At 60.1% G+C, this 55,407-nt stretch carries 52 protein-coding genes, 3 pseudogenes and 1 riboswitch (1 of these 56 only partly in view); of the genes and pseudogenes, 28 read left to right on the plus strand and 27 right to left on the minus strand.

Annotated features, from left to right (window positions below):
* Positions 1-267: 267 nt before the first annotated feature.
* Both YA0848_RS27505 and YA0848_RS27510 read left to right on the plus strand, forming a co-directional pair.
* Positions 268-666: pseudogene (locus YA0848_RS27505) on the plus strand (carbamoyltransferase C-terminal domain-containing protein); the annotation flags it as partial.
* Positions 650-1,867 (plus strand): MFS transporter, encoded by a 1,218-nt coding sequence (locus tag YA0848_RS27510; protein WP_232925196.1) that lies wholly within the window; start codon positions 650-652, stop codon positions 1,865-1,867. The pseudogene YA0848_RS27505 and the gene YA0848_RS27510, both read left to right, overlap by 17 nt.
* A gap of 112 nt (positions 1,868-1,979) precedes the next feature.
* On the opposite strand, the gene fba is transcribed toward YA0848_RS27510, so the two are convergent.
* The 6 genes from fba to tkt form a co-directional block, all read right to left on the minus strand.
* A complete protein-coding gene (gene fba, locus YA0848_RS27515; protein ID WP_003177554.1) occupies positions 1,980-3,044 on the minus strand; it encodes a class II fructose-bisphosphate aldolase in 1,065 nt (354 codons plus the stop codon).
* A gap of 234 nt (positions 3,045-3,278) precedes the next feature.
* Positions 3,279-3,611, minus strand: coding sequence for an MliC family protein (locus tag YA0848_RS27520; protein WP_034101217.1), 333 nt, complete (start codon positions 3,609-3,611; stop codon positions 3,279-3,281).
* Between the two features lie 61 nt (positions 3,612-3,672).
* The gene (locus tag YA0848_RS27525) at positions 3,673-3,900 is read right to left on the minus strand and encodes a lipoprotein (protein WP_034101218.1); all 228 of its coding nucleotides are present in this window, start codon (positions 3,898-3,900) and stop codon (positions 3,673-3,675) included.
* A gap of 29 nt (positions 3,901-3,929) precedes the next feature.
* Positions 3,930-5,093 carry a phosphoglycerate kinase gene (locus tag YA0848_RS27530; protein ID WP_169903019.1) on the minus strand — a complete coding sequence of 388 codons (1,164 nt, stop codon included), beginning with the start codon at positions 5,091-5,093 and terminating at the stop codon, positions 3,930-3,932.
* A 17-nt stretch (positions 5,094-5,110) separates the two neighbouring features.
* The gene (gene epd / locus YA0848_RS27535) at positions 5,111-6,166 is read right to left on the minus strand and encodes an erythrose-4-phosphate dehydrogenase (protein WP_169903017.1); all 1,056 of its coding nucleotides are present in this window, start codon (positions 6,164-6,166) and stop codon (positions 5,111-5,113) included.
* Between the two features lie 139 nt (positions 6,167-6,305).
* Positions 6,306-8,303, minus strand: coding sequence for a transketolase (gene tkt, locus YA0848_RS27540; protein WP_034115336.1), 1,998 nt, complete (start codon positions 8,301-8,303; stop codon positions 6,306-6,308).
* A gap of 257 nt (positions 8,304-8,560) precedes the next feature.
* On the opposite strand from tkt, the gene YA0848_RS27545 reads away from it, so the two are divergent.
* The 5 genes from YA0848_RS27545 to YA0848_RS27565 all read left to right on the plus strand — a co-directional run bounded on the left by YA0848_RS27545 (position 8,561) and on the right by YA0848_RS27565 (position 13,555).
* Positions 8,561-9,556, plus strand: coding sequence for an ArsR/SmtB family transcription factor (locus YA0848_RS27545; RefSeq protein ID WP_034139640.1), 996 nt, complete (start codon positions 8,561-8,563; stop codon positions 9,554-9,556).
* A 19-nt stretch (positions 9,557-9,575) separates the two neighbouring features.
* Entirely contained in the window at positions 9,576-10,766 is a 1,191-nt protein-coding gene (metK, locus tag YA0848_RS27550; RefSeq protein ID WP_034115338.1) for a methionine adenosyltransferase, read from the plus strand.
* Between the two features lie 216 nt (positions 10,767-10,982).
* The gene (locus tag YA0848_RS27555; protein WP_034101224.1) at positions 10,983-11,333 is read left to right on the plus strand and encodes a DUF1090 family protein; all 351 of its coding nucleotides are present in this window, start codon (positions 10,983-10,985) and stop codon (positions 11,331-11,333) included.
* 98 nt (positions 11,334-11,431) lie between these two features.
* On the plus strand, positions 11,432-13,093 hold the full coding sequence (gene ligB / locus YA0848_RS27560) for an NAD-dependent DNA ligase LigB (RefSeq protein ID WP_169903013.1): 1,662 nt from the start codon (positions 11,432-11,434) through the stop codon (positions 13,091-13,093).
* Positions 13,094-13,159: 66 nt separating this feature from the next.
* Entirely contained in the window at positions 13,160-13,555 is a 396-nt protein-coding gene (locus YA0848_RS27565; RefSeq protein ID WP_034101226.1) for a DUF1090 domain-containing protein, read from the plus strand.
* Positions 13,556-13,561: 6 nt separating this feature from the next.
* On the opposite strand, the gene YA0848_RS27570 is transcribed toward YA0848_RS27565, so the two are convergent.
* Positions 13,562-14,011, minus strand: coding sequence for a c-type cytochrome (locus YA0848_RS27570; RefSeq protein ID WP_034101227.1), 450 nt, complete (start codon positions 14,009-14,011; stop codon positions 13,562-13,564).
* Between the two features lie 129 nt (positions 14,012-14,140).
* Here YA0848_RS27570 and mltA point away from each other — a divergent pair, with 129 nt between their 5' ends.
* A complete protein-coding gene (mltA, locus tag YA0848_RS27575; protein ID WP_034115341.1) occupies positions 14,141-15,337 on the plus strand; it encodes a murein transglycosylase A in 1,197 nt (398 codons plus the stop codon).
* A gap of 65 nt (positions 15,338-15,402) precedes the next feature.
* On the opposite strand, the gene YA0848_RS27580 is transcribed toward mltA, so the two are convergent.
* Positions 15,403-15,789: an MAPEG family protein gene (locus tag YA0848_RS27580; protein WP_034101230.1), complete on the minus strand. Its 387-nt coding sequence runs from the start codon at positions 15,787-15,789 to the stop codon at positions 15,403-15,405.
* 183 nt (positions 15,790-15,972) lie between these two features.
* Between YA0848_RS27580 and YA0848_RS36190 the strand changes: the two are divergent.
* A pseudogene (locus YA0848_RS36190) lies at positions 15,973-16,068 on the plus strand (hypothetical protein); the annotation flags it as partial.
* A 34-nt stretch (positions 16,069-16,102) separates the two neighbouring features.
* On the opposite strand, the gene YA0848_RS27585 reads toward YA0848_RS36190, so the two are convergent.
* Positions 16,103-16,990: a LysR family transcriptional regulator gene (locus YA0848_RS27585; RefSeq protein ID WP_169903011.1), complete on the minus strand. Its 888-nt coding sequence runs from the start codon at positions 16,988-16,990 to the stop codon at positions 16,103-16,105.
* Positions 16,991-17,082: 92 nt separating this feature from the next.
* Between YA0848_RS27585 and YA0848_RS27590 the strand changes: the two genes are divergently transcribed.
* Both YA0848_RS27590 and YA0848_RS27595 read left to right on the plus strand, forming a co-directional pair.
* Positions 17,083-17,496 carry a VOC family protein gene (locus YA0848_RS27590; RefSeq protein WP_047881705.1) on the plus strand — a complete coding sequence of 138 codons (414 nt, stop codon included), beginning with the start codon at positions 17,083-17,085 and terminating at the stop codon, positions 17,494-17,496.
* Positions 17,497-17,569: 73 nt separating this feature from the next.
* Complete coding sequence (locus YA0848_RS27595; RefSeq protein WP_047881788.1) at positions 17,570-18,820, plus strand: cation:dicarboxylate symporter family transporter; 1,251 nt, start codon at positions 17,570-17,572, stop codon at positions 18,818-18,820.
* Between the two features lie 55 nt (positions 18,821-18,875).
* On the opposite strand, the gene YA0848_RS27600 is transcribed toward YA0848_RS27595, so the two are convergent.
* From YA0848_RS27600 to YA0848_RS27610, 3 genes are all read right to left on the minus strand, one after another.
* Positions 18,876-19,754: a formate/nitrite transporter family protein gene (locus YA0848_RS27600; protein ID WP_169903009.1), complete on the minus strand. Its 879-nt coding sequence runs from the start codon at positions 19,752-19,754 to the stop codon at positions 18,876-18,878.
* A 71-nt stretch (positions 19,755-19,825) separates the two neighbouring features.
* A complete protein-coding gene (locus YA0848_RS27605) occupies positions 19,826-21,742 on the minus strand; it encodes a patatin-like phospholipase family protein (protein WP_169903007.1) in 1,917 nt (638 codons plus the stop codon).
* A 97-nt stretch (positions 21,743-21,839) separates the two neighbouring features.
* On the minus strand, positions 21,840-22,244 hold the full coding sequence (locus YA0848_RS27610; RefSeq protein WP_034101233.1) for an acyl-CoA thioesterase: 405 nt from the start codon (positions 22,242-22,244) through the stop codon (positions 21,840-21,842).
* 198 nt (positions 22,245-22,442) lie between these two features.
* A riboswitch (S-adenosyl-L-homocysteine riboswitch) is annotated at positions 22,443-22,549 on the plus strand.
* A gap of 21 nt (positions 22,550-22,570) precedes the next feature.
* On the opposite strand from YA0848_RS27610, the gene ahcY reads away from it, so the two are divergent.
* The 5 genes from ahcY (at position 22,571) to YA0848_RS27635 (ending at position 29,061) form a co-directional block, all read left to right on the plus strand.
* Positions 22,571-23,980, plus strand: a complete 1,410-nt coding sequence (gene ahcY, locus YA0848_RS27615; RefSeq protein ID WP_034139646.1) for an adenosylhomocysteinase — start codon at positions 22,571-22,573, stop codon at positions 23,978-23,980.
* Between the two features lie 121 nt (positions 23,981-24,101).
* Entirely contained in the window at positions 24,102-24,947 is an 846-nt protein-coding gene (gene metF / locus YA0848_RS27620) for a methylenetetrahydrofolate reductase [NAD(P)H] (RefSeq protein ID WP_034101762.1), read from the plus strand.
* A 78-nt stretch (positions 24,948-25,025) separates the two neighbouring features.
* Positions 25,026-26,105 carry a hypothetical protein gene (locus YA0848_RS27625; RefSeq protein WP_169867576.1) on the plus strand — a complete coding sequence of 360 codons (1,080 nt, stop codon included), beginning with the start codon at positions 25,026-25,028 and terminating at the stop codon, positions 26,103-26,105.
* A 64-nt stretch (positions 26,106-26,169) separates the two neighbouring features.
* Entirely contained in the window at positions 26,170-26,961 is a 792-nt protein-coding gene (locus tag YA0848_RS27630; RefSeq protein ID WP_047881708.1) for a substrate-binding periplasmic protein, read from the plus strand.
* Between the two features lie 222 nt (positions 26,962-27,183).
* Positions 27,184-29,061: a DEAD/DEAH box helicase gene (locus tag YA0848_RS27635; RefSeq protein WP_034101237.1), complete on the plus strand. Its 1,878-nt coding sequence runs from the start codon at positions 27,184-27,186 to the stop codon at positions 29,059-29,061.
* A gap of 216 nt (positions 29,062-29,277) precedes the next feature.
* Here the strand turns inward: YA0848_RS27635 and YA0848_RS27640 are convergent, their stop codons facing one another.
* Entirely contained in the window at positions 29,278-29,856 is a 579-nt protein-coding gene (locus YA0848_RS27640; protein WP_034139649.1) for a YceI family protein, read from the minus strand.
* 32 nt (positions 29,857-29,888) lie between these two features.
* Positions 29,889-30,440 carry a cytochrome b gene (locus tag YA0848_RS27645; protein WP_034101239.1) on the minus strand — a complete coding sequence of 184 codons (552 nt, stop codon included), beginning with the start codon at positions 30,438-30,440 and terminating at the stop codon, positions 29,889-29,891.
* 273 nt (positions 30,441-30,713) lie between these two features.
* Here YA0848_RS27645 and YA0848_RS27650 point away from each other — a divergent pair, with 273 nt between their 5' ends.
* Positions 30,714-32,120 carry an adenosylmethionine--8-amino-7-oxononanoate transaminase gene (locus YA0848_RS27650; protein WP_034101240.1) on the plus strand — a complete coding sequence of 469 codons (1,407 nt, stop codon included), beginning with the start codon at positions 30,714-30,716 and terminating at the stop codon, positions 32,118-32,120.
* A gap of 69 nt (positions 32,121-32,189) precedes the next feature.
* Positions 32,190-32,909, plus strand: coding sequence for a 16S rRNA (uracil(1498)-N(3))-methyltransferase (locus YA0848_RS27655; protein WP_034101241.1), 720 nt, complete (start codon positions 32,190-32,192; stop codon positions 32,907-32,909).
* 160 nt (positions 32,910-33,069) lie between these two features.
* On the opposite strand, the gene YA0848_RS27660 is transcribed toward YA0848_RS27655, so the two are convergent.
* The 3 genes from YA0848_RS27660 to YA0848_RS27670 are packed head-to-tail and all read right to left on the minus strand — an operon-like array spanning position 33,070 to position 35,599.
* Complete coding sequence (locus tag YA0848_RS27660; protein WP_047881709.1) at positions 33,070-33,972, minus strand: transporter substrate-binding domain-containing protein; 903 nt, start codon at positions 33,970-33,972, stop codon at positions 33,070-33,072.
* A 24-nt stretch (positions 33,973-33,996) separates the two neighbouring features.
* Entirely contained in the window at positions 33,997-34,347 is a 351-nt protein-coding gene (locus tag YA0848_RS27665; protein ID WP_047881710.1) for a RidA family protein, read from the minus strand.
* Positions 34,348-34,357: 10 nt separating this feature from the next.
* Positions 34,358-35,599: a D-amino acid dehydrogenase gene (locus YA0848_RS27670; RefSeq protein WP_169903006.1), complete on the minus strand. Its 1,242-nt coding sequence runs from the start codon at positions 35,597-35,599 to the stop codon at positions 34,358-34,360.
* Positions 35,600-35,705: 106 nt separating this feature from the next.
* Between YA0848_RS27670 and YA0848_RS27675 the strand changes: the two genes are divergently transcribed.
* Positions 35,706-36,608: a LysR family transcriptional regulator gene (locus YA0848_RS27675; protein ID WP_034115346.1), complete on the plus strand. Its 903-nt coding sequence runs from the start codon at positions 35,706-35,708 to the stop codon at positions 36,606-36,608.
* Here the strand turns inward: YA0848_RS27675 and trhA are convergent.
* The 3 genes from trhA to YA0848_RS27690 form a co-directional block, all read right to left on the minus strand.
* Positions 36,603-37,220, minus strand: coding sequence for a PAQR family membrane homeostasis protein TrhA (gene trhA / locus YA0848_RS27680; protein ID WP_034101246.1), 618 nt, complete (start codon positions 37,218-37,220; stop codon positions 36,603-36,605). The two genes, YA0848_RS27675 and trhA, sit on opposite strands and share 6 nt — an antisense overlap.
* A gap of 479 nt (positions 37,221-37,699) precedes the next feature.
* A complete protein-coding gene (locus tag YA0848_RS27685) occupies positions 37,700-38,119 on the minus strand; it encodes a hypothetical protein (protein WP_047881712.1) in 420 nt (139 codons plus the stop codon).
* A complete protein-coding gene (locus YA0848_RS27690) occupies positions 38,097-38,480 on the minus strand; it encodes a polymorphic toxin type 44 domain-containing protein (RefSeq protein WP_047881713.1) in 384 nt (127 codons plus the stop codon). The genes YA0848_RS27685 and YA0848_RS27690 overlap by 23 nt, the downstream gene beginning before the upstream one ends.
* A 145-nt stretch (positions 38,481-38,625) precedes the next feature.
* On the opposite strand from YA0848_RS27690, the pseudogene YA0848_RS36195 reads away from it, so the two are divergent.
* Positions 38,626-38,736 (plus strand): annotated as a pseudogene (locus YA0848_RS36195) (HigA family addiction module antitoxin); the annotation flags it as partial.
* Between the two features lie 20 nt (positions 38,737-38,756).
* On the opposite strand, the gene YA0848_RS27695 reads toward YA0848_RS36195, so the two are convergent.
* Complete coding sequence (locus YA0848_RS27695) at positions 38,757-39,392, minus strand: NBR1-Ig-like domain-containing protein (protein ID WP_232925197.1); 636 nt, start codon at positions 39,390-39,392, stop codon at positions 38,757-38,759.
* Between the two features lie 294 nt (positions 39,393-39,686).
* Here YA0848_RS27695 and YA0848_RS27700 point away from each other — a divergent pair, with 294 nt between their 5' ends.
* Positions 39,687-40,493: a 2OG-Fe(II) oxygenase family protein gene (locus YA0848_RS27700; RefSeq protein ID WP_047881714.1), complete on the plus strand. Its 807-nt coding sequence runs from the start codon at positions 39,687-39,689 to the stop codon at positions 40,491-40,493.
* 22 nt (positions 40,494-40,515) lie between these two features.
* On the plus strand, positions 40,516-41,151 hold the full coding sequence (locus YA0848_RS27705; protein WP_034101252.1) for a LysE/ArgO family amino acid transporter: 636 nt from the start codon (positions 40,516-40,518) through the stop codon (positions 41,149-41,151).
* A gap of 54 nt (positions 41,152-41,205) precedes the next feature.
* Here YA0848_RS27705 and YA0848_RS27710 read toward each other — a convergent pair whose 3' ends face one another.
* Genes YA0848_RS27710 through pilG form a run of 6 tightly spaced genes read right to left on the minus strand, consistent with a single transcriptional unit; the run spans position 41,206 to position 50,932 of the window.
* Positions 41,206-41,661 carry a chemotaxis protein CheW gene (locus YA0848_RS27710; RefSeq protein ID WP_034101253.1) on the minus strand — a complete coding sequence of 152 codons (456 nt, stop codon included), beginning with the start codon at positions 41,659-41,661 and terminating at the stop codon, positions 41,206-41,208.
* Positions 41,654-47,473, minus strand: a complete 5,820-nt coding sequence (locus YA0848_RS27715) for an Hpt domain-containing protein (protein WP_034101254.1) — start codon at positions 47,471-47,473, stop codon at positions 41,654-41,656. The genes YA0848_RS27710 and YA0848_RS27715 overlap by 8 nt, the downstream gene beginning before the upstream one ends.
* Before the next feature lie 53 nt (positions 47,474-47,526).
* Positions 47,527-49,578, minus strand: a complete 2,052-nt coding sequence (locus YA0848_RS27720) for a methyl-accepting chemotaxis protein (protein ID WP_034101256.1) — start codon at positions 49,576-49,578, stop codon at positions 47,527-47,529.
* Positions 49,575-50,099: a chemotaxis protein CheW gene (locus YA0848_RS27725; RefSeq protein WP_169903002.1), complete on the minus strand. Its 525-nt coding sequence runs from the start codon at positions 50,097-50,099 to the stop codon at positions 49,575-49,577. The genes YA0848_RS27720 and YA0848_RS27725 overlap by 4 nt, the downstream gene beginning before the upstream one ends.
* Before the next feature lie 12 nt (positions 50,100-50,111).
* The gene (gene pilH, locus YA0848_RS27730; protein WP_034101258.1) at positions 50,112-50,477 is read right to left on the minus strand and encodes a twitching motility response regulator PilH; all 366 of its coding nucleotides are present in this window, start codon (positions 50,475-50,477) and stop codon (positions 50,112-50,114) included.
* Positions 50,478-50,524: 47 nt separating this feature from the next.
* On the minus strand, positions 50,525-50,932 hold the full coding sequence (pilG, locus tag YA0848_RS27735) for a twitching motility response regulator PilG (protein ID WP_169903001.1): 408 nt from the start codon (positions 50,930-50,932) through the stop codon (positions 50,525-50,527).
* A 238-nt stretch (positions 50,933-51,170) separates the two neighbouring features.
* Here pilG and gshB point away from each other — a divergent pair, with 238 nt between their 5' ends.
* The 6 genes from gshB to YA0848_RS27765 all read left to right on the plus strand — a co-directional run.
* The gene (gene gshB, locus YA0848_RS27740) at positions 51,171-52,124 is read left to right on the plus strand and encodes a glutathione synthase (protein ID WP_040267003.1); all 954 of its coding nucleotides are present in this window, start codon (positions 51,171-51,173) and stop codon (positions 52,122-52,124) included.
* A 77-nt stretch (positions 52,125-52,201) separates the two neighbouring features.
* A complete protein-coding gene (locus tag YA0848_RS27745) occupies positions 52,202-53,107 on the plus strand; it encodes an energy transducer TonB (protein ID WP_169902999.1) in 906 nt (301 codons plus the stop codon).
* Positions 53,108-53,160: 53 nt separating this feature from the next.
* A complete protein-coding gene (locus YA0848_RS27750) occupies positions 53,161-53,730 on the plus strand; it encodes a YqgE/AlgH family protein (protein WP_034115354.1) in 570 nt (189 codons plus the stop codon).
* Positions 53,730-54,167, plus strand: coding sequence for a Holliday junction resolvase RuvX (gene ruvX, locus YA0848_RS27755; RefSeq protein ID WP_003176676.1), 438 nt, complete (start codon positions 53,730-53,732; stop codon positions 54,165-54,167). The genes YA0848_RS27750 and ruvX overlap by 1 nt, the downstream gene beginning before the upstream one ends.
* Before the next feature lie 82 nt (positions 54,168-54,249).
* Positions 54,250-54,756: a bifunctional pyr operon transcriptional regulator/uracil phosphoribosyltransferase PyrR gene (gene pyrR, locus YA0848_RS27760; RefSeq protein WP_034139672.1), complete on the plus strand. Its 507-nt coding sequence runs from the start codon at positions 54,250-54,252 to the stop codon at positions 54,754-54,756.
* Positions 54,757-54,780: 24 nt separating this feature from the next.
* A protein-coding gene (locus YA0848_RS27765; RefSeq protein WP_034101265.1) for an aspartate carbamoyltransferase catalytic subunit crosses the window boundary here: on the plus strand, positions 54,781-55,407 show its 5' portion. Its footprint extends 378 nt past the window's final position; the window shows 627 of its 1,005 coding nt (coding positions 1-627); it begins with the start codon at positions 54,781-54,783; its stop codon lies off the right edge, out of view.

The following is a 55,407-nucleotide window of genomic DNA, read 5'->3' on the forward strand; positions in this document are numbered from 1 at the left end:
GGAAATATCTATCAGAATAACCCGACAAGCTCATACAAAAAATAAACAAGGGCTTAGCTAAAAATAAGACAGCAGAAAAAATACACATTGACAATCAAAATAAACCTTCATACGGTTTGAGTGCATCGCCAATCTGCGAATGCAATAACACTGAGGAACTATATATGAATCGTGTAATTATAGAACCTACGCTCATCAATCAGTCAAACGATGCATACCAGACCCTCACTTCTCAATTAAGACAGAGAAAATCTCGTTAGATTAAACAAAATCAAGAAACGCGAAGGGTTTCGCCCTATAGCACCGATATGTTTAGAAGAATGTATGGCTGAATACTTCTATCCCCCTGACCCCTCACCCTTCATGCTGGAATTTCGCAAAGTTATCTCAGCTAGCATACCGGCGGTGACACACGTCGATAACTCAGCGCGTCCGCAATCAGTCAATAAATTACAGAATATTCGTATGCACCAATTACTCAGCACCTATCATGCCGTATCAGGAGTCGGCGTACTTTGCAACACCTCTTTAAATTTCAACGGATGCGGCTTTATAAATAGACTAAGCGACTTGTATCGATTCGCCAGTGAAAATGAACTGGATGGCTTCGTATTTGAAGATAAGCTTTTTCTGCATCCAGACCGTCATAATGAAAACGTCAAGTAAACTTATTTGCGTGCAAGCGCTATCCAGTTTCTCACTGTGGCTCGATATTTTTTTAATCTTCACGGTTCCCGTTTATCTATGGCATGCCTCTCCTTCTTCGATAGCGTTCCTGGCTTTTTGCCTGGGTGCGCCTATGTTGTTTCTAGGTCCGATTATAGGATCGCTGATAGATCGATATGATGTAAGGAAAACACTAGTATCCGGCGCTTCACTCCGCATACTGTCTACTTTAGGGCTGGCAGTGTCTCCAGACCTTAAAAGCTTTTTGCTTTTCGTCATATTCAAAGGCATGTCAACCTTATTTTACCTTCCGTCAATAACCATTCTTGTTCGGCAATTGATACATGCTGATGAGCACAAATCTTTTTTCAGTCACGTAAGTTTATTTGATCAATCGTCAAAAATTCTTGCACCGTTACTTGCAGGCGTGTTAACGGCAGTATTGTCGCCTAAAGATTTATTCTTTTTCTCAGCTACCGCAGTTTTATTAACCTTTCCACTCCTGAGGTCTATTTGCCTATCACTCCGAACGCAAATTAAGGCAAGCTCCATCAAAGCCTTACCACTTTATCTCGATATAATAAGAGGACTATCTATATTCAACGCCTTACCTTTTCAACTACGCATAGGCTTTTTGTACTCCCTGCTTACATCGCTGGCTTTAGGTATTTATGACCCACATTTGGCGTCTTTTCTGGCCTATGAAGGTTTACATCCAGTCAATTTTTCAATAATCGTATCAGCGACGGCCGGAGGTGCAATAAGTGCCGCATTGATGATGAAATTTAAATTGAGAAACTTCGATGAAATTCTTCTTCGGTCAGGCGCATTACTTATTTTCTCTACAGCATTAACCCTGACCGCAATTTTAGTATTTTTCCAAACACCGGGGAGAGCCTACTTCTATCCAATGGTTTGGTTTTTGAATGGCTTCGGCCATGAGACACTCATAATATCTTCAAATATAATTCTTCAGCAATTATGTCCTACAGAAAATATTGGAAGAATATCCCTATCATTTAGAAGCATTCAAATACTTTGCGTGATAACGGGCCCCTCTTTAGGAACAATGCTAATAATCGCGGGTGGTCGCCCAGCACCTTTTATTGTGGCAGCAGGCATGGCATTTCTAACTGCGTCGGCGTCCGTTATGGTCTATTTATACTTGCAAAAAAAACAAGCGCACACACCTGTCAGCTAGTGCAGAATCAAAAAGTTCATTCCGTGAATCTCCTGTCTTGCGAACCCACCTAGCCAAATCTCAACAAGAAAAAGCCCGCATCGCTGCGGGCTTCTTTTTAAACGCCTGAGGCTTAGTTCACCTTAGCGTTCAACTCACCTTTCAAGTAACGCTGGTACATGGCTTCCAACGAGATCGGCTTGATCTTCGACGCATTGCCCGCAGTACCAAATGCTTCGTAACGAGCGATACACACATCACGCATCGCGGTGACGGTGGCGCCGAAGAATTTGCGCGGGTCGAATTCGCTCGGGTTGGTGGCCATCAGGCGACGCATTGCGCCGGTGGAGGCCAGGCGCAGGTCGGTGTCGATGTTGACTTTGCGCACGCCGTACTTGATGCCTTCGACGATTTCTTCAACCGGTACGCCGTAGGTTTCTTTGATGTCGCCGCCGTACTGGTTGATGATCGCCAGCCACTCCTGCGGTACCGAGGAAGAACCGTGCATCACCAGATGGGTGTTAGGGATGCGCTTGTGGATTTCCTTGATACGGTCGATGGCCAGTACGTCGCCGGTCGGCGGCTTGGTGAACTTGTAGGCGCCGTGGCTGGTGCCGATGGCGATGGCCAGAGCGTCGACCTGAGTCTTTTTCACGAAGTCAGCGGCTTCTTCCGGGTCGGTCAGCATTTGGCTGTGATCCAGCACGCCTTCGGCGCCGATGCCGTCTTCTTCACCAGCCATGCCGGTTTCCAGGGAACCCAGGCAGCCCAGCTCGCCTTCCACCGAAACACCGCAAGCGTGGGCCATGGCCACGGTTTGCTGGGTAACGCGGACGTTGTATTCGTAGTCGGTTGGGGTCTTGCCGTCTTCGCCGAGGGAGCCGTCCATCATGACCGAGCTGAAGCCCAGTTGGATGGAGCGCTGGCACACGTCAGGGCTGGTGCCGTGGTCCTGGTGCATGCACACCGGGATGTGCGGGAATTCTTCGATCGCGGCCAGGATCAGGTGACGCAGGAACGGCGCGCCGGCGTATTTGCGGGCACCGGCCGAAGCCTGGACGATCACTGGGGAGTCGGTCTTGTCAGCGGCTTCCATGATGGCGCGCATCTGCTCAAGGTTGTTGACGTTAAAGGCTGGGACGCCGTAGCCGAACTCGGCTGCGTGGTCCAGCATTTGACGCATGCTGATAAGTGCCATTGTGTTGTCTCTCCCGGTCGAGGGTCGTTAATCGTGCAAGCCTGCCGTAGCGGCGGCTGCTATTCAAGTTATTGCAGGCCAGGCGTTATGGGCCTGGCCTGCTGAATCGTTATTGCAAGTGTGGGAGGGGGCTTGCCCCCGATGACAGTGGATCAGCCAGCACATGGGTGTGCTGAAAAACCGCTATCGGGGGCAAGCCCCCTCCCACATTTTGATCTCATCAAATTTGAAATCTTATTGGGCCTTGCAGCCACGCCCGATCAAATCGTCGGTGGCGACCCAGTAAACCAGGCCTTCCTCACCTTTGGTGTGAAACGCCAGTTGGTCGTTGCTGTACAGCACGCCCGAGGCGGCAACCTCCTGTTTAAGGCGGTAGACCTGGTCGGAACCGCCGAGGCGCACATCCACCTCGCTGCGGGCCGCATTGGCAAAGCGCCAGTTGACCTCGGCCTTGCTGTCGCAGGTCCAGGTGGTCCACTTATCGGCAGGGTCTGCCTTATTGAACATGTTGATGCTGCTGCAACCGGCCAACAGAGCCAGTGCCGCCAGGGCGAAAACGCCTTTCATTGCCAATCCTCGAACGGCGACCCAAAGGCCGCCACTGCTGTCGGTTAGTTGATCAGACCCGTCAAGGGCAACCCTGTTCCTGACCGTTGGGCGCGGAGTCGTATTTCTCCAGCCGTTCATTGCCGATGCGCTTGTTGATCACCGGCATGGTTTCGGCCTGCCAGTCAGCCTGGTAGCAGCTCTGTTTCTGCTGCGCCGCAGGCTGTTCGGGCGTCGACGCCGCAGTGGGCGCGCTGCCGCAGCCGGCCAGCAGGCCCGCCGCGAACACCAGTGCCAATGACTTGATCATAGGAATGCTCCTTTTCCGGATCACGAGCCTTAGCCCTTGGCTCGGGTTTCCAGCACTTCAACGGCAGGCAGCACTTTGCCTTCGACGAATTCGAGGAATGCGCCACCACCGGTAGAAATGTAGGAGATTTGGTCAGCCACGCCATATCTATCGATGGCCGCCAGGGTGTCGCCGCCACCGGCAATAGAGAATGCCGAGCTGTCGGCGATGGCCTTGGCCAGCACCTTGGTGCCGTTGCCGAACTGGTCGAACTCGAACACGCCGACCGGACCGTTCCACAGAATGGTCTTGGAGGCCTTCAACAACTCAGCGAAGTTAGCCGCGGTTTGCGGGCCGATATCCAGAATCATGTCATCGGCGGCTACGTCAGCGATCAGCTTGACGGTAGCTTCGGCGCTTTCGGCGAATTCCTTGGCCACGACCACATCCACCGGCAACGGCACGCTGACTTTGGCGGCGATGGCGCGGGCGGTGTCGAGCAGATCCGGCTCGTACAGGGACTTGCCCACCGGGTGGCCAGCTGCGGCCAGGAAAGTGTTGGCAATGCCGCCGCCGACGATCAACTGATTGCAGATCTGGCTGAGGCTGTTAAGTACGTCCAACTTGGTGGACACCTTGGAGCCCGCCACGATGGCGGCCATCGGCTGTGCCGGCGCTCCCAGGGCCTTGCCCAGGGCTTCCAGCTCAGCGGCCAACAGAGGGCCGGCAGCCGCAACCTTGGCGAACTTGGCCACGCCGTGGGTCGAACCTTCGGCACGGTGAGCGGTGCCGAAGGCGTCCATGACGAACACATCGCACAGCGCAGCATATTGCTGGGCCAGTTCGTCGCTGTTCTTTTTCTCGCCTTTGTTGAAGCGCACGTTTTCGAACAGCACGATATCGCCGGCCTTCACGTCAACGCCGCCCAGGTAGTCAGCCACCAGCGGCACTTCACGGCCCAGGGCCTTGCTCAGGTAATCGGCTACCGGCTTGAGGCTGTTTTCGGCGGAGAACTCACCTTCGGTCGGACGACCCAGGTGGGAGCAGACCATCACGGCCGCACCTTTTTCCAGGGCCAGCTTGATGGTCGGCAGCGAGGCCAGGATTCGCGCATCGCTGGTGACAACACCGTCCTTGACTGGGACGTTGAGGTCTTCGCGAATCAGTACGCGCTTACCTTGCAGATCGAGGTCGGTCATCTTCAACACGGTCATGGGTCGCAGTTCCTGAATTACTGTTGAGGTTGTTTAGAGGCGATGTGCAGATAATGTTCCGCAACATCCAGCATTCGGTTGGCAAAACCCCATTCGTTATCGAACCAGGCCAGGATGTTCACCAGCCTGGGGCCGGAAACGCGGGTCTGGCTGGCATCGACAATCGCCGAATGCGGGTCATGGTTGAAATCGCAACTGGCGTGGGGCAACTCGGTGTAGGCCAGTAAACCTTTGAGCGGACCGCCGGTGGCGGCGTCGCGCAGGATCCGGTTGACCTCCACGGCATCGGTGTCGCTGACGGTTTGCATGGTGATATCCAGGCAGGACACGTTCACCGTCGGCACACGTACGGCTTTGGCCTGGATTCGCCCGGCAAGTTCCGGCAGCAAGCGTTCGATGCCGCGCGCCAGGCCGGTAGACACCGGAATCACTGACTGAAACGCCGACCGCGTGCGGCGCAGGTCTTCGTGGTGGTAAGCGTCGATCACCGGCTGGTCGTTCATGGCCGAGTGGATCGTGGTGATCGACACATAATCCAGGCCGATCGCCTGATCCAGCAGGCGCAACAACGGCACGCTGCAGTTGGTGGTACAGGACGCATTGGACACCAACCGCTCATCGCCAGTCAGGCAATCCTGGTTGATGCCATAGACGATGGTGGCGTCGACATCCGCCTCGCTGGCCATCGGCTGGGAAAACAGCACACGCGGCGCGCCGGCGTCGAGAAACCGCTGGCCATCGGCGCGGGTGTTGTAGGCACCGGAGCATTCCAACACCAGGTCGACGTCCAGCGCCGCCCAGTCGATGCCCTCGGGGGTGGCACTGCGCAGGACTTTCACGCAGTTGCCATTGATATGCAGACAATCGCCGTCGACCCGCACTTCGCCGGGGAATCGGCCATGGGTGGAGTCAAAGCGTGTCAGGTATTCGATGCTGGCCATGTCGGCCAAATCGTTGATGGCAACAATCTCGAACCCGGCTGCCGCCCCTCGCTCGAACAGAGCACGCAAGACGCAACGACCAATGCGGCCGTAGCCGTTGAGTGCAACTTTGTAGGGACGCGTTTGGGGCATGGGGCTCTCGATCAATAGTTCGCTCAGTGTTGAATGTTCCGACGCCATCGCGGGCAAGCCCGCTCCCACCTTCAGATCGCGATCCAATGTAGGAGCGGGCTTGCCCGCGATAGCGCCAGTACAGACAACGCAGACTGACTTAGTCTTCCAGCAGCTCTTCAGCCTGACCCAGGATGTTTTCCAGGGTGAAGCCAAACTCTTCGAACAAGGCTGGCGCCGGCGCCGACTCACCGTAGGTGGTCATGCCGATCACGCGGCCTTCCAGGCCCACGTACTTGTACCAGTAGTCGGCGTGTGCCGCCTCGATGGCGATACGCGCACTGACCTGCAACGGCAGCACCGATTGCTTGTAGCCGGCGTCCTGTGCTTCGAACACGCTGGTGCACGGCATGGATACAACGCGCACGTTACGGCCCTGCTCAGTCAGCTTGTCGTACGCCTGAACGGTCAAGCCCACTTCGGAACCGGTGGAGATCAGGATCAGCTCCGGCTCGCCCACGCAGTCCTTGAGCACGTAACCGCCGCGGCTGATGTCGGCGATCTGCGCGTCGGTGCGCGCCTGATGCTGCAGGTTCTGACGGGAGAAGATCAGCGCCGTAGGGCCGTCCTTACGCTCGATGGCGTGCTTCCAGGCCACGGCGGATTCCACCGCGTCGGCTGGGCGCCAGCAATCCAGGTTCGGCGTTGTACGCAGGCTGGTCAATTGTTCGACCGGCTGGTGCGTCGGGCCGTCTTCGCCCAGACCGATGGAGTCGTGGGTGTACACATGGATCACGCGCTTCTTCATCAGCGCGGCCATGCGCACGGCGTTGCGGGCGTATTCCATGAACATCAGGAAGGTTGCGCCGTAAGGCACCAGACCACCGTGCAAGGACACGCCGTTCATGATGGCGCTCATGCCGAACTCGCGCACGCCGTAGTACATGTAGTTGCCGCTGGCATCTTCGGCCGTGACACCTTTGCAGCCTTTCCACAGGGTCAGGTTGGAGCCGGCCAGGTCGGCCGAGCCGCCGAGGAACTCAGGCAGCAACGGGCCAAAGGCGTTCAGGGTGTTCTGGCTGGCTTTACGGCTGGCGATGGTCTCGCCCTTGGCAGCGACTTCGGCGATGTAGGCAGATGCCTTTTCCGAGAAGTCAGCAGGCAGATCACCGGCCAGGCGGCGGACCAGCTCGTTGGCCAGCTCCGGGAATTCGGCGGAGTAGGCAGCGAAGCGCTGGTCCCACTCGGCTTCGGTGGCCAGGCCTTTTTCCTTGGCATCCCATTCGGCGTAGATGTCAGCCGGGATTTCGAACGGGCCGTGGTTCCACTTCAGCGCTTCGCGGGTCAGGGCGATTTCCGCGTCACCCAGTGGAGCGCCGTGGCAGTCTTCCTTGCCTTGCTTGTTCGGCGAGCCGAAACCGATGGTGGTCTTGCAGCAGATCAGGGTCGGCTGCGCGCTCTTGCGGGCGGTGTCGATCGCGGTTTTGATCTCTTCCGGATCGTGACCGTCGACGTTGCGGATCACCTGCCAGTTGTAGGCTTCGAAACGCTTCGGGGTGTCATCGGTGAACCAGCCTTCGACTTCGCCGTCGATGGAGATGCCGTTGTCATCGTAGAAGGCGATCAGCTTGCCCAGGCCCAGGGTGCCGGCCAGGGATGCGACTTCGTGGGAAATGCCTTCCATCATGCAGCCATCACCCAGGAACACATAGGTGTGGTGATCGACGATGTCGTGTCCAGGGCGGTTGAACTGCGCGCCCAGCACTTTTTCAGCCAGGGCGAAACCCACGGCGTTGGCCAGGCCTTGGCCCAGCGGCCCGGTGGTGGTCTCGACGCCTGGGGTGTAGCCGAATTCCGGGTGGCCCGGCGTGCGGCTGTGCAGCTGGCGGAAGCTCTTGAGGTCGTCGATGGTGACGTCGTAGCCGGTCAGGTGCAGCAGCGAATAGATCAGCATCGAGCCATGGCCGTTGGACAGCACGAAGCGGTCACGGTCGGCGAACGATGGGTTACTCGGGTTGTGTTTCAGGTAGTCACGCCAAAGCACTTCGGCGATATCCGCCATGCCCATCGGGGCACCGGGATGGCCGCTGTTGGCTTTTTGCACGGCATCCATGCTGAGGGCACGAATGGCGTTGGCACGCTCACGACGGCTGGGCATCGCTGTTCTCCTGCGGATATAGAAAGAAACGGAAAAAAGGACCGGCATTTTCCCTCAGCCACCGCCTGCGGGCAATGACAGATAATCACTTGAGGCGGTTTTTCCTGTGGTTTGCGCGGCAATCGTCTGCGGAAACCTTTCACGTGTTCGTCTAAAGGTTATAGCGACTGCTTATAACCGCCACTTATCGATCAATATCAAAACTTTTTGATATTGACCTTGCGAGCGCCCTGCCCCACCACTAGACTGCTGGCCTTATGAACCTATCTGTGCCCTCCCTGCGTCCCGACGATGGTGAAGAGCTGGCCGCTTTGTGCAAAGCCGCCGGCGACCCCTTGCGCCTGAATGTTTTACGGGCCCTGACCAACGATTCTTTCGGGGTGCTGGAGCTGGCGCAGATTTTCGCCATCGGCCAATCGGGCATGAGCCATCACTTAAAGGTGCTGTCCCAAGCCGAATTGGTCGCCACCCGCCGCGAAGGCAATGCGATTTTTTACCGCCGCGCCCTGCCCCACACCGACCTGCTCGGCGGCAAGCTGCACGCCGCCCTGCTGGAGGAAGTGGACAACCTGAGCCTGCCGAACGATGTCCAGGCACGTATCGGCCAGGTCCACGGGCAACGTGCCGCGGCCAGTCAGGACTTTTTCGCACGGGTCGCCGAGAAGTTTCGCGCCCAGCAGGATTTGATTGCCGGTTTACCGCAGTACCGCGACAGCGTGCTGGCGTTGTTGGACAAGCTGAGCTTCAGTGAAGAGGCCACGGCGCTGGAGGTCGGCCCCGGCGACGGCGGTTTTCTGCCGGAGCTGGCACGCCGCTTTCAGCAAGTCACGGCGCTGGACAACAGCCCGGCGATGCTGGAGCTGGCGCGCCAGCTCTGCGAGCGAGAAGCCTTGGGCAACGTCAACCTGCAGTTGGCCGACGCCTTGAAAGACAGCAGCCTGCGGGCCGACTGCGTGGTGCTGAACATGGTCTTGCACCATTTCGCCGCCCCCGCCGACGCCCTCAAGCAAATGGCCGGATTACTGCACCCCGGCGGCAGCCTGCTGGTGACGGATTTATGCAGCCACAACCAGAGTTGGGCCAGGGAGGCCTGCGGTGATCTCTGGTTGGGTTTTGAACAGGACGATCTGGCCCGTTGGGCCACCGCTGCGGGACTCGTTCCCGGGGAAAGCCTCTATGTAGGTTTACGTAATGGTTTCCAGATCCAGGTCCGCCACTTTCAGCGACCGGCTGGCGACACTCACCATCGGTAAATATCAGGAAAACATCGAGATGAGCGAATACTCCCTTTTCACCTCCGAGTCCGTGTCTGAAGGGCATCCGGACAAAATCGCCGACCAGATTTCTGATGCGGTGCTGGACGCCATCATCGCTGAAGACAAGTTCGCCCGCGTGGCGTGCGAGACCCTGGTGAAAACCGGTGTAGCGATCATCGCCGGCGAAGTGACCACCTCCGCCTGGGTCGACCTGGAGCAACTGGTCCGCGACGTGATCACCGACATCGGATACAACAGCTCCGACGTCGGCTTCGACGGCGCCACCTGCGGCGTGATGAACATCATTGGCAAGCAGTCGCCCGACATCAACCAGGGTGTCGACCGCGCCAAACCGGAAGACCAAGGCGCAGGCGACCAGGGCCTGATGTTCGGCTACGCCAGCAACGAAACCGACGTGCTGATGCCGGCCCCGATCACCTTCTCCCACCAGTTGGTCAAGCGCCAGGCCGAAGCCCGTAAATCCGGCCTGCTGCCGTGGCTGCGTCCGGACGCCAAGTCCCAGGTAACCTGCCGTTACGAAGGCGGCAAAGTCGTCGGCATCGACGCGGTGGTGCTGTCGACTCAGCACAACCCGGATGTGTCCTACGCCGACCTGCGCGAAGGCGTGATGGAACTGATCGTCAAGCATGTACTGCCGGCCGAACTGCTGAGCAAGGACACCCAGTTCCACATCAATCCGACTGGCCAGTTCATCATCGGCGGCCCAGTGGGCGACTGCGGCCTGACCGGTCGCAAGATCATCGTCGACAGCTACGGCGGCATGGCCCGCCACGGCGGTGGTGCGTTCTCCGGCAAAGACCCGTCCAAGGTGGACCGTTCGGCCGCCTACGCCGGTCGTTACGTGGCCAAGAATATCGTGGCCGCCGGCCTCGCCGAACGTTGCGAAATTCAGGTTTCCTACGCTATCGGCGTGGCTCAGCCTACGTCGATCTCGCTGAACACCTTCGGCACCGGCAAGATCAGCGATGACAAGATCGTCAAACTGGTGCGTGAAGTCTTCGACCTGCGCCCCTACGCAATCACCACCATGCTCGACCTGCTGCACCCGATGTACCAGGAGACCGCAGCCTACGGCCACTTCGGTCGTACGCCTGAGCAGAAGACTGTCGGCGACGACACCTTCACCACCTTCACCTGGGAAAAAACCGACCGCGCCAACGACCTGCGTACCGCCGCCGGCCTGTAACAGTCGCGCTACTCAAACAGCCCTGCCCGGTCCACCCGGCAGGGCTTTTTATTGCCCGATGAATCGGGCGGGCGTTCACATTTTTTGGCTCCCAACCTTGCAGGCAAAATAATGGCTCTCTAGAATCCGCGCCCTCTCGGGCACCCACCCTATTTGGATATTGCCTTGCGCCAGTCCGGGATTACCCGGCGCGGCAATCGAACATTGAGGTTTTTCATGCGCATCTCCACGCTCGCCCCCGCCGCCCTTCTGCTCAGCTTGTTCGCCTTGCCGGCCCACACCGCCGATCTGAGCGCACTGAGCAGCGTCCTGGGCGCACATACAGGTGGCGGCAATGCCGGCGACTGCCAGAAGCAAGCCAACGACCTGCAGGCCAAGATCGATGCGGCCAACGCCCAGAACGACGTGTTGAAAGTGCGTGCGTTTGAAGCCGCGCTGGAACAGGTCAACAAAGGTTGCAACAAATTGGCTGAGTCCCAGGCCAAGGCCGACGCCAAGCAGCAAAACCAGGCGGCCAAAGCGGATAAGAACGACGCTGTGAAAGCGCTGGGCGGTCTGTTCAAGTAAACAGAAACACCCGGTAAAAAGCCCCGCACTGTCGGGGCTTTTTTGTGGGCAAACGGATCATTTAGGCTGGGCGCCCCTTCCGAGCAAGGATGCTCACGATGCGTTTTTTGATTGCTCTTTTACTCAGCGCGTTAACCTTTGGGGCCTTGGCCGAGAGCTGCCCCGACGAAGCCCGTCATCAGGTCGATGCCCTGGCCGAACAAGTACGCGTGTGGGACGACCGTTACCACCGCCTCGGCCAATCTCCCGTCAGCGACGAGCTCTACGATCAAGCCCGCCAACGTCTGGCTCATTGGCGCCAATGCTTTCCTTCCCCCACTGCTCCACCTGACCGGCCGCTGGCCAGTTCACGAGGCACCTTGCGCCACCCGGTCGCCCACACCGGCCTGGAAAAACTCTTGGACGAACAAGCAGTCGTGGCCTGGCTGGCGACGCGGCAGGACGTGTGGGTTCAACCCAAGGTAGATGGCGTCGCGGTGACCCTGGTTTATCGCAAAGGTCGGCTGGCGCAGGTGATCAGCCGTGGCGATGGAGTGCTTGGCCAGGACTGGTCGGCGTCTGCGCGCAAGATTCCCGGAATTGTCCAACAGTTGCCAGACCCCATCGACCTGGTGTTGCAAGGCGAACTCTATTGGCGACTGGACGCCCATGTGCAATCGCTACAGGGCGGGCTCAATGCTCGCAGCAAAGTGGCCGGGCTGATGAACCGCCGCCAGTTGAGCGACGCCGACGCCGCAGGTATTGGCCTGTTCGTCTGGGCCTGGCCCGATACCCCTTCTGGGTTCAGCGAGCGTCTGGCGACCCTGGCGCGCTGGGGCTTCACGGACAGCCAGCGCTACAGTCACCCCGTTCAAAGCCTGGACGAAGCCGCGCACTGGCGCACCTATTGGTACAACCATGCGCTGCCCTTTGCCAGTGATGGGGTCGTGTTGCACCAGGCGTCGCGCGCACCCGCCGAACGCTGGCAGGTCAGCACGCCATACTGGGCCGTAGCCTGGAAATATCCGGCCACCAAGGCGCTGGCCCTGGTGCGCCAGGTGCGGTTCAAGATCGGTCGCACCGGGCGGATCACTCCCCTCCTGGAGCTGGAACCGGTGCGGCTGGACGACCGGCAGATCAAACGGGTCAGCGCTGGCTCCTTGAAGCGCTGGCAAACCTTGGATATTCGCCCCGGCGACCAAGTGTCCATCACCGTCGCGGGCCAGATCATTCCACGGTTGGACCAGGTCATCCTGCGCAACCCCAACCGAGTCGCCTTGGCCGTCCCCGATCCAAAGGACTTTCACGCTTTGAGTTGCTGGCAACTGGACCCCGGCTGCGAAGAGCAATTGCTCGCGCGCCTGACCTGGCTTAGCGGCAACCAGGGCCTGGCGCTACCTCATATGGGCCGCGAGACCTGGAACGTATTGATCCAGGCCGGTCTAATCGCAGGCTTTCTCGATTGGTTAACCCTGGATGCGGCGCAGCTTGCTAACATTGAGGGCTTTGGTGAGCAAAGCCGCACGCGGGTGCTCGACAGCCTCCACCGCGCTCGACAACGGCCCTTTGCGCAATGGCTCAAAGCCTTGGGCGTCCCGCCTGTGGCACGCAACAACCTCAAGGGTGACTGGCACACGCTGGTCGCCCGCGACACCCAAGCCTGGATGGCCGAAGATGGCATCGGGCCGGGTCGAGCGGCGCAATTGAGCGCTTTTTTTCACGACCCGCAGGTGCGGGTCTTGGCGGAAACACTACATGCGGCCGGGATAGACGGGTTCTGAACCGGCCAGACACCGCTTTAACAGTCGGCAGAATTCACCCTGCCATTTGCGATCCAGGAGTTCCCTATGAAATGTTTAGCCCCGCTTGCCTTATCGATTGTCGCAAGCCTGATGACCACTCCGTTGCTGGCGGCCGATGATGCAGAACCCCTCACCGGCTGCGCCGCCAAGCGCCAGGCCATCAGCACCCAAATCGAGCAAGCCAAGGCCCACGGCAACAGCGAACAGCAAGCCGGCCTGGAAAAAGCCCTGAGCGAAGTCACCGCCCATTGCAACGACGCCACCCTGAAAAAAGAGCGGGAGAACAAGGTGCTCGACGCCAAGCATGAAGTCAGCCGTCGTCAGGCCGACCTCGACAAGGCCATGAAAAAGGGTGACCCAGATAAGATCAACAAGCGCAAAGACAAGCTGGCCGAGTCACGCAAAGAGTTGCAGAACGCAGTGGAAGAACTCGACCAGTAACACCGATCAATGGTCCCGGAACTGTTTATGGCAGGCACTGCAGGCATCTTCGACTTTCTGCACCGCAGGCCCGAGGTTATTGGCCTTGTAAGGCTGAACCTGGCTGGCGATCACCAATTCACCGGTGGCCGCTTCCAGGTCGCGCGCCAGTTGCTGGAACTGCGCCTGCTTTTGCCACACGTCGTCTTTGGCGCTGGTGTGATCTTCTTCACGCACGCTCGGAAAGTGCTGCCACGGCTCGTGGGCCAACGTATCGAGTTTGGCCGCGCCTTCGGCGAACTTCGCGCCGTCGAACGGAATACGCCCACGCAACATGCCGCCCAGGTCTTCGCTGGTCTTGAGCATCTGTTTGAAGATCGCCTTGCGCTGACCCAGAGGCGAATTCGGATCCACTCCGCCGCAGGCGGACAAAGTCAGGCAGGCCAGCAATACAACGGTCAGTCTTTTAAAAGTCATGATGGCTTCAAGGTCACGGGAAACGGCGGCCAGTATCCTCGCCCCGTCCGCAAAGACCAATAGCCCTATTAATAATAAGGGTTGCCCAGCGCCGCTTCGGCGTGGGTGATCGCTTCAGGAATTGCTTGGATGACTATCACATTGAAACCCTGGAGCCGCCGTCTGGCGTGGGCTCTACCTCTCATCGCGCTGCTGGCCGGCTGCGACGCTGGCAAGGACACAGGCAAAGAAGTCGGCAAAGATGAAACCGTCAAACCTCACGCCGTCGCCACCTACGTGAATACTCCGTGGGAAGCCTTGCCGGTGGTGTCCGACAACGACTTAATGGCCGGTTTCGAAGCCTGGCGTAGCGCCTGCCAACGCCTCAAGGCCGACCCGGTCTGGGGCGCGACCTGCGCCGCAGCGGCTACGGTCCCGGCCGATGCGCCAGCAGTGCGCGGTTTTCTCAAGGAGCGCCTGGACGTTTTCGGCCTGCGCTCGGCGGACAACACTCCCAACGGCTTGATCACCGGCTATTACGAGCCGGTCTACCCCGGCAGCCTGACCAAGACCGCCACTGCTCACGTGCCGGTCTACGGGGTGCCGGATGATCTGATCATCGTCAATCTGGAGAGCATTTACCCCGAACTCAAAGGCAAGCGCCTGCGTGGTCGCCTGGAAGGCCGCGTGCTCAAACCGTATGACGATGCCAGTGTGATCAACGGCCAGGGCTCCAGCGCCAAGCCGATCGCCTGGCTCACCGACCCGATGGACCTGCAATTCCTGCAGATCCAGGGTTCGGGGCGCATCCAACTCAAAGGCGGGCGCCAATTGCGCGTGGGTTACGGCGACCAGAACGGCTACCCCTACCGCCCTATCGGCCGCTGGCTGGTGGAACAGGGTGAACTGAAGAAGGAAGAGGTCAGCATGGGTGCCATCAGCGCCTGGGCCAAGGCTCACCCGCAACGCATTCCGGAACTGTTGGCAAGCAACCCCAGCTATGTGTTCTTCAGCGCCCGCCCCGACAGCAACGAAGGCCCACGGGGCTCGCTGAATGTGCCGCTGACCGCCGGCTACAGCGTGGCGGTGGATCGTAAGGTGATTCCGTTGGGCAGCCTGTTGTGGCTGTCGACCACCAAGCCAGACGGTTCGCCGATTGCTCGCCCCGTCGCCGCCCAGGACACCGGTGGCGCCATCACTGGCGAAGTGCGTGCGGACCTGTTTTGGGGCACTGGCGATGCGGCGGGTGAGTTAGCGGGGAATATGAAACAGCAGGGCCAGATCTGGATGCTATGGCCCAAGGGCGCAACGTTGCCACAAGTGCCGGACGCGCCCACAGGCACCTGACCAACGCTGAAAGCCCAATGAGGGAGGGAACACACCTCTCCCACATTGGGCAGCGGCGCCGCGCCTCAGATCGAGACGAAGAAGAAACTCGCGATCAACGCCATCCCCACCGCCCACACCAGCGAACGCAGGATCGCCCAGTCCGCCAGGTAGCAAATGATGTACAGCAGACGGCTGGTGATAAACAGCACCGCCAGCACGTTGATGGTCACCAATTCGGCCGTACCCGCCAGATGGGCGATAATCACCGCCGCCGCGAATGCCGGGGTGACCTCAAAACCGTTGAGCTGCGCGCTGTGGGCACGCTTGGCCACACCGTCCAGGCCCTCCAGAAAAGCCCGCGGGTCGTGGTTGTGGCGCAACCCGAATTTGCCCCCACTGAACTTGGCCACCCCCGTGCACAAGTACGGGAGAAAAATGGCGATCAACACACACCAGAAAGCGACTGTCATGACTTATTCCTTTTGTCGTTTTATGCAGCGATTAGAGTTCTAGCACTACATACGCAAAACCGCACGTATCCGCTATGAGCCGCGCGACACCGAAAGGTTCTACCGCACTTTCGCCCAAGACCTTGCAACCTCACACCGCCACTGCGGCCCCCCCCATTCCCCCCCAGCGTCCAAGCACCCCGGATGCTTGAACTTGTCGCCGCCTTTATTTACCTCACAACCCTGCTCACCTATGTGGGCTTCCGCTTTATCGGCCTGCCGCCCACCATCGGCGTGATGCCGAACCTCAGTGAAGTGACGGGGATCTACGTCGCTACATCACACGTTTGCCTGAGGGCGCGCTGCAATTGCGCAGGTATTCAAGCAAGTGCCGCATCGCCAGTGGGCGGCGCGGCGTCGAGCTATGCATGATGACCAGATCCCGCGCATAGCGTGGCGCGTCGTCGACCGGCAAGACACACAGGCCATTGCCAGACATCCCTGCCCACTGCGGTACCAGTGATACCCCCATGCCTTGGGCAACCAACATGACGATGGTTTCCAAGGCATCCAGCTCACACAACACCTGCGGGTCAAAGGACTGTTCATCGAGGAAGCGCTGTGCAATCTGCCCACCCCACGAACGAGCGTCGTACCGAATGAATGAACGCTCGCGCAGCAATGCTTCTAACGTTTGCGTGCCCCACTCAGCCGGAGCAATCAGGATCAAAGGCTCAGCCCGCAATAAGGTCGTCGCCAAAGCCTTGGGTGGCTGAAAGGGAGGCCTGACAAGAATCGCAGCGTCCAGCTCCTGAGCCAGCAATCTCTCATAGAGACTTCTGGAGTCTCCTGGTGTGATCTTCAGTCTCAGCCCAGGTGCCGAAAGGGCCAGGCGCTCGATCACCGCCGGTAAAACGCCGGTCAATGCCGTCGAAATGGCACCGATCTTGATCTCTCCCGATAAGCCATCCTGGCTCAGATCCTCCTGCAATTCACGCGCCTGCTTAATGACTGCTTGAATTTTTGGTAACAACAATAGGCACTGGTCCGAGGGCCACGCGGCATGCGCAGTGCGCATAAGCAGCGTGCACCCCAACGTCCGCTCAAGCGCTTTGACTCGTTGGCTGATCGCCGCTGCACTACGATTTTCGCGGCGCGCGGCCGCAGCAATGGAGCCGGCTTCAATGACTGCGACCAGACTTCTCAGGAATCGAACATCCATAAGTTTTCCTTTCGCTCAGACCAAGGCGAACCCGTTTTACCCGGATACGCGGCCTGTTTAATTTGAGAGCTCCCCCACACGGAGCACCCCCCATGAACAGACCTTTCCACGCTGCATATCATGTCTATGACCTAAACCAGGCGCGGATTTTTTATCGAGATGTTTTGGGCTGTACGGAAGGCCGTAGCAGCGAGACCTGGATCGACTTCGATTTTTTCGGGAACCAACTTTCACTGCACCTGGGCACGCCGTTTCCCACCACGCGTTCCGGGCTGGTGGGTGAGCATCATGTGCTGATGCCGCATCTGGGCGTGGTGTTACCACTTGAGGAGTGGTTGACGCTTGCCGACCGTCTTACCCGCCTGGGTACATGTTTCGAGATTCCGCCAGTGACCCGATTCGCTGGCGAGCCAGGCGAGCAACGCACGATGTTTTTTCTTGACCCCAGCGGCAACCCCATCGAGGTGAAAGGGTTCAAAAACTTCGCCGGGCTGTTCGCTCAATAAATCCCTGATATCTACAACAATAAGGGCAACCCCCATGACCACCAAAAAACCAACCAGCCTTGTGACTCGCATCATGATCGGCCTGGCTGCCGGGATAATCGTCGGCATCCTTCTCAACCAGTTTCCCGAACACAAGCTGTGGTTCATTGACAATTTGCTGCAACCGGCAGGCGACTTGTTTATCAAGCTGATGAAGATGATCGTCGTGCCTCTGGTCTTCGCTTGCATGACAGTCGGCATTGCTGGCATGGGAAATCCCGCCGCGTTGGGACGCGTCGGCGTGAAGACCTTCGTTTACTTCTTCACGATCACCAGTGTTGCAATCGTCTTTGGCCTGATCGTTGGAAACGTCGTCGAGCCTGGCTCGGGGGCCGAATTTGGCAGTGCTTTGCAGACGCCAGTCACAGAGCTGGCCGCCAACGGCAAAACCCAGAACCTGGGGCAAACGCTATTGGCGATCGTACCGGATAACATCGTCTTGGCCATGTCACAGGGCAAGCTGCTCTGCGTGCTGTTTTTCGCCATCCTGTTCGGTTGCGCCTTGTCTATGCTGCCCGAGCAGCGCAAGGCCCCCTTGATCAGTGTGATGCAGGCCATCTCCGACACCATGTTCAAAGTCACCCATCTGGTCATGCATTACTCGCCAATCGGCATTTTCGGGCTGATCGCAGTCACCATCGCCAGCTTTGGCCTCAGTGCCTTGCTGCCACTGGCCAAACTGATCGGCACGACTTATATCGCAGTGCTGTTATTTGCATTGTGTGTATTGGGCGCAGTTGCACGCCTGGCGGGGATCGGCTTCTTCCACTTGGTGCGGGAGATACGCAGTGAATTGTTGCTGGCCTATAGCAGCGCCGCTTCAGCGACAGTGATGCCTCAACTGATCGAGAAAATGGAGCGCTATGGTGCACCACGCCCGATTACCAGCATGGTTATCCCACTGGGCTACTCGTTCAACCTGGATGGCGCATCTCTTTTTGCTGCGTTGGGTACATTATTCATTGCCCAGGCGTATGGCATCGACCTGAGCCTGGCGGATCAGGGGATGCTGGTATTGATCATGGTGTTGACGTCAAAAGGCGCGGCGGGCGTGCCGGGTTTCATGTTTATCATCCTTACCGCGACCTTGACTGCGGCGGGTCTCCCCGTGGAAGGAGTGGCGATTATCGCTGGTGTCTATCGCCTGATGGACATGCCGGTCACGGCGCTGAATGTGCTTGGCAACGCGCTGGCGCCATTGGTGATTGCCCGGTGGGAGGGGCAACTGAGGGCACCTGACCGCACAGTTGCCGCCGAACCTGCCAGCACATCGCTGAACGCCTGAAAACTTTAGCCCTAGTGTCCCGCAAAGAGTCTGCATCAGTCTTCGCGGGACGGTATCACCTCCTTTCCTCGCCCTGACGTGCGCCGCAGCGATCAGGGGAACTCAACTTACTCTCGCTGCGAATCTGCGCATGGCTGATCAATGCAAAGATAAAGCTGCCACCGATGATATTGCCGGCCAGGGTTGGGCCGGCAAACACCAGCCAGAAGTCATGCCACGACAGTTCGCCGGCAAACACTAGGTACGAAACCTCTGCAGAGCCCACCACGATGTGCGTGAAACCCCCCAGGGCCATCAGGTAGGTGATCACAATGATGATCCACATCTTGGCGCTTTCCATCGACGGGATCATCCACACCATGGTGGCAATCATCCAGCCCGAGATGATGCCCTTGGCGAACATCTGGCCGGCGTCGTTTTCCATGACCTTTCGGCCGATCTCCAGGAAGGCCTGATCGGTCTTGGTGTCAAAAATAGGCAAGTGCAGCATCACGTAGGCCACCAGCAAGGTGCCGCACAGGTTGCCCACCAACACCACCGACCACAGCCGCAACAAGCGCCCGGCATTGGCCAAAGTCGGCTTGCTCATCACCGGCAGCACGGCGGTCAGGGTGTTTTCCGTAAACAATTGCTGGCGCGCCAGGATCACCGCGAGGAAACCTGCGCAATAGCCGAAGCTGGCGATGACCTTGAAAGCTTCACCGTCGGGCAGGCGCGAATTGAGCAATCCCATGGCCATCAACGACAGCCCCATGGTCAGGCCGGCGGCCAGCGCCGACCACCATAGGGCGGCGACGCTGCGCTCCAGTTCCTGATCGCCTTGGGTGCGGATAATTTCGTGCAGCACCGCCGCGCGGGGTGGTTGGTTCTCGTCGACATCCTGCTGCTCTTCCTGCGACAGGTTCGGAGTTTTACCGTCTTCGTGTGTGGCCATGATTTACCAAAGTCCAAGGGATGCCTGTAGCTACGACACGCCGTGACAGTGGCTGTTCAGTGGCCAGGCAACTAAACCGGTAGACGCCAGGCTTTGGCCGCTTCCACAGTGGTAGAGCGAAACGGGACACTCCAGGGTTTATTGCGCGCCTTGTAATGTTTGACGATGCCGTCGAGCACGTTATTGAACGCCTGTGGCGTCTGCGCATCTGCCAAGTCACGGGCTGCACGTCGCAGCAGCTCGATGTTGGATGCCGGCTGGCCCGGACGATAGAGCGACGGATAAATGACTTCCCGCGTAAAGTTTTCGGCTTTTACCGCCAGATCATTCCTTTTCATCTGTGCAACCGCGCTTTTCATCACCTTGGACATCGCGGTGTTATCGCCAACTGACGCTTTGCTCATCATTTGCAGGAGCTGCTGAAAATTAGGCTTGTCGGCTGCGTTGAGGCGCCGCCCCAACCATTCGACATACTCAGGGCCTCGCGCCAGCGCATCCAAGTTACGCAACGCCCTCGCGATCTTGGGTGTCACCGTCAGCTTGTCACCGGCCTGATTGGCTTCGGCAATGGCGACATTCAGCGCTTGCAGCGCTTGCGTTGCACCATTACGAAACATCAGCACATCCTTGGCGGCGGGATCCTTCTTCAGATCATGCTCAACGCTCGCCAGCATGTCATCGTCCATGGCCAATACAGCTTGGTCCAATGACTCAAATTGATAGCGCTCACGTAACTGCGCACGCCTTTCCAGGTGCGCGCCTACCGCTGCACGCGCCGACGCCTGCAGGTGCATTTTCTGATCGTCGGTCATGGTGAAATTAACCGTGCCACCCAGCAGGCCGCGAAAATCGCCCTTTTCGGACTTCAGCGGTAACACGACAGTCTGATCCGCTTGGGCCTTGAGCTTATCTTCCTGATACCCCTCAGCAGCCGCATGGGGAATTCCCAGGATCCTATCGACCACGTCACTCCAAAAACCGCCGCTCGTTGCAGGCTTCGGATTATCGGGTTCGAACTTGACAACCAACGACTCGGTCTTGCTCAGAGAGGGCTCTGAAGAAGGCGGATCAATCACCGCAGAAGACGGTGTATTGACCAGCAGCCCACCATCCTGGAATGCCGTTTGTTCAGCATGTTCCTGAAACAGATGGCCTTGCTCCTTCGGGCTTTTGAATAGGCCAGGCAGTGAGCCGGATATATGAGCCGCACGGGCAATGTCCATGTCAGGGGTGGTGCTGGCATTGAAGACCACCAACTGCGGTCGGCCATCGAACATGCCGACACCCGTAATATTGAGCTGCTTGACCGCCGGAATGTGGCGGCTCAACACCGCAAGATCATTAAAAGTCGGCCCTTCCCCTGCGCTGAGCCGGTCGGAAATCTTCATGACTTCATCTGGCCGGTTTTCCCGAGATGCCCCTGCGATCTGCGCCAACAGCGACTTACGCGCTTGATCGCCAATCAAATCCTCCAGAGGCTGCGCTTCGGTCTGCAGGCGCGGAATCAGAGTGAACAGTAATTGCGCGATGTTTCCGGCCGGCCCGGGTAAGCGCTCCGCCAACTTGCCAAGTTGAGCACTGGCCTTCTGTAACTTTGCGGTAAGAGAATCTTTGCTGCTCAGCAATTCAGGCAAGTTGAGGCTGTTCGATAGTTTTTCGAATGTCTTGGCATCCATGCCACTGGCGAGCAGCGCAGCGGAGATAGCGCCAGCCGAAGAGCCGGAGATGACTTTGACCCCGCCCATTGCCTTGTGGTCTTCAAGCGCCTGGACCATGCCCGGAAATGCAATACCCTTTGCCCCACCACCACTCAACACCAGATGTGCAGGCGGTGGCGGCGACAAGGTCACTTCCACCTGCCCATCGCTGGCGCGAGCAAGACTCATCTTGCGCTCGCCTACGTGCTTGACTAGAAATGCCTTTGCATCCTTATCGACGTTTTCAGACCGTTGAGGCTGAAAAATGGCATTAGAACTGGATACTTTCATACACGACTCTCTCTACAGGGTGAACCCTGAGTGAAGCGAGAGCCTGGGATAGGTCCATCCGGAATAATTTGGCAATGCAAATCAACCCGGGCTGAGGTTATTCAGGCGGGCTGTCTTCCTTGAACTGATCCTTCACGTACTTGATCTCGGTCCGCCCATGGGGCGCCGGCAGCCCGTCTTCGCCCAGATTGACGAATACCATTTTCTCCACGGTGAGGATGCTTTTGCGGGTGATCTTGTTGCGCACTTCGCAGGTCAGGGTAATCGAGGTGCGACCGAATTCAGTGGCGGTGATACCCAACTCAATGATGTCGCCCTGGCGCGAGGCGCTGACAAAGTTGATTTCGGAGATGTACTTGGTGACGACCCGCTGGTTGCCCAACTGGACAATCGCATAGATCGCGGCTTCTTCGTCAATCCAGCGCAGCAGGCTGCCACCGAACAGTGTGCCGTTGGGGTTGAGGTCTTCAGGTTTTACCCATTTGCGGGTGTGGAAGTTCATGGTCACTCCAAAGCGTCTTGCCGAATGATGGGCAACATCATGGCAGAGGCCGGGCCCAAGCTCTATGAACCATTGCCTATAGCGGCCATGAGCGATCTTCATGCCGGTGACGGAAAGGCTTGGGAAGTCTGGAATGCGCAGCTATAATCCCACCCGTTTCAAAACGGTCATCTTCAATTGTTACCGTTTTCCCGCCACCTGTCCGAGGGGCGCTGCAGCAGGTTCAACCTGTCAGGCTCGGATGGGGCGTTGTCCGGCCTGGTTGCCCTGGCCTGATACTAAACGCACAACGGCGCCCATTCGCACACTACGAATGGAGGCTCTTCATGAGCGCTGTCAACACGCCTGCAGATTTCACCGACTACAAAGTCGCCGATATGTCCCTCGCTGCCTGGGGCCGTCGCGAAACCTTTATCGCCGAATCCGAAATGCCTGCCCTGATGGGCCTACGTCGCAAGTACGCCGCCGAGCAACCGCTCAAAGGCGCGAAGATCCTCGGCTGCATCCACATGACCATTCAAACCGCCGTGCTGATCGAAACCCTGGTTGCCCTGGGTGCCGAAGTGCGTTGGTCGTCCTGCAACATCTTCTCGACTCAAGACCAGGCCGCCGCCGCTATCGCTGCTGCCGGTATTCCGGTGTTCGCCTGGAAAGGCGAGACCGAAGAGGAATACGAGTGGTGCCTGGAGCAAACCATCCTCAAGGATGGCGCGCCATGGGATGCCAACATGATCCTCGACGACGGCGGCGACCTGACCGAGTTGCTGCACAAGAAATACCCGCAGATCCTCGATCGCGTCCATGGCGTGACCGAAGAAACTACCACCGGCGTACACCGCCTGCTGGACATGCTGGCCAAGGGCGAGCTGAAAATCCCGGCCATCAACGTCAACGACTCGGTGACCAAAAGCAAGAACGACAACAAGTACGGCTGCCGTCACAGCCTCAACGACGCCATCAAGCGCGGCACCGACCACCTGCTTTCAGGCAAGCAAGCCCTGGTGATCGGCTACGGTGACGTGGGCAAGGGTTCGTCCCAGTCCCTGCGTCAGGAAGGCATGATCGTTAAAGTGTCCGAAGTCGACCCGATCTGCGCCATGCAGGCCTGCATGGACGGTTTCGAAGTGGTTTCGCCATTCATCGACGGAGTCAACGACGGCAGCGAAGCCAGCATCGACAAAGCCCTGCTGGGCAAGATCGACCTGATCGTCACCACCACCGGTAACGTGAATGTCTGCGATGCCAACATGCTCAAGGCCCTGAAAAAGCGCGCCGTGGTGTGCAACATCGGTCACTTCGACAATGAGATCGACACCGCTTTCATGCGCAAGAACTGGGCATGGGAAGAAGTAAAACCTCAAGTGCACAAGGTTCACCGTACCGGCGCTGGGGATTTCGATCCACAGAATGACGATTACCTGATCCTGCTGGCCGAAGGCCGCCTGGTTAACCTGGGCAACGCCACCGGCCACCCAAGCCGCATCATGGACGGCTCCTTCGCCAACCAGGTGCTGGCGCAGATCTTCCTGTTCGAACAAAAGTACGCCGACCTGTCGCCTGCCCAGAAAGCCGAGCGCCTGACCGTGGAAGTACTGCCTAAGAAACTCGACGAAGAAGTGGCCCTGGAAATGGTTCGCGGCTTCGGCGGCGTGGTGACCAAGCTGACCAAGACCCAAGCCGATTACATCGGCGTGACTGTCGAAGGTCCGTTCAAGCCGCACGCTTATCGCTACTAAGTAACCGGCTGGTCCGTCTGTAGGACGGGCTTGCTGTGGTCGCAGAGCAATCTCCTGCGCCATAACAAGCTCGTTCTTGCAGCGTTCACCTTCGGCTTTATGAGTTTCAAAGGGTATGACCATGTCCCAAGACCGTCGCTACAGCTTCGAGTTCTTCCCGACCAAGACCGATGCTGGGCATGAAAAACTGATGGCCACTGCCGCGCAATTGGCCAGCTACCAACCCGACTTTTTCTCCTGCACCTACGGTGCCGGCGGCTCGACCCGCGACCGCACGATCAACACCGTGTTGCAGCTGGAAAGCCAGGTCAATATTCCCGCCGCACCGCACTTGTCGTGCGTGGGCGACAGCAAGGCCGACCTGCGCGGCCTGCTGACCCAGTACAAAGACGCCGGGATCAAGCGCATCGTCGCTCTGCGTGGCGATTTGCCGTCCGGTATGGGCATGGCCAGCGGTGAGCTGCGCCACGCCAATGACCTGGTGAGTTTCATCCGTGAAGAAAGCGGCGATCACTTCCATATTGAAGTAGCTGCTTACCCGGAGATGCATCCCCAGGCGCGCAATTTCGAAGACGATTTGCAGAATTTCGTGCGTAAGGCGAACTCCGGCGCGAACAGTGCGATCACCCAGTACTTCTTCAACGCTGACAGCTACTTCTACTTTGTCGAGCGTGTACGGGCTCTCGGTGTGGATATCCCAATCGTGCCGGGCATCATGCCGATCACTAACTACAGCAAATTGGCGCGTTTCTCCGACGCTTGCGGCGCAGAGATCCCACGCTGGGTTCGCAAGCAACTGGAAGCCTATGGCGACGACGTCAAGAGCATTCAGGCGTTCGGCGAGCAGGTTATCACCGAGATGTGTGAGCGTTTGTTACAAGGTGGCGCACCAGGGTTGCACTTCTATACCCTGAACCAGGCTGAACCCAGCCTTGCCATCTGGAACAACCTCAAGCTGCCACGCTGAAGTCTTTCCGGCTGAACCAAGGCCCTCGTTTCGACGAGGGCCTTTGTCGTTTTACATGTCCACGGAAACCCGCAGTCCATGAATACAGTGCCTACGACTTCCCGCCCGCAGTTGGTCTATCTGGTTTTCGGTGCGCAGACCTACCACCAGGAAGCCGTGTTCAGCATCGCCAGTGCCCTGGCGTTTCTGCAGGAAACCCCCGATGCCGTGGATATTCAGGTATTCAGCGACGACCCCGAGCCCTATCGCCTGCTGCCCGTACGCGTGCGCCCGCTGGACGAGGCCACGCGTAAACGCTGGTGCGAGCCCCACGGTTATCACTTCCGCACCAAACATGTAGCGTTGCGCCAGGTGCTTGAAGAGTCGGCGGTGGCGCTGCTGATCGACACAGACACCTTCTTCCATCGCTCCCCCCTTGAACTGTTCGAGCGCGTGCAGCCGGGCACGCTGCTGTGCAACGCTTTCTACACCCAGTACGGTGAAAACCGCGAGAGCATCCTCTATACCGCCCTGCACCAGCGTCTGCTCGACATGGGCGTGGCCGACGATCAGATGATGACGCTCAACTCCGGGGTCATGGGACTGACACAGCAGGATGTCCCGATTCTGGATCACTCCATCGCCTTGATGGATGAACTGTTCCCCCATGCCCAGGGCGCGTACACCTTGGAAGAGTTCTGCCTGTCGATCGCCGCTTACCGTACGGTCAAGGTGCGCGAGTGTCCGGACCTGATCCATCACTACTGGAGCCGCAAGCAACTGTTTCGCGCCAAGGTCAAAGCCTGGATCGCCAAGCACCAGTCGGCGCCCACCAGCGCTCAAGCCCTGGCCGATACCCGCCAGGTCTCCGCCCACCTGCCACGACCACCACGCATGCAGCGCCTGATGTACAAGATGATCACGCTGGTCCTGCCCAAGCACCAGCAACAGTTCATTCGCGAAATCCTTTACGGCTGCTACGAGCACGAGAATGAATTCGACCAGGCATGTGGCCCGGTCTGGTGGGACAAGGCACGACAGAACCAGGAAGAGCGACAGAAACACCCGATCGACGCTCACCAATTGGAACATTGGTTTGCCAATCCCGTCGTCCGCTTGATTCTCGGTGAGCGGCGTACCGCGATCTACGAACACTTGATGACGTCTCCGGCCAAATAACGCTATCCGCCGGATGCGCATGCCAGAGCTTCTCTTTAACGCAGTGGCATCGTAACCTCAGGGCATGCACGCCCTTCTGAAGCTGTTGACCGCTGCGCTTTTCACTTGCCTGAGTCTGGCCGCTTATGGCGAGAAATTGCGCATTGTCACCGAGCCGTGGGCACCTTATGTGTATGAAGACCAGGGCGCCATGTACGGGCTGGACTATGAAACCACCGTCATTGTGTTCCAGCGTCTCGGGGTCGAGGTACAGTGGCAATTCCTGCCCTGGAAACGCTGCCTGGCGATGTTGGACCAAGGCCACGCCGACGGCGCGCTGGATATTTTCCACAGCCAGGCGCGCGACGCCCAGTTGCTGTACCCCAGCGAACCGCTGTCGGACGTGGACTTCGTGCTGTTCTATGCCAACGAGCGCCCCCACCCGGCGCAGCATCTGGATGACCTGCGCGGGCTGACAGTGGGCACCTCGCCGGGTTACCTGTACGGGGCTGAATTCAGCGATTCGGCGCTGTTCAATCGCGAATCGGCGCCGAGCCACGAGGCGAACTTCGGCAAATTGCTGCTGGGGCGTATCGATCTACTGATCACCGATCGCCGGGTCGGCCAGCATCTGATCAAAACATTGGGCCTGGAGGGCAAGGTCAGCCAGGCGCCGCTGGTGGTCAGCCGCCAACCGCAGTTTCTGGCCGTACGCCGTGGCGCGGGCATGGACCTGCTGGTGCAGCGTTTTGCTGCCGAATTAAAGCGTTTCAAACAAGAGCCTGACTATGCCGCCTTGAGCGCCCGATACGGCGGAATCCCCGGTATTGCAGCTGCAGAACGCACCGTTGAGCAGCAGGAAAGCAGCGCGCCGTGATTGCTCTGTTATACTCCGGCCTTTCCGCCAGGCTTACGCCCGGCCGCTGAGGTCTTGAAAAAGGCACCCAACCCCGCTACAGCGCAGCTTTGCAGCCCGCGCGAGCCGGTGGAGTGCTCGCCAGACGCAGCAGGACCGGACGGGATTTCGCTCCCCTAAGCGCCATTCACGCCCGGCAAGATTATCCCTTTGGGCCAAGCCCTAACTAAAACAGGATTACTCATGTCCTTTGCTTCCCTCGGTCTCTCCGAGGCTTTAGTCCGCGCCATCGAGGCGGCGGGCTATACCGAGCCTACTCCCGTGCAACAGCGGGCCATTCCCGCCGTGTTGCAAGGTCGCGACCTGATGGTCGCAGCCCAGACAGGTACTGGTAAAACCGGCGGTTTCGCCCTCCCGATCCTGGAGCGGTTGTTCCCCAACGGTCACCCGGACAAATCCCAGCGTCACGGCCCGCGCCAACCGCGCGTACTGGTCCTGACCCCTACCCGCGAACTCGCCGCCCAGGTCCATGACAGCTTCAAGCTGTATGCCCGCGACCTGAAGTTCGTCAGCGCCTGCATCTTCGGCGGCGTCGGCATGAACCCTCAGGTTCAGGCCATGTCCCGTGGTGTCGACGTGCTGGTGGCGTGCCCCGGTCGTTTGCTCGATTTGTGCGGCCAGGGCAGCGTCGATTTGTCCCACGTAGAAATCCTCGTGCTGGACGAAGCCGACCGTATGCTCGACATGGGCTTCGTCCATGACGTGAAGAAAGTCCTCGCCCGCCTGCCGGCCAAACGTCAGAACCTGCTGTTCTCGGCAACGTTCTCCCAGGACATCACCGCCCTGGCCGGCAAGCTGCTGCACAACCCGGAGCGCATCGAAGTCACGCCGCCGAACACCACGGTCGAGCGTATCGAGCAACGCGTGTTCCGCCTGCCCGCCAGCCACAAACGCGCGCTGCTGGCCCACCTGATCACCGCTGGCGCCTGGGAACAGGTGCTGGTGTTCACCCGCACCAAGCATGGCGCCAACCGCCTGGCCGAGTACCTGGACAAGCACGGCCTGACCGCCGTCGCCATCCACGGCAACAAGAGCCAGAACGCGCGCACCAAAGCCCTGGCCGACTTCAAGGCCGGCACCGTGCGTATCCTGGTGGCCACCGATATCGCCGCCCGCGGCCTGGATATCGACCAATTGCCACATGTGGTCAACTTCGAGCTGCCGAACGTCGATGAGGACTACGTGCACCGTATCGGCCGTACCGGCCGCGCCGGTCGTTCGGGCGAAGCCATCTCCCTGGTGGCGCCGGACGAAGAAAAACTGCTGAAAAGCATCGAGCGCATGACCAAGCAGAAAATCGCCGACGGCGACCTGATGGGCTTCGATGCCAGTACCGTAGAAGCCGAGAAGCCTGAAGCGCGCGAGCGTCCCGATGTGCGTAACCCACGCAACCCGCGCGGTCCGAAGGGCGATGGCCCGAACGGCGGTGGCGGTGGCGGCGGTCGTCGCGATAAGGGCAAGGACAAGGGCAAGGAAAAATCCGCCAGCAACGGCCGTGGCGAACGCCCGGCCCGCGAGCAAAAGCCCCGCGAAGGCACCCCGGCCCGCGAACAGCGCCAGCCGAGCCAACCGCCACGCGCCGCCGCTGACCGCGCTCCGGACGAGTTCCTCGACGACGATGTGGATAACTTCGGTAACCGCGTTGACTACGTGCCTCAGGCCAAGCCGGCCCAGGGCCGTGGCCGTCGTCCAGGTGCTCCGGCACAGGGCGCGGGCGCAGGCGCTCCTCGCGGCGGTCAGCCACAGGGCGGCCGTCAGAATGGTCCGCGTAACAGCAGCGGCGGCACCACCGGCACCCCGCCAGCCAAGCGCAACGGCCCGCGTAACGGCGCTCCGCGTGATGGCCAGGCCCGTCGCGAAGACTCGCGTAATCGCCGCCCGGCCCGTGACGACCAGCCACGTTCCTCCGAGCCAGCCGTGCAGAACCCGCGTGGCGGCCCCGCTCCGAAGATTATCCACAAGGAGTCGAAGGTCGATCGTTTCCCGACTCCAGAGCAATTGGATCAATTGCCCGGCCGTCCTCGTGGCGAAAAACCAGCGTTGCTGACCCGCAACCGCTGAGTTTCTACGCAGCATAAAAAATGCCCCGCTCTTTCGAGACGGGGCATTTTTTTGGGCTCAACAAACTAAATATGGGAGGAGGCTTACCCCCGATAGCTGTGTATCAGTATCAACAGGCAGACCGAGCTGCCACCAGTAGCAAGCGCCCTCCCACACTGAGCGTATTCCAGATACAAAAAACCGGATCCTGAGATCCGGTTTTTTAACTACGCAGAATTACTTCTGCTTCACGCCTTCCAGAGAGATATCCAGATCCAGGGTCTGGGAGGACGGGCCTGGGCCTTTGATGCCGAAGTCGTTCAGGTTCAGCGTGGTCTTGGCGTTGAAGCCGGCACGCTCGCCGCCCCATGGGTCTTTGCCTTCACCGTTGAACGTGGCCTTGAAGGTCACCGGCTTAGTCACGCCGTGCAGGGTCAGGTCGCCGGTCACGTCAGCAGTTTTGTCGCCGGTGGATTTAACGGCGGTGGACACGAACTTAGCGTCAGCGAACTTGGAGACGTCGAGGAAGTCTTTGCTGGCGATGTGCTTGTCACGCTCGGCGTGGTTGGACCACAGGCTGGCGGTTTTCACGTCGACTGCGATTTTGCTGGCTTCTGGCTTGGCCGAATCCCAGCTGAACGTGCCATCCCAATCCTTGAAGGTACCGTGGATGAAGCTGTAGCCCAGGTGGCTGATTTTCCAGTCGATGAAGGCGTGCTGGCCTTCTTTGTCGATCTTGTAGTCAGCCGCCATGACCTGGCCTGCGGACAGTAAAGCAGTACCGATTGCCAGTGCAGCGAGTGTCTTTTTCAACATGCTTTCTATTCCTTGTGAGTCGAGGTTGAACATCAGGCTTTGCGCCCCAGCATTCGCGTGAGGGTCGCATCACGATCGATAAAGTGGTGTTTCAACGCAGCCACGCCGTGCAAACCGGCGAAGACCACCAATACCCAGGCCAGGTAAAAGTGCACCAGACCCGCGTTGTCTGCCTGGTCCGGTAGACCGGAAACCAAGGCAGGAATTTCAAACAGGCCAAACACCGGAATACCGACACCGTCTGCGGTGGAAATCAGGTAACCGGCGATCATCACCGCAAACAGGCCGACGTACAGGAACATATGGCCAAACGCCGCGCCGATACGGGTCAGGCGGCTGTAACTGGCCAGCGGCGGTGGCGGCGGGCTGATCAAGCGCCAGACGATCCGCACCAGCATCACCGCAAACAGCGTGATGCCGATGCTCTTGTGCAGGTCCGGTGCATCTTTGCGCCAGGCACTGTAGTAATCGAGTCCGACCATCCACAGGCCCAGGGCGAACAGACCAAACACCACCAGGGCCACGCCCCAGTGCAAAACCATACTGACCCAGCCATATCGGGCCGGTGAGTTACGTAGCTGCATGTACTTAATCCCGTAAGAGCTGCGCCCAAGACTAGCGTGTTAACTATCGAATTAAAGCGGAAAATTTCGCTTTGAAATATCGAGAAATGCGATCTAGAGCCTAGGCACGATAAGTTAACCAAGGATTAAGGACTATTCCTGAGAAACGTGACAGTCCGTCCTGTGTTTACTGCCAATTCACACGCCATGGGTTGTGACACCGCCCTGCTTTGCATAGGCTTGCGCGATTGTTTCACCTGCGCCGGTCGCAGGACCGCTTCGAGGAGAGACACGATGGGCCTGAACAACCAGTGGATGCAACGCGATCTGGCGGTGCTGTGGCATCCCTGCACCCAGATGAAAGACCACCAGCAATTGCCGCTGATCCCCATCAAGCGTGGCGAGGGCGTGTGGCTGGAAGACTTCGAAGGCAAGCGCTACCTCGACGCCGTCAGCTCCTGGTGGGTCAACGTGTTCGGGCATGCCAACCCGCGCATCAACCAGCGCATCAAGGATCAGGTCGATCAACTGGAGCATGTGATCCTCGCCGGTTTCAGCCACCAGCCGGTGATCGAGCTGTCCGAGCGCCTGGTGGCGATGACGCCCGAGGGCCTGACCCGTTGCTTCTACGCCGATAACGGTTCGTCGTGCATCGAAGTCGCGCTGAAAATGAGCTTCCACTATTGGCTCAACCGCGGCCTGCCGAACAAAAAGCGCTTCGTGACCCTCACCAACAGCTACCACGGCGAAACCATCGCCGCGATGTCGGTGGGCGATGTGCCGCTGTTCACCGAAACCTACAAGGCGCTGCTGCTCGACACGATCAAAGTACCCAGCCCCGATTGCTACCTGCGCCCCGAGGGTATGAGCTGGGAAGAACACTCACGCACGATGTTCCTGGCCATGGAACAGACCCTGGCCGAGCACCATGCCACGATCGCTGCGGTGATCGTCGAGCCGCTGATCCAGGGCGCCGGCGGCATGCGCATGTATCACCCGGTGTACCTCAAGCTGCTGCGCGAAGCCTGCGACCGCTACGGCGTGCACCTGATCCATGACGAAATCGCCGTAGGCTTCGGCCGCACCGGCAGCATGTTCGCCTGCGAACAGGCCGGCATCCGTCCGGACTTCCTGTGCCTGTCCAAGGCCCTTACCGGCGGCTATCTGCCCTTGGCCGCCGTGGTGACCACCGAGGACGTGTACAGCGCGTTCTACGACGACTACCCGACCCTGCGCGCCTTCCTGCATTCCCACAGCTACACCGGCAACCCGCTGGCGTGCGCGGCGGCCTTGGCGACCCTGGATATTTTCGAAGAAGACAACGTCATCGAGAACAACAAGGCCCTGGCCCAGCGCATGGCCACCGCCACCGCGCACTTGGTGGACCACCCCCATGTGTCAGAAGTGCGCCAGACCGGCATGGTGCTGGCCATCGAGATGGTCCAGGACAAAGCCACCAAGACCGCCTACCCATGGCAGGAACGCCGTGGCCTGAAGGTATTCGAACACGCACTGGAGCGCGGCGCGTTGCTGCGGCCGTTGGGCAGCGTGGTGTATTTCCTGCCGCCCTATGTGATCACGCCGGAGCAAATTGACTTCCTGGCCGAAGTGGCCAGCGAAGGCATCGACATCGCCACCAACAGCAGCGTCAGCGTCGCGGTGCCACAGGACTTCCACCCAGGCTTTCGCGATCCGGGTTGATTCCCCACCTTTTTAGGCACCCTCGCCACCGTTATCTTGCTCCTGCACAGAATTTCCCAGAGAACAGAAATGAGATTGTCCCGCTTTTTCACCGACACCCCGCTGAGCCTCGGCGACGTAGAACTGCCCGAGGCCCAGGCGCATTACATCAGCCGCGTGTTGCGCATGGTCGAAGGCGACGCCGTGCAATTGTTCGACGGCTCCGGCCAGGAATTCCTCGGCAGCTTGCTGGAAGTCGGCAAGAAGCGCGTCACCGTGCAACTGAGCGAAAGCTTCGCGGGCCAGGCCGAATCCCCGCTGCACATCCACCTCGGCCAGGGCCTGTCCCGGGGCGAGCGGATGGATTGGGCGATCCAGAAAGCTACTGAGCTTGGGGTCAACGCGATCACGCCGATTTTCAGCGAACGCTGCGAAGTGCGCCTCAAGGACGAACGCGCCGACAAGCGCCTGCTGCACTGGCGCCAGGTGGCGATCAGCGCGTGTGAGCAATGCGGGCGTTCGACGGTGCCGGTGATTCACCCGCCGCTGCTGCTGGCCGATTGGTTGAAGCAAACCGCGGCGGACCTGAAGCTGGTGCTGCACCCGGTGGCTGAACCGATGATCAGCCATGCCAAGCCGTCGAGCCTGGCGTTTTTGATCGGGCCAGAAGGTGGGCTGACCGACAATGAAGTCGAAACGGCCCAAGCCGCCGGCTACCACGCCGCCCGCCTTGGGCCGCGGGTGTTGCGTACCGAAACCGCGCCCGTCGTTGCATTGGCCGTGGCCCAACAACTCTGGGGCGACTTCTAACGCCCTTACTTTGCAAACCCAATCAAAACTGTGGGAGCGGGCTTGTGTGGGAGCCGGGCTTGCCCGCGATGCAGTCACCTCGGTCTTTCAATAACACTTGGGTGATGCTATCGCAGGCAAGCCAGCTCCCACAGTTAGATTGGGTTACCACATCAGCACATCACTCCACCGGATCGCTGACCGGCTTGGCAATGATCGCCTTCAGCTCGCTGGTCATCGGGAACTCAAGGTTCAAGCCCTTGGGCGGAATCGGCTGTTCAAACCAGCGCTGGTAAATCCCGTTGATTTCCCCGCTGCGGTACAGGTCACCGAGGGTCTCGTTGACCACCGCCAGAAACTGCGGGTCATCCTTGCGCACCATGCAGCTGTAGATTTCCCGGGACTGTTCCTCGCCCACCACCACCCAATTGTGCGGGTCCTTGGCCTTGGCGCGTTCGCCGTAGAGCAGCGCGTCGTCCATGTAGAACGCGGCCGCGCGGCCAGTCTCAAGCATCTTGAATGCCTCGCCATGGTCCTTGGCGCTGATCACAAAGATATTGGCCTTGTGCTCGGCGTTGTAGCTTTTGAGGAAGCGCTCGTTGGTGGTGCCGGCGGTGGTCACCACGTTCTTGCCCTGCAGATCGGCAAACCCCTTGATGCCGCTGTCTTTGGCAGTCAGCAACTGGCCCTTCACGTAGATAAACCCGTAGGAAAACGCCACCTGTTTCTGCCGTTCGGCGGTGACGCCGGTGGAGCCGCATTCCAGGTCGACGGTGCCGTTCTGCACCAGCGGGATACGGGTCTGGGAGGTCACCAGGTTGTATTTGACGTTGAGGTTGGGCACCCCGGTTTTCTGCTGGATGCGTTCGACGATCTTGTTCGCCAGGTCCACCGAATAGCCCATGGGTTTGCCGCTATGGTCGCCCACGTACGAAAAGGGTACCGAGGCGTCGCGATAACCCAAGGTAATCGACTTGGCGTTGGCGATCTTGCTCAGCGTACCGCTCAAGACCGCTTCGTTCGCCACGGCCTGCGCGCCCCATAACAGCCCCACCGCGCAGCCGGTCAACAGGATTTTTTTCATTGTTATGCTCCGTTGGTTTTTTGGTTATTTACGTACAGCAATCACACTGATTTCCACCAGCACGCTCGGCCGTGCGAGCTGGGCTTGCAGGGTGGTCCGGGTGGGCGCCATCCCCGGCGACAGCCACGCGGACCACACTTCATTCATCGGCGCAAAACCGCTGTCGATGTCCTTGAGATAGATGGTCGCATTGAGCAAGTGGTCCTTGTCGCTACCGGCCTGGGCCAACAGCGCGTCGATCCTGGCCAGGACTTCGCGGGTCTGGATCGCCACGTCCTGGCCGTCACCCGGCACCTGGCCCGACAGAAACACCAGCTCATTGAAAGTCACAGCGCCGCTGAGGCGCTCGTTAGTGTTGATTCGTTGGAGGGTCATGGATGCGTCCTCACGCGGCGCGGGGCGACAGGCCCTGCATATCGATGGAAGGTTGGTGCTGGCCGATCAGTTCGGCGAGCAGTTGGCCGCTGCCGCAGGCCAGGGTAAAACCGAGGGCGCCGTGGCCCAGGTTGAGCCACAGGTTGCGGTAAACGCTCGCGCCGATCAGTGGCACACCGGTCGGCGTGGCCGGGCGCATGCCGGCCCATTCCAGCGCATGGCTATAGTCACCGGCTGTAGGAAAAGTCTCGATCGCCTGGCGTTTCATCAGCGCCAGGCGCTTAGGCTCAAGGCTGGCATCGAAACCGACGATATCCACCATAGCCGCCACCCGCAATTGTTCGCCGATGCGTGCGTAGACGATCTTGCGGTCGTAGTCGGTGATGCTGATGTTAGGCGCGCGGTGCTGCTCGCCAATCGGCACACTGAGGCTGTAACCCTTGAGCGGATACAACGGCAGCGACACGCCAGGCAACGCCAATTCAGCGCTGCGGTGCCCGGCGGCCAGCACCAGGTGCTCCACCGGCATGACCTCCTCGCCCAGCTCCAGCGCCTGCACCGCACCCTCGGCATGACGAATACCGGTGACCTTGCGCCCCAATATAAATGTGCAACGCCCCGATGCCTCCAGACGCGCCGCCAGACGCTGACAGAACGCATGGCAATCGGCGACTTCCTCGTTTGGCGTGTAGATACCGCCGACAAAACCGCCCGCCGCCAGCGTCGGCTCCAGGCGTGCGCAGTCCAGGGCGGACAGCACCTGTTGTTGCAGGATGTCGGTGACCTTGCTGCGCGCATGCTCAAAGGTCGTCGCGTTGCGAAAGGCCACCAGCTTGCCGTTGCGCCGCCAGTCGAAGCCGTCCAGACGATCGTCGACGCGCCATTGCTGCAAGGTGTTTTGGCTCAGGGTCGCCAGACGCAGCAGGTGCGCGGCGTTGCGTTTATTCACCGAGCCTCGGCAGGCGCCGACAAACGCCGCCATCCAGCGCCATTGTTGGGGGTCCAGACGCGGGCGCAGTTTCAACGGCGAGTCACCGCGCAGCAGCCAGCCAATCGCTTGCAGCGGCACACCGGCATCGGCCAGCGGCGCGACGTAGCGGTAAGACAATTGCCCACCGTTGGCAAAGCTGGTTTCGCTGCCGAGGCGCTCGCGCGCGTCGATCACCGTGACCTCATGACCGGCACGCACCAGCGCGTATGCACTGGCCAAGCCGATCACCCCACCGCCGATAACGCAAACCTGCCTGGCCATGCTCGCCCCTGCCGTTGATTGAGAGAGCCCCAGCGTAGGGGCAGGTGACACGCCACCGACAATGAATAAAGATAGGTCGCCTATAAACAAACGTTATGGACGTGCCATGCGCTTGCGTCATATCGAAATCTTCCAGGCTATCCGCCAGACCGGCTCCGTCAGTGCCGCCGCGCAGTTGCTGAATGTGTCGCAGCCGGCGGTGACCAAGGTGCTGCAACATGCCGAAATGCAGCTGGGCTTTCCGCTGTTTCTGCGGGTGCGCGGTAAATTGCAGGCAACTCCGGAAGCCTTGGCGCTGGAGCGTGAAGTCGAGAAAGTCACCGAGAGCCTGCAAGGCGTGCGGCGCCTGGCCAAGAGCCTGCGCAGCGCACCGGGGCATAGCGTGCGCATTGGTGCGATTCCGGCATTGGCCCTGGCCCTGCTGCCGCCGGCGATTCTGGAATGGAAGCGCGACTACCCGGACATTGCCTGCGAACTGTCCAGCGACCATAGCCGCGAGCTGGTGCAAAAACTGTTGATGCGCGAGATCGACCTGGCGTTGACCCTCAACTTCTCCGGCCATCCGGGATTGACCACCCAAGTGCTGGCCAACGGAGCGCTGGTGGCGCTGGCCTCCAAGGGTTATTGGCCCGAGGAGGCGCTGAGCATGCCATTGGCCCTGACGGACCTGGCCGGCGCGCCGCTGATTGGCCTGTCCAGCGCCGACCCACTGTCGGCCAGGCTCGACAACTATCTGGAAAGCGTTACGCCGCCGCCGCGCGTGACCCTCTCGGTGCAGACCTACGCCCTGGCGCGGGCCATGGTCGAGTCCGGCGCCGGCTTAACGGTAATCGACCCCTTCACCGCCCTCGGCGCTTCCCCCGCCACCACCTGCATCCGCACGCTGACCCCACCGCTGCCGATCACCCTCTACGCCCTGACCCGCGCCGATGAACCGCCACCGCACACGCTGGCCAAGCTGCTGGAGATCTTCGGCCAGCGCGCCGACGCGATGCTGCAGCGGCTATAGCACGTAGTGCATGATCGCCACGAAATGCAGCACGCTGCCGCCGATCACGAACAAGTGCCAGATCCCATGGGAGTGCCGCAGGCGGTGCTCCAGGGCAAAAAAGATGATGCCAACGGTGTACAGCACGCCGCCCGCCGCCAGCCAGATAAACCCCGCCGTGCCCAGCGCGGCCATCAGCGGCTTGACCGCCACCAGCACAATCCAGCCCATCACCGCATAAATGACGATGGACAAAATGCGCGCCTCGGAACGCGGTTTGATCTCCTGCAAAATGCCGATCACCGCCAGCCCCCACACAATCCCGAACAGCGTCCAGCCCCACGGCCCGCGCAGGGTCACCAGGCAAAACGGCGTGTAACTGCCGGCAATCAACAGGTAGATGGAAAAGTGATCGACCTTCTGCATGATCTCTTTTCGCCGCCCCTGCACGCTGTGGTACACGGTGGACGCGCTGTACAGCACCATCAGCGTAAAACCATAGATCGCCACGCTGACGATCTTCCAGGGGCTGCCATCCAGACTGGCCACCACCAGCATCCATACGGCGCCAATACACGCCGCGACAGCACCGAGCAAATGGCTCCAGGCGTTGAATCGTTCCCCGTGGTACATGTGTCACTGACCTCCCGTAACCGTTGACGACTGGCCGCAAGCCTCCGGCCTTGGGCATCAGAGTGCAAGTGCCATGTGACGTTCCGAGGACGCCGCGCGCATTTGCGGGCACAATCGAGCCACATTCTCGTCACGCCGCAGCCTCCAGCGCGAGTCGGAGGTTATTTTGGTTGTCATGGTCGCTCCACGGGTTTGCCGTCGTGGGCTGTACCCTAGGCGTGATTCAGGAGGCTATCAATCAAGCTGGGCGGTGGATCATTACAGTTGTAGTAATGGAGCATCAACGAACGCTGAGCCGAGCCGAAAGATGATCTCAATGTAAGAGGGGGCTTGCCCCCGATGGCAGAGTGTCAGTTGATACATCACTTATGACCCACCGCTATCGGGGCACGCCCCTTCTACATTTGCTCAGTAGGTCTGTTTGGGACAAGTTCGTGCACGGCCCAAAATCTTGCAGGAGAAATCCGAAGCCCCCAGGCCTACAGCCTCATATCAATGCTCACCGCCTCCAAGCCTTCAAGCGGATAGCTGCGGTATTCATAAACCTCCCCACGAACAATGAGATGGAGAGCTCCATCCTTCTGGATCACTTGGACATCAGGCTCTTTGGTTTTTAGAAATGGATGTGCCGAGACCAATGACGTGAGTATTTCGTGATCATTATCCAGATCCTTATGCACGTAGTACCTGTAGGAAAAGCCCACCGTCGCACCACCCTGATTATCCCGCACGCCATAAAGGGAGTTGCCGTTACTCAAGGAATGCTTGAGTACGACCTCATCCAACTCCGGCGTACCGGGGCTCATCAACCAACCAACGCCCAAGTACCCGAGACACACCACCAGCAGCCCATTGAGCAAGACCTGGACCGGCCACTTAATACCCTTGAGCTCTGGCATATTCGATGCCCTCCTTGATCCAGTGCTGGTCGCTATGGTCATCGCCATAAGGCGCATCACCCCACCAGTCTCCAAACTCCGGCCGAGATGTCCCCGCCGCTTTTTGCGCAGCACCGGCTGCTCTCAATAACACGCCTTCAGGAATCCCCAACACCGTACCGGTAACCCCATAGTTAAAGTTACCGAACGCCTCGTACTCGCGACTTTTCTGTTTGTAATCCCAAGGGCCACGCCCTCTGACTTGTGAATAAAACCATGAATAGGTGAACGCCGAACCTGGCTTCAAATGCATCCTGCGGTTGTTGGCCAGGGCGATATTGTCTTGCAGCGAAACGCCTTGGGGCATTGGAGGGACAGCCATTTGCGAATCCTTGCTGATGGGGTTGAGCGTCAAAAGCTAGCACTCGAAAATCAGCCAAAACTCGGGAAAAGAACTTACAGAAGCTTCACACTACTTTTCGATCTACGTCTTACATCTGTTAGGGGCAAAGTAAGACTTTATTGGGGCCGGCGTGAGTACCGCATGGCGATGGCCGTCGATGCAAAGTACCTACGACTTGTGGCAGGCCGAGCATCGGGAGCAGCCAATGATTGAGCGGTTTGCGCGGATTGACTAAGGAAAAAGCCTACCGGACGCTCAACGCGCCATGACGTTAACCACTACATGCAAAATGAACGCAGGTCCGTAACAAGGTTTCCCCTGCTCATCCTCGATTCTCCAGACTGAAGCCACCGTGCAGGTCTCCTTGGGTGCTGCAAACTCCACACTGATATGCACCGGCTGGCCCGGCAGCGTATCGGCAATAGGGAGCTCGCTGTACAGGCTACGCAAATGAATATCCATCACAACCTCCAACTGACCCTGTGGATCGGTGCGGCGGGCAATCACATATTCCCTATCAACACGCACCAGTCGTCGCCCGCGCCAGGGTCGTGTCCCCAGGTTCTGAATCTCCCAGGTTTTCTGAAAAACTTCCCCCGGCAACACGACGGCTTGATCAGGCGTCGTGACATCGGCATTGAACACCGCAACGTCATCCGGATCATCAATACCTGCAGCCCGATTGGTGGTAGCCATTGAGTACGCATTAGCGGGCGCGCCTGTCAGGTCAGCGAAGTAGCGAAACAACAGCAAGGGAGAAACCTGCAATGCCTTCGCCAGCTTGATCAGCGTGCGTACCGACGGGTCCCTGGACGCTCCAGCCGCTAGACCGTACAGGTAGGTTCTGGAAATTCCTGCTTCCTTGGCCAGCGCAGTCAGCGGCTTGCCCAATTCGCGGCTGCGCCGTGCAACCAATGACCTGAGGGTATCTCGCGTTCTTATATTCATACGAAGTGTACGGTTCCCGTTTTTAGGTGAACGTCATTTCTTTGTCCGCCAAAAAAGACAACCTGTCCGCCGCCCCGTGTCTTGAACCATGCACACTCGCCACCTGCTGGCGCTGGCGATGTTGTGAAGGACATGGATGGAACCCTTTTAGCCGGTCATATCCAGTGTCGTAGTTTCTCGCATGCTTGCGAACCTAGTGTTTGTTGCATTCCTTTACATCTACCTTTGGATATAGCCATGAACCACATTAAAGCGTGCTGTGAATCCATTGCTCAAACAGGCTTCGGCACCCTGCAAATATCAGAAGCGATGCTGCTGGATTACAAAAAAATCGTTGATGGATACCCCGCAATATCACCAGCCACCAAAGCCTCGTTTTCCTTCGAAAAAGACACCGATGGATTTTTCCCCTTTGGCACTGAGTACTCGAGCCTTGAGGAGCAGCCAGACCTATGTGAGCGATTTTGTTACTGGCCTGCACATTCATTAAAACGAAGAGCCTTTGAATTCACACGAAGTGATTTTTTTGCCGTCGTCACAGCTTTTGAACAACAGGTCAGCGAGCTTGCCCAGGGATTGATGGACGGAATTTGCGCGGAGTTTGGAGCCACTTCGTTGAACTCTTTGCGTGCAGCGTCCTATCTGCAACTGTGTGTCTATGGAGCTAATTCCGGGTCGGGCCAGCGCCAGTTTGCTCAGGATCCTCACGAGGATGGTCATCTGTTGTCCTTTATCAAGCCTACTCGTGATGGCCTCGTTCTGGTTCGAGGCAGCTCGTTGGAGCCGGTGCGCCTCTTGGAGAACGAGGTAGCAATCTTGGCCGGATCGTTACTGACCGAGCTCTCGGATTGTGCGATTCCCGCTATGTACCACGCGGTTCTGACGCCTCGGAGACCAATGCCGCGAAGCTCTCTCATTTACTTCGTCAACCCTGATTCGGAGCAGGAACTGACAAGCTTTTTCCGCCACCAGCCGATCGACTTGAAAAACGCCGCCAACACGCGCCATACCAGCTTCGGTAATCACCCCCTTCAATTGATCTGATACCCAGGCGGCTGAGCGCTTCATGACTCCAGACTTCAACGCTTTTTATCTCGAAGGCCTGCTACTGGGCATCGGACTGTTCGCCGCTCCTGGACCGAAGGACACCCTGGTTATTCGCCAGGGTGTCAGTCGCAGCCCTGTCTGGGGGGTGGTGGCGGTATGCGTGTTCGCCGACATCATCCTCATCGCTCTTGGGGTCATGGGCTTGGGCTCGTTACTTGGCAGAGAGCCAGGTTTCGTGGCGTTTCTGCTGCTGTCGGGAGCGGCCTATCTATTGTGGTTCGGCTGGCAGCGGTTATTGGCTTGTCTGCGTAACCAATCGATGCCGGACACTCGAAGCAACCTCACCTCACAACGGGGATTGCTGCGCACAGCGGTGATACTTGGATTTGCCAATCCGTATGCTTGGCTGGATACCGTGGTGCTAATTGGCTCTATTGGCGCGGCAAAGCCCGTCAGCCAACAAGCGCTCTTTGCCAGCGGAGCAATGACCGCGTCGCTGGTGTGGTTTGTAGTTTTGGCGTTAGGGTGCCAGAGGTTGACGGGGCTATTTCGTTCGGCGAAGGTCTGGCGTTTATTGGACGCAGGCGTGGTGATTTTGATGGTGTATCTGGCGGGTATGCTGATTGCTGATTTTCATCAGCTGCAGCGTCTCTGAACCGGAAAAGGCCCTCATCACAGGACGCCTTTCATTTCTCAGAAAATGCGCAGCTCAGGCCAGGCCTGACTCGACCAGCAAGGCTTCCAGCCCCATTAAATCCGGCACCTTCGCCACATGTTCGCCCACCTGCACCGCTGCCAGCTCCAGCGGGCTGAGCGGCACGTCCACGTAGCTCAACTCGCTGTCGAGCTTGTAGGAGCGTGGGATGCCTTGGATCACCAGGGCGATGAACTTCAAGGTTGGCCACCCGCCCAGGGCATTCAGCACCACGATGCGTGAGCGTTCGCCGACGACAAGGGCTTCGCCGCAAGCAGCTTCAAAGCTGATCAGGGGGATTTGCCGCTCACGCCAGGTGACTTGCCGCAAGTACCAGGGCGGGGCGTCGCTGGCTGGTTCGCCGCGTTGGAAGTCGATCAGTTCGGCGATGGCGACGTTGGGCAGGATCAAATGCCGGTCGGCCAGGGGCAGCAGCAAGCCGGTGACTTGGCTGGCGCGGTGGTCAAGCATGGGACTTGCTCCAGTAGGCGATGCTCTCCAACAGCACCGACTCCTGGTACGGCTTGCCCAGGTAGTCGTTGACGCCGATGGCCATAGCGCGGTCGCGGTGTTTCTGGCCGGTGCGCGAGGTGATCATGATGATCGGCAGGCGCATCAGCCGTGGGTCGTTGCGCACTTGGATCGCCACTTCGAAGCCGTCCATGCGGGGCATTTCGATATCCAGCAGCATCAGGTCCGGGGTGTGTTCTTCGAGCACGGCCAGGGCGTCGATGCCGTCCTTGGCGGTGAGCACGTTCATGCCGTTGCGTTCCAGCAGGCGGCTGGTGACTTTGCGCACCGTCACCGAATCGTCGACCACCAGCACCAGCAGCGGGCGTTTTTTCAACGGGTCGTTGAGGATCAGCGGCGCATCGCTCGCCTGGGCCGGCAACACCGGTGGCCGGGCGCGGATATGCGCCAGCAGGTCGATGATCAGCACCACGCGACCGTCCCCCAGAATGGTCGCCCCCGACACGCCTTTTACCCCGGCAAATTGCGGGCCCAGGCCCTTGACTACAATCTCGCGCGTTCCGGCCATGGCGTCCACATGCACCGCCACATGCCGCTCGTTGCACTGCACCAGCAACACCGGCACCGGCTGGTACTGGCCCAGCAGTTTCGGCCGCGCGACGGTGTGCAGCAGGTCGCCCAAGTAGAACAGCTCATAGCGCTGGCCGGCATATTCGTAGAACGGCGGGTCCTGCTGATAGTGGCCCGCCAGCTCATGGGGCAGCACACGCACCAGGCCCTCTATGGTGTTGAGCGGGATCGCGTATTGCTCGTCCGCGCACTGCACCATCAAGGCACGATTGACCGACACCGTGAACGGCAGGCGGATGCGGAAATGCACGCCCTGCCCTGGCGTCGAGTCGATCACCATCGAACCGCCGAGCTGGCGCACTTCTTCATGCACCACGTCCATGCCCACGCCGCGCCCGGAAATCTGGGTGATTTTTTCCGCAGTGGAAAAGCCCGGTTGCAGGATGAACTGCAACACATCGCGGTCGCTGATCTCTTGCTGAGGGCCCAGCAGGCCGCGCTTGATCGCCTTGCGCCGCACCGCGTCCAGCGGCACGCCGGCGCCGTCGTCGCGCATGTCGAAAATGATATCGCCGCCTTCGTGGGTCAGGTCCAGGGTGATGCGGCCTTTCTGCGGTTTACCGGCAGCCAGGCGCACCTCCCGAGATTCCAAGCCGTGGTCGACGGCGTTGCGCAACATGTGCTCCAACGGCGCCACCATGCGCTCCAGCACGTTGCGGTCCATTTCGCCCTCGGCATTGCCGACGATGAACTCGACATCTTTGCCCAACTCACTCGCCACCTGCCGCACGATGCGTTTGAGCCGTGGCAGCATGCGTTCGAACGGCACCATACGGGTGCGCATCAGGCCTTCCTGCAACTCGGTATTGATGCGCGCCTGTTGCTGCAACAGGTTGTGCGCATCCTGGTTGCGCCGCTCCAGGGTTTCCTTGAGGTCGAGCAAGTCCGAGGCCGACTCGAACAACGCGCGGGACAGCTGTTGCAGTTGCGAGTGGCGGTCCATTTCCAGCGGGTCGAAGTCTTCATAGCCCAGGCGCTCGGCCTCGACCTGCTGGCGACTGAGAATGCGGCCCTGGGTTTCGGTGTCCAGGCGGCGCAATTGGTCGCGCATGCGCTCGATGGTGGTTTCCACCTCGTTGAGGGCGACGCCGGCATCGTTGATCTGTTGCTCGATGCGCCCGCGGAAGATCGAGGTTTCGCCGGCCAGGTTGACCAGATCATCGAGCAGATCCGCCGAGATTTTCACCGTATCGGCGGCCGGGTCCACCGCCGCCTCGGCCTTGCCCGCCGGCAATGCCACCGGTGTCGGCGACTCGTTGCTGGGGTGCACCAGGCTCTTGATGCGCTCGATCAGTTTGTCCACCGAACCCACCGGCAAGCCGTCGGCCACCGCGTCGATCATCTGCGCCAGGCGGTCGTGGCAGCCTTGCAGCAGCGCGAACAGCTCCGGGCTCGCAACCAGTTGGCCAGCGGACAACCCTTCGTAGAGAAACTCCAGTTCATGGGCCAGGTCGCCAATCGGGCCGATCTCGACCATGCGCGCGCCGCCCTTGAGGGTGTGCAGGTCGCGCAGCAGGGTTTCGACTTCCTGGCGGCTGCTCGGCTCGGCCTGCCAGCGCAGCAGCGCGGCGCCGGAGCTATCGAGGATGTCGGCAGCCTCTTCGAGGAAAATCTCCAGCAGTTCCGGGTCGGCGCTTGATGCTTCCACCGCCGGCGTCGGGGCCGTGGGGGTGCCGTTATGACGCAACGCCCGGACCTTGGCGACCAGCTCCGTACTGTCGCTCAAGGGCTTGTGCTGGTGCAGCTCTTCCAGTTGCAGCGCGAGCCGTTCATGGCTGGCCATCAATATGTGCGAGAGTTCGTTGGAATAGCTATAGCGCCGGTCGACCAGACCTTCGTAAAGGCATTCCAATTCATGGGCCAGCTCAGCCACCGGCTCTATCTCGGCCATGCGTGCGCCGCCCTTGAGGGTGTGCAGGTCACGCTGCAACGACGACAACGGCGCCATGCTCTCGGGTTCCAGCAACCAGCGCTTGAGGGACTGCCCGGCGCTATCGAGGATATCCACCGCTTCTTCCAGGAAAATCTCGACGATCTCGTCGTCCACAGTGGTGGCGTGATCCAACTGCCGCGTCGCCGCGCCCAGTTCGGCGATGCTCGGCGCACGGTCGCCCTGGTGGGTAATCAGGCCGGTGGCGGCCGGATCGAGGGCTTCGTCCAGCAGCTCGCGCAAGGCGTGTACCCGGGCCGGTGCGGGGCTGATTTCCTGGCCGGCGGCGAGCTGGTCGAGCATGTTGATCAACGCGTCATGGGCCTGTTCGGCCTCCTGGAAAAACCGTGCGCTGACTGCCAGGCTGCTTTCTTCCACAGCGCCGTACAGGTCGAGCAAGGCTTCGCAGAGTTCGTCGATGGCATGCAGGTCGGCGTGCTGCGCGCCTTCGCCGAGGGTGGTCAACTCATCCAGCAAGGCCGTGAGTTCCTGGCGTTCGCCGGGGTGTTGCTGCCAGCGACGCAGCAGGTTTTCGGCGTCGAGCAGGATATCCATGCCCTGGGCCAGGAAGTCAGCGATCAGTTGCGGATTGCGCTTGATGCGCAGGCCGGCGGTGGGCGCATCGAGCAGCGCCTGGAGCTGGCGTTCGAGCAACTGTTGGGTGCGAGCAATCAGGTCCGCCGCGCCTTTGATCGGCGCCAGGGGGTTGCTGTCCAGCTGACGCAACCCTCGCTGGAACAGGCCCTCGGCTTCCAGCAGCAGTTCCACTTCATCCAGATCCAGCGGTAAGCGGTGAGCCTTGTACTCGCGGGTCAGGTGGTCGAGCGGCCGCGCCAGTTCGGCGATGGGCGACACACCGGCCATGTAGGCACTGCCCTTGAGGGTGTGCAGGGCGCGTTGCAGTTCATCGCTGACTTGCAGCGGCACATGCTCGGCGGCCTGCTCCAGGAAGTGGTTGAGGCTGTCGAGATGGCTCTGGGCTTCGTTGCGGAAAATCTCCAGCAGCATCGGGTCATGGGCATCAGCGGAGGCCACCGCGGCACCGCTGGCCAACCCATGGGCACGAGCGGCCAGGGCGTCGACTTCATCGCGCTGGCGTTGGGCGCCCTGGGCAAAATCGGCAATCAATTCCGGCAACAGTGCCACGGTTTCATCCAACACCTGTTGCACCTCGGGGCCCAGGGCCACGCTGCGCTCCAGTACGCGGTTGAGCAGGTTCTCCACCGCCCAGGCCAGCTCCGCCAGCACCAGGGCGCGCACCATGCGGCCGCTGCCTTTTAAGGTGTGGAACGCGCGGCGCATCTCGCCTTGGGCGGTTTTATCCGCGCTGTTCGGCAAATAGCGGTGCAGCACCTCAAGGACTTCCTCAGTCTCTTCGAGGAAGACCTCACGCAGCTCGTCGTCGATAGGCGCTTCGTCGGCGGGCGGCGGCAACAGGCTGCCGGGGCGCTGCAACGCGGGAGGGTTGAGGCGCGAGGTGGGGCTGGCCAATGCGTCGAGTTGGGATTGGTTGGGGGCCGTGTCGGTGGAGAGTGCGCCGTCCGGTGCGACCAGCGCCTGGCGCCAGGGTTTTTCCTCCGGCAGGTATCCAAGGGCAGCCAAGCCCTGGGTGGCCAGTTCCAGCACCCGTTCACCGGCTGCATCCGGATCTTGGAGCATGCGTTCGAGGTAGTACTCCAGGCTGCTGATCACGTCCGCGAAGTGCGCCAACTGCGTCTCGCTCGGCGGCTGTTCGTCGACCATCAACTGCGCATCCACGTAATCGCTGCAACCGCGCATCAGGCTGGCCGCCCGTGGCAGTGGGATCATGGCCAGCGCGCCGCGCACCTGGCTCAGCAGTTCCGGCAGGGATTCCAGGCGCTGGCGGTCCCAGTCGGCTTCGAGGCAATCAATCACCAGTTCTTTGGCCTGGCGCAGGCACTGGCAGGATTCGCGGATCACCAACTGGTGGATCTGGGTCAGGTCGGTGGTGGGCAAGCGGCTTTCTTCGCGGCTTTCCGGCTCAACGGTTCCGGCCATACCGGCCAACGTGGCTTCGACATACAGCAACGCGCCGGCCACATCCATCAGCACCGCATCGTCCGGTTCACGATGCCCCTGGGCCAGGCTCAACACCACGGCGAGCTGGTCGATAATCACTTTGCGCGGCTGGCCGAAGCCCAACACCGCCAGGGTATCGGCGATCTGTCGCAACGGCGCCAGCAGCGCGTCAAGGTCACTGGCGTGCTGACGGTCGCTGCGCACGAACAGGTCCAGACGCTCCTTGACCCGCACCAATTCCTCGCACAATGCGCCGAGCACCGACCCCATGGCATTGCGATCGGGCCCGGCCATGCGCGCGCGCTCGGCATCCACCACAGCGCTGTCGGGCAAGGCTTCGTCCAGGCCGTAACGTTCTTTCAGGCTCTGCATGCGCGGCGTCGGCCGGGTGACCTTGGCGACATAGAACAGCAGGCTTTTGAGCAACTCATCCGGTGCCGGTTGGTTGATGCCGTTGATGCCCTGGGCCAGCAGGCGCTTGAGTTGCTTGTCGCTGGCCTTGAGCAGGCTGCGCAGCGCCGGGCTGTTGGCAATCACGCCAGTGAGCATGCCCTCCACCAGCGCCGAGGTCACTTGCCATAACGGCAACAGTGGCGCGCCCTGGCACAGCGCTTCGAGACGCGCGAACACCCGCGCCATGTCTTCCAGATTGCTTGGGCCGTGATCTTCGCGCAGCAGCCCGACCAAGGCCTGTTGCAGCAGGTGGTGCCATTGGCGCAATTGGGTCGGCAGATCGGGCCCGGCGCGCTGGGCCAGGGCGTCTTCGGGTAAAGGTGCGATCGACAGCAGTTGCGGGCTGAACAGGCTGGTTTCCGAGAGCAGGCTTTCTCCGCGCGCACTGCGCAGGTCGTTGAGCAGCGGCAGCACCACCAACGGCAGGTCGCGGCGGGCGCTATGTACGCGTTCGAGGTACAGCGGCAATTGGCCGAGAGCTTGTTGCAGCAGGCCGATGCTCTCATCGCGCTGCCCCACCTGCCCGTCGCGCAGGGCCAGGGCCAGGGCCTCGATCTCCTCGGCCAGCAGCGCCGCGCCGTAGAACTCGACCATTTGCAGCGCGCCATGCACCTGATGGATACCGGCCAGGCATTCGTCGATCACATCGCCGTCGGCGGTTTCGACATAAGCGTCCAGCGCCGAGCGGGCGTGTTGCAGGGTCTCGGCAATGTCGCCCTTGACCCATTCGAGGGCCACGTAGTCGTGCCGGTCAACCATAACTGCTCCGCTTTGAATTCATGAGTTGCTGGTGTTCTTGAAACCTGTACCTATCAACTGTCGACCTGTTTGGGCGGCGGCAGGGTGAAGCCCGACACCGACCGGCGTAACTGGCTGGCCATCTTCGCCAGGTTACCGATGCTCTCGGCAGTGGCGGTGGAGCCCGACGAGGTCTGCGTGGTGATCTGCTGGATCACATTCATGGTCAGGGAGATCTGCCCCGCCGACGAGGTTTGCTGTTGCGCCGCGTTGGAGATGCTCTGGATCAGCGCCGCCAGGGTTTTCGACACGCCTTCGATTTCCTCCAGCGCCACCCCGGCGTCCTGGGCCAACCGCGCGCCGCGCACCACTTCGGTGGTGGTCTGCTCCATGGAGATCACGGCTTCGTTGGTGTCGGCCTGGATCGCCCGCACCAGGGTCTCGATCTGCCGAGTGGCGGCCGACGAACGCTCGGCCAGGCGTTGCACTTCATCGGCCACCACCGCGAAACCACGCCCGGCATCCCCGGCCATGCTGGCCTGGATCGCCGCATTCAGGGCGAGGATGTTGGTCTGGTCGGCAATATCGTCGATCAGGCTGACGATATCGCCGATCTCCTGGGACGATTCGCCCAGGCGCTTGATGCGTTTGGCGGTGTCCTGGATCTGTTCGCGAATGTTGTCCATGCCATGGATGGTGTTGTGCACCACCTCATTGCCCTTGTTGGCGATTTCCACCGAGCGCTCGGCCACGGCCGAGGATTCGGCGGCGTTGGCCGACACCTGATCGATGGACTGGGCCATCTGATTGATCGCGGTGGACGCCTCGGCGATCTGCTGGGCCTGGTGCTCGGACGCCTGGGCCAGGTGCATGGCGGTGGCCTGGGTTTCCTGCACCGCGCCGGCCACTTGGCCGGCGGTGAGGTTGATGGTGGCCACCAGATCGCGCAACTGATCCACGGAATAGTTGATGGAATCGGCGATGGTGCCGGTGAAGTCCTCGGTGACCGACGCCGTCACGGTGAGATCGCCGTCGGCGAGGTCTTCGATTTCATCGAGCAGGCGCATGATCGCGTTCTGATTGCGCTCGTTCTTCTCGGCGGTTTCGTGCAGTTGGCGATTGGTCTCGCGCACCATCACCAGGCCGATCAGGATGATCGAGGTCAGCGCCAGCAAGCCCAGCACATAGCCGCCGATAGTGTCGAAGCTGCGCCCGCTGGCCAGGTTCTCGAAACCGGTGGCCAGGTGCGAGGCTTCATCGAGCAGGGTCTGGGACAGGTTGAAGATATTGCTCGCCGAGGCGCGCACCTGGAACAACTGCGGCGAGGTTTCGAGGATTTCATCCACCGAGCCGGACACGAACTCGAACAACTCGGCGATTTCCGCCAGCCGCGCGCGGGCATCGCGGTCTTCAACCTGGGTGATGCGCAGTCCTGGGTTGCCGTTGAGCATGCCATTGAGCACCTGGCCGAAGCGGTTGGCGTCACGGCCAAAGGCGTCGGCGGCTTGCACGGCGGTTTCGTCGCCGGCCAGCACGGTATTGACCGCGCCCAAGATACGTTCGGCCAGCAACGATTGGCGCTGGGCCACGGCCACCTGGCTGGCGGGTGCGCCGCGCTGCAACAGGATTTCGACGACTTTTTCCGACTCCATCTGCAATTGCGGCACGGTTTCGGCCAGAGTCGCGGCCACTTGATGCAGGGACAGCACCGTCTGCTCGCTGGCCAGAATCGCGTCGGTGTTCTTCAGCAGGGCTTCCCAATCGGTCTGCACCGCGCGCATTTCGGCGCGCACGGCGCTGGGGGCGGCGGGCAGGCCGGTTTGCGGGTCGCCTTTTTTCAGGTAGCCCCAGCGCTGGGCAAAGTCGTTGCGCGCCTCGCCCAGCAGCTTGAACGCCGCGGCTTTGCCGGCGGCGGCCTCGGTGGCGTTCTTGGCGATACGTTGGGACAGCACGCGCAATTCACCGGCGTGGCCGATGTACTGTTTGTCGTAGGTGGACTGGGTATTGAGGTAGGCGAAGTTGGCGAACAACAGCATGATGAACACGATCAGCGCGATAAACAGCACGATGATCTGCGAGCGGCTACGCGAGCCGGCCTGGGGTTTGACGGTGGTCGCGGTGGTCATGGGGCAACATCCATGAAACCTGGCGTCTGGGCCAGGGCGAACGGGCTGAAGACCTGCCACGACGGGTCGCCGTCGAAATGCCCCTGAATAAACGGCGCGTCCGGCGCGGCGTTGGCCAATAAGGCGTCCTGTGCGAAATGCTGCATGCCCACCACCTCGTCCACCAGCAACCCAACAAACAGGTCATTGAATTCCACCACCAGCACCCGCCGTTGCTTGCGCGCCCTGGACAGCGCCTCGCCAAGGAACCCACCAAGGTCCATCACCGGCAATAAACGCCCGCGCAGGTTAGCCACACCTCGTACCCAGGTCTTGACCCCGGGCATTAAAGTGCAACGTGGCTCATGCAAAACTTCGGCAACTTCTCCCATTGGCGCCACGAACCAATGGGCGCCCACCCGAAAGCCGATCCCGCTCCAGCGCTGCAAGCCGGCATCCTGGGAGGGCAGGTCGGCGGCCAGCAGGCGGCAGCGACGGTCGATGTCCAGCAACAGCTCGAAAGCGGTTTGCGACTCGGTCATGATGGCGTGCCGTCAGCCGGCCAGCACCTTGTTCAGGGTGGCGATCAGGGTGTCTTCGTCCACCGGTTTGGTCAGGTAATCCTTGGCACCCTGGCGCGCGCCCCAGATTTTGTCGGTTTCCTGATCTTTGGTGGTGATGATGATGATTGGGATGCCGTTGGTTTCCGGCTCTTTGGACAGCTGACGGGTGGCCTGGAAGCCATTGAGGCCCGGCATCACGATGTCCATCAGCACGGCGTCGGGTTTTTCCTGGCGGGCCAGGGCCACGCCGTCCGCGCCGTTTTCGGCCTTGAGCACTTCGTGGCCGTGCTTTTCCAGCATGCCGGTGAGTTTGTACATTTCGGTCGGCGAATCGTCGACGATCAGAACACGTGCCATGGTTTTTCCCCGCTACATTGGTCGGCGCCGGCCCTTGTGAGGCGGCGTCAGTGTGCTTGTTCCACTGCGGCGAACCCAGGCACATAGGCCTTGATTGCACCCAGCAGTTCTTCCTTGCTGAAAGGCTTGGTCAAAAACTGATCGACCCCCACGATGCGTCCCTTGGCCTTATCGAACAGGCCGTCCTTGGACGACAGCATGATCACCGGGATCGCCTTGAACGCCGGGTTGTTCTTCACCAGCGCGCAGGTCTGATAGCCATCCAGGCGCGGCATCATGATGTCGACAAAGATGATGTGCGGGTGATGATCCACGATCCGCGACAGGGCATCGAAACCGTCGATGGCCGTAATGACATCGCACCCCACGTTCTTCAACAGCGTCTCGGCGGTGCGGCGGATCGTTTTCGAATCGTCGATCACCATCACTCTCAAGGCGTTGGAATGCTGTTCCATATCTGCTCTACCATCGCCACAGCGAATCGGTTTTCGGTGTGTACTGCCTGACATTGCCCAAGATGAACGTCGCAAGCCTTGGAATTCAAGGGCTGCTGCGCCGTGGCAGCCTTTTTAGCACAGTCTCGGGGAGCAATCTATCGAGGCACTGGCCAGGTGGTTTTTCCTTGACCCACAACAGCGTCAGCGCCACTCTGACGCCACTTTTATGCGCCCCATTTGCTAGAGGAAATCCCCCATGAGCGTTCGCGTCGGCATTGTCATGGACCCTATCGCCAGCATTTCCTATAAAAAGGACAGCTCGCTGGCCATGCTCCTGGCCGCCCAGGCCCGCGGCTGGACCCTGTTCTATATGGAGCAGCGCGACCTGTACCAGGGTGAAGGCCAGGCTCGCGCACGCATGCGCCCGTTGCAGGTGTTCGCCAATCCTGAAAAGTGGTTCGAACTGCAAGACGAAATCGACAGCCCCCTGAGCGACCTGGACGTGATCCTGATGCGCAAGGACCCGCCGTTTGACATGGAATTCGTCTACTCCACGTACCTGCTGGAGCAGGCCGAACGCGACGGTGTGCTGATCGTCAACAAGCCGCAAAGCCTGCGCGACTGCAACGAAAAGCTGTTCGCTACCCTGTTCCCACAATGCACGCCGCCCACTGTGGTGAGCCGCCGCGCCGATGTGCTGCGTGAATTTGCCGCCAAGCACGGCGACGTAATCCTCAAACCCCTGGACGGCATGGGCGGCACTTCGATCTTCCGGCACCGCGCCGGTGACCCCAACCTGTCGGTGATCCTGGAAACCCTGACCGTGCTGGGTAGCCAGCAGATCATGGGCCAGGCATACCTGCCGGCGATCAAGGACGGCGACAAGCGCATCCTGATGATCGACGGCGAGCCGGTGGACTACTGCCTGGCGCGCATTCCTGCCGCCGGCGAGACCCGTGGCAACCTGGCCGCCGGTGGGCGCGGTGAGGCGCGGCCGCTGTCGGACAAGGACCGTTGGATCGCCGCCCAGGTCGGCCCGACCCTGCGGGAAAAAGGTCTGCTGTTTGTCGGCCTGGACGTAATCGGCGAGCATCTCACCGAAATCAACGTGACCAGCCCGACGTGCATTCGCGAGATCGACAACGCATTTGGCACGAACATCGGCGAAATGTTGATGGCTGCCATTGAGCGCAAGCTACAAGCCAAGTGACATAGAACAGCCGGATACACACCAACATTGCGTTATCATGCGCGACCTGTGAAACGCGCGATGTTGGTTTTCTTGTTATGACACTCCCGTCCGAGCTGCCCCCCGAACTCTCCCACAGCGGCGTGCGCCCGGCTGATCGGCTCGGTTTCACCCTGTTCCTGGCGGCGTTGATTCACCTGGCCGTCCTCCTCGGCGTGGGTTTCACCATGGTCGAGCCCAAGCAGATCACCAAGACCCTGGAAATCACCCTCTCCACCTTCAAAAGCGAAAAAAACCCCGAGAAAGCTGATTTTCTTGCTCAGGACAACCAGCAAGGCAGCGGCACGCTGGACAAGAAAGCCATCCCCAAGACCACTGAAGTGGCGCCTTTCCAGGACAACAAAGTCAATAAAGTCACGCCGCCGCCAGCGCCCAAGCCCGAGGTCAAACAGGCTGCACCCAAAGCGGCCGTGACCACCGTCGCCCCCAAGCCGCAGAAAGCCCCGACCACGCGCGAAAAGACCAAGACCGAGCCGCAGCCCGAACCGGTGAAACCGGCGCCGACGTTCGACAGCTCACAGTTGTCCGACCAAATCTCCAGCCTGGAAGCCGAACTGGCCAACGAACAACAGCTGTACGCCAAGCGCCCGCGTATCTACCGCCTGAATGCCGCCTCCACCATGCGCGACAAAGGTGCCTGGTATAAGGACGAATGGCGCAAGAAGGTCGAGCGCATCGGCAACTTGAATTACCCGGAAGAGGCCCGCCGCCAGCAGATCTACGGCAATTTGCGCCTATTGGTGTCGATCAACCGCGATGGCACCCTGTATGAGGTGCAGGTGCTGGAATCCTCCGGCCAGCCGCTGCTGGACCAGGCCGCCCAACGCATCGTACGTCTGGCTGCACCGTTTGCGCCCTTTACCGGGGACTTGAACGATGTGGACCGCCTGGAAATCATCCGCACCTGGAAATTCGCCAGGGGCGATCGCCTTTCCAGCAACTGATCGCGCTCACACCCGGCTTGTCAGTTCGCCCCTGCGCCGCCACACTAGCGGGCATGAAAAATGTCAGCCCGACCTACCTCAAGCACCAATTCCTGATCGCCATGCCCCATATGGCCGACCCGAACTTTGCGCATACCTTGACCTACATCGTCGAGCACACCGCCAACGGTGCCATGGGGTTGGTCGTCAATCGCCCGCAAGAGCTGAACCTGGCCGATATCCTTGAGCAATTGCGCCCCGAAGTAGACCCGCCTGCTCGTTGCCAGGGCGTGCCGATCTACATTGGCGGCCCGGTGCAGACCGATCGCGGCTTCGTGCTACACCCCACCGGGCCGACGTTCCAGGCCACGGTGGACCTGGACGGTGTGTCGCTGTCCACTTCCCAGGACGTATTGTTCGCCATCGCCGATGGCGTGGGGCCCGAGCACAGTGTGATCACCCTCGGCTATGCCGGCTGGGAGGCAGGGCAACTGGAAGCCGAGCTGGCCAGCAACGCCTGGCTGACCTGCCCGTTTGACGCCGAGATTCTGTTCGGCACCGCCAGCGAACTGCGCCTGGACGCGGCGGCGGCCAAGCTGGGGGTCAACCTCAACTTATTGACCAGCCAGGCGGGGCACGCCTGATGGCATTGCGCTTGATCCTCGGGTTTGACTACGGCACCAAGCAGATCGGCGTGGCGGTCGGCCAGGTCATCACCGGCCAGGCCCGCGAACTGTGCACGCTCAAAGCCCAGAACGGCATCCCGGACTGGAATCAGGTCGAAGCCCTGATCAAGGAATGGAAACCCGACGCCGTGGTGGTCGGCCTGCCCTTGAACATGGACGGCACGCCCAGCGATATGTGCCTGCGTGCGGAAAAGTTCGCCCGCCGCCTCAATGGCCGCTACAACATCCCCTTCTATACCCACGACGAACGCCTGACCACCTTCGAAGCCAAAGGTGAACGCAGAGACCGTGGCGGGCAGAAGGGCAGTTACCGCGACAATCCCGTGGATGCCATCGCCGCCGCCTTGCTGTTGCAGGGTTGGCTGGATGAAAACACTGCTTTATTTGAATCCTGACTGACGCGGCTTGCCGCGTCTTTTTACGTTTGAGCCCGACCCCTGCCGCCACCTCGACGCGCAAGGCCTAGAAGGAGCCACCATGAGCCTGCCCAATCCCGCCGAACTGATCAGCCAGATGGCGATACGCCTCAAGGCGCACCTGGAACACCGCGGCATCCGCGAACCGCGTTTTATCGGCATCCGCACCGGTGGCGTATGGGTCGCCCAGGCGTTGCTCGAAGCGCTGGGCAGCGACGCGCCACTCGGCACGCTGGATGTGTCCTTCTACCGCGACGACTTCAGCCAGAACGGCCTGCACCCGCAAGTGCGCCCCTCCGCCCTGCCCTTTGAGATAGAAGGCCAGCACCTGGTGCTGATCGACGACGTGCTGATGAGCGGCCGCACCATTCGCGCGGCCATGAACGAATTGTTCGACTACGGCCGCCCGGCCAGCATCACCTTGGTGTGCCTGCTGGATCTGGATGCCGGCGAGCTGCCGATCAGCCCCGATGTGGTGGGCGCCACCCTGTCTTTGGCGGCCCATCAGCGGGTAAAATTGTCCGGTCCCACGCCGCTCGAACTCGAACTGCAAGACCTCGCCCCTTAAACCGCCTTGTAAAGAGTCCCCGCGATGACGCCTCTAGATGCCAAGCGCCCGCTGCAGCTCAATGCTCAGGGCCAGTTGCAACACTTCTTGTCCCTCGACGGTTTGCCCCGCGAACTGCTCACCGAAATCCTCGACACCGCCGATTCGTTCCTCGAAGTCGGCGGCCGGGCGGTGAAGAAAGTCCCGTTGCTGCGCGGCAAAACCATCTGCAATGTGTTCTTCGAGAACTCCACGCGCACCCGCACCACCTTTGAACTGGCGGCCCAGCGGCTGTCGGCCGACGTGATCACGCTGAACGTGTCCACCTCGTCGGCCAGCAAGGGCGAAACCCTGCTCGACACCCTGCGCAACCTGGAAGCCATGGCCGCCGACATGTTCGTGGTGCGCCACGGCGACTCCGGCGCCGCGCACTTCATCGCCGAACACGTCTGCCCGCAGGTGGCGATCATCAACGGCGGCGACGGCCGTCACGCCCACCCGACCCAGGGTATGCTCGACATGCTCACGATCCGTCGGCACAAGGGCAGCTTTGAAAACCTCTCGGTGGCCATCGTCGGCGACATCCTGCACTCGCGGGTGGCGCGCTCGAACATGCTGGCCCTGAAAGCTCTGGGTTGCCCGGATATCCGCGTGATCGCGCCGAAAACCCTG

This window comes from Pseudomonas sp. S4_EA_1b, from assembly GCF_016307435.1.
GTDB lineage: Bacteria > Pseudomonadota > Gammaproteobacteria > Pseudomonadales > Pseudomonadaceae > Aquipseudomonas > Aquipseudomonas rhodesiae.

What these genes read in the sequence shown, in the direction of transcription:
- YA0848_RS27510 (WP_232925196.1), top strand. Translation starts at nt 650, where the DNA reads ATGAAAACGTCAAGTAAACTTATTTGCGTGCAAGCGCTATCCAGTTTC.
- fba (WP_003177554.1), bottom strand. Translation starts at nt 3,044, where the DNA reads ATGGCACTTATCAGCATGCGTCAAATGCTGGACCACGCAGCCGAGTTC.
- YA0848_RS27520 (WP_034101217.1), bottom strand. Translation starts at nt 3,611, where the DNA reads ATGAAAGGCGTTTTCGCCCTGGCGGCACTGGCTCTGTTGGCCGGTTGC.
- YA0848_RS27525 (WP_034101218.1), bottom strand. Translation starts at nt 3,900, where the DNA reads ATGATCAAGTCATTGGCACTGGTGTTCGCGGCGGGCCTGCTGGCCGGC.
- YA0848_RS27530 (WP_169903019.1), bottom strand. Translation starts at nt 5,093, where the DNA reads ATGACCGTGTTGAAGATGACCGACCTCGATCTGCAAGGTAAGCGCGTA.
- epd (WP_169903017.1), bottom strand. Translation starts at nt 6,166, where the DNA reads ATGCCCCAAACGCGTCCCTACAAAGTTGCACTCAACGGCTACGGCCGC.
- tkt (WP_034115336.1), bottom strand. Translation starts at nt 8,303, where the DNA reads ATGCCCAGCCGTCGTGAGCGTGCCAACGCCATTCGTGCCCTCAGCATG.
- YA0848_RS27545 (WP_034139640.1), top strand. Translation starts at nt 8,561, where the DNA reads ATGAACCTATCTGTGCCCTCCCTGCGTCCCGACGATGGTGAAGAGCTG.
- metK (WP_034115338.1), top strand. Translation starts at nt 9,576, where the DNA reads ATGAGCGAATACTCCCTTTTCACCTCCGAGTCCGTGTCTGAAGGGCAT.
- YA0848_RS27555 (WP_034101224.1), top strand. Translation starts at nt 10,983, where the DNA reads ATGCGCATCTCCACGCTCGCCCCCGCCGCCCTTCTGCTCAGCTTGTTC.
- ligB (WP_169903013.1), top strand. Translation starts at nt 11,432, where the DNA reads ATGCGTTTTTTGATTGCTCTTTTACTCAGCGCGTTAACCTTTGGGGCC.
- YA0848_RS27565 (WP_034101226.1), top strand. Translation starts at nt 13,160, where the DNA reads ATGAAATGTTTAGCCCCGCTTGCCTTATCGATTGTCGCAAGCCTGATG.
- YA0848_RS27570 (WP_034101227.1), bottom strand. Translation starts at nt 14,011, where the DNA reads ATGACTTTTAAAAGACTGACCGTTGTATTGCTGGCCTGCCTGACTTTG.
- mltA (WP_034115341.1), top strand. Translation starts at nt 14,141, where the DNA reads ATGACTATCACATTGAAACCCTGGAGCCGCCGTCTGGCGTGGGCTCTA.
- YA0848_RS27580 (WP_034101230.1), bottom strand. Translation starts at nt 15,789, where the DNA reads ATGACAGTCGCTTTCTGGTGTGTGTTGATCGCCATTTTTCTCCCGTAC.
- YA0848_RS27585 (WP_169903011.1), bottom strand. Translation starts at nt 16,990, where the DNA reads ATGGATGTTCGATTCCTGAGAAGTCTGGTCGCAGTCATTGAAGCCGGC.
- YA0848_RS27590 (WP_047881705.1), top strand. Translation starts at nt 17,083, where the DNA reads ATGAACAGACCTTTCCACGCTGCATATCATGTCTATGACCTAAACCAG.
- YA0848_RS27595 (WP_047881788.1), top strand. Translation starts at nt 17,570, where the DNA reads ATGATCGGCCTGGCTGCCGGGATAATCGTCGGCATCCTTCTCAACCAG.
- YA0848_RS27600 (WP_169903009.1), bottom strand. Translation starts at nt 19,754, where the DNA reads ATGGCCACACACGAAGACGGTAAAACTCCGAACCTGTCGCAGGAAGAG.
- YA0848_RS27605 (WP_169903007.1), bottom strand. Translation starts at nt 21,742, where the DNA reads ATGAAAGTATCCAGTTCTAATGCCATTTTTCAGCCTCAACGGTCTGAA.
- YA0848_RS27610 (WP_034101233.1), bottom strand. Translation starts at nt 22,244, where the DNA reads ATGAACTTCCACACCCGCAAATGGGTAAAACCTGAAGACCTCAACCCC.
- ahcY (WP_034139646.1), top strand. Translation starts at nt 22,571, where the DNA reads ATGAGCGCTGTCAACACGCCTGCAGATTTCACCGACTACAAAGTCGCC.
- metF (WP_034101762.1), top strand. Translation starts at nt 24,102, where the DNA reads ATGTCCCAAGACCGTCGCTACAGCTTCGAGTTCTTCCCGACCAAGACC.
- YA0848_RS27625 (WP_169867576.1), top strand. Translation starts at nt 25,026, where the DNA reads ATGAATACAGTGCCTACGACTTCCCGCCCGCAGTTGGTCTATCTGGTT.
- YA0848_RS27630 (WP_047881708.1), top strand. Translation starts at nt 26,170, where the DNA reads ATGCACGCCCTTCTGAAGCTGTTGACCGCTGCGCTTTTCACTTGCCTG.
- YA0848_RS27635 (WP_034101237.1), top strand. Translation starts at nt 27,184, where the DNA reads ATGTCCTTTGCTTCCCTCGGTCTCTCCGAGGCTTTAGTCCGCGCCATC.
- YA0848_RS27640 (WP_034139649.1), bottom strand. Translation starts at nt 29,856, where the DNA reads ATGTTGAAAAAGACACTCGCTGCACTGGCAATCGGTACTGCTTTACTG.
- YA0848_RS27645 (WP_034101239.1), bottom strand. Translation starts at nt 30,440, where the DNA reads ATGCAGCTACGTAACTCACCGGCCCGATATGGCTGGGTCAGTATGGTT.
- YA0848_RS27650 (WP_034101240.1), top strand. Translation starts at nt 30,714, where the DNA reads ATGGGCCTGAACAACCAGTGGATGCAACGCGATCTGGCGGTGCTGTGG.
- YA0848_RS27655 (WP_034101241.1), top strand. Translation starts at nt 32,190, where the DNA reads ATGAGATTGTCCCGCTTTTTCACCGACACCCCGCTGAGCCTCGGCGAC.
- YA0848_RS27660 (WP_047881709.1), bottom strand. Translation starts at nt 33,972, where the DNA reads ATGAAAAAAATCCTGTTGACCGGCTGCGCGGTGGGGCTGTTATGGGGC.
- YA0848_RS27665 (WP_047881710.1), bottom strand. Translation starts at nt 34,347, where the DNA reads ATGACCCTCCAACGAATCAACACTAACGAGCGCCTCAGCGGCGCTGTG.
- YA0848_RS27670 (WP_169903006.1), bottom strand. Translation starts at nt 35,599, where the DNA reads ATGGCCAGGCAGGTTTGCGTTATCGGCGGTGGGGTGATCGGCTTGGCC.
- YA0848_RS27675 (WP_034115346.1), top strand. Translation starts at nt 35,706, where the DNA reads ATGCGCTTGCGTCATATCGAAATCTTCCAGGCTATCCGCCAGACCGGC.
- trhA (WP_034101246.1), bottom strand. Translation starts at nt 37,220, where the DNA reads ATGTACCACGGGGAACGATTCAACGCCTGGAGCCATTTGCTCGGTGCT.
- YA0848_RS27685 (WP_047881712.1), bottom strand. Translation starts at nt 38,119, where the DNA reads ATGCCAGAGCTCAAGGGTATTAAGTGGCCGGTCCAGGTCTTGCTCAAT.
- YA0848_RS27690 (WP_047881713.1), bottom strand. Translation starts at nt 38,480, where the DNA reads ATGGCTGTCCCTCCAATGCCCCAAGGCGTTTCGCTGCAAGACAATATC.
- YA0848_RS27700 (WP_047881714.1), top strand. Translation starts at nt 39,687, where the DNA reads ATGAACCACATTAAAGCGTGCTGTGAATCCATTGCTCAAACAGGCTTC.
- YA0848_RS27705 (WP_034101252.1), top strand. Translation starts at nt 40,516, where the DNA reads ATGACTCCAGACTTCAACGCTTTTTATCTCGAAGGCCTGCTACTGGGC.
- YA0848_RS27710 (WP_034101253.1), bottom strand. Translation starts at nt 41,661, where the DNA reads ATGCTTGACCACCGCGCCAGCCAAGTCACCGGCTTGCTGCTGCCCCTG.
- YA0848_RS27715 (WP_034101254.1), bottom strand. Translation starts at nt 47,473, where the DNA reads ATGGTTGACCGGCACGACTACGTGGCCCTCGAATGGGTCAAGGGCGAC.
- YA0848_RS27720 (WP_034101256.1), bottom strand. Translation starts at nt 49,578, where the DNA reads ATGACCACCGCGACCACCGTCAAACCCCAGGCCGGCTCGCGTAGCCGC.
- YA0848_RS27725 (WP_169903002.1), bottom strand. Translation starts at nt 50,099, where the DNA reads ATGACCGAGTCGCAAACCGCTTTCGAGCTGTTGCTGGACATCGACCGT.
- pilH (WP_034101258.1), bottom strand. Translation starts at nt 50,477, where the DNA reads ATGGCACGTGTTCTGATCGTCGACGATTCGCCGACCGAAATGTACAAA.
- pilG (WP_169903001.1), bottom strand. Translation starts at nt 50,932, where the DNA reads ATGGAACAGCATTCCAACGCCTTGAGAGTGATGGTGATCGACGATTCG.
- gshB (WP_040267003.1), top strand. Translation starts at nt 51,171, where the DNA reads ATGAGCGTTCGCGTCGGCATTGTCATGGACCCTATCGCCAGCATTTCC.
- YA0848_RS27745 (WP_169902999.1), top strand. Translation starts at nt 52,202, where the DNA reads ATGACACTCCCGTCCGAGCTGCCCCCCGAACTCTCCCACAGCGGCGTG.
- YA0848_RS27750 (WP_034115354.1), top strand. Translation starts at nt 53,161, where the DNA reads ATGAAAAATGTCAGCCCGACCTACCTCAAGCACCAATTCCTGATCGCC.
- ruvX (WP_003176676.1), top strand. Translation starts at nt 53,730, where the DNA reads ATGGCATTGCGCTTGATCCTCGGGTTTGACTACGGCACCAAGCAGATC.
- pyrR (WP_034139672.1), top strand. Translation starts at nt 54,250, where the DNA reads ATGAGCCTGCCCAATCCCGCCGAACTGATCAGCCAGATGGCGATACGC.